Annotated in this window: 43 protein-coding genes and 1 pseudogene; 1 reads left to right on the forward strand and 43 read right to left on the reverse strand. The window is 33.8% G+C overall.

From position 1 onward, the window contains the following. The 37 genes from QI155_RS10295 to QI155_RS10475 all read right to left on the reverse strand — a co-directional run. A partial coding sequence (locus tag QI155_RS10295; protein WP_281321550.1) for a TraC family protein occupies positions 1 to 1,580 on the reverse strand: 1,580 nt, incomplete at its 3' end. A 13-nt stretch (positions 1,581 to 1,593) separates the two neighbouring features. Further along, positions 1,594 to 2,508 (reverse strand): conjugal transfer protein TraF, encoded by a 915-nt coding sequence (locus tag QI155_RS10300; protein WP_281321551.1) that lies wholly within the window; start codon positions 2,506 to 2,508, stop codon positions 1,594 to 1,596. 4 nt (positions 2,509 to 2,512) lie between these two features. Continuing rightward, the gene (gene lepB / locus QI155_RS10305) at positions 2,513 to 3,076 is read right to left on the reverse strand and encodes a signal peptidase I (protein ID WP_281321552.1); all 564 of its coding nucleotides are present in this window, start codon (positions 3,074 to 3,076) and stop codon (positions 2,513 to 2,515) included. Then, on the reverse strand, positions 3,003 to 3,344 hold the full coding sequence (locus QI155_RS10310; protein WP_281321553.1) for a hypothetical protein: 342 nt from the start codon (positions 3,342 to 3,344) through the stop codon (positions 3,003 to 3,005). The genes lepB and QI155_RS10310 overlap by 74 nt, the downstream gene beginning before the upstream one ends. Position 3,345: 1 nt before the next feature. Beyond that, the gene (locus QI155_RS10315; protein WP_281321554.1) at positions 3,346 to 4,044 is read right to left on the reverse strand and encodes a DsbC family protein; all 699 of its coding nucleotides are present in this window, start codon (positions 4,042 to 4,044) and stop codon (positions 3,346 to 3,348) included. Positions 4,045 to 4,152: 108 nt separating this feature from the next. Continuing rightward, complete coding sequence (locus QI155_RS10320) at positions 4,153 to 5,073, reverse strand: HD domain-containing phosphohydrolase (RefSeq protein WP_281321555.1); 921 nt, start codon at positions 5,071 to 5,073, stop codon at positions 4,153 to 4,155. A 20-nt stretch (positions 5,074 to 5,093) separates the two neighbouring features. Then, entirely contained in the window at positions 5,094 to 6,848 is a 1,755-nt protein-coding gene (locus QI155_RS10325) for an HD domain-containing protein (RefSeq protein ID WP_281321556.1), read from the reverse strand. Further along, the gene (locus tag QI155_RS10330) at positions 6,838 to 8,199 is read right to left on the reverse strand and encodes a TraM recognition domain-containing protein (RefSeq protein WP_281321557.1); all 1,362 of its coding nucleotides are present in this window, start codon (positions 8,197 to 8,199) and stop codon (positions 6,838 to 6,840) included. Before QI155_RS10330 ends, QI155_RS10325 begins: the two co-directional genes overlap by 11 nt. A 14-nt stretch (positions 8,200 to 8,213) precedes the next feature. Then, complete coding sequence (locus QI155_RS10335) at positions 8,214 to 9,026, reverse strand: hypothetical protein (protein ID WP_281321558.1); 813 nt, start codon at positions 9,024 to 9,026, stop codon at positions 8,214 to 8,216. A 149-nt stretch (positions 9,027 to 9,175) separates the two neighbouring features. Continuing rightward, positions 9,176 to 10,051: an HDOD domain-containing protein gene (locus tag QI155_RS10340; RefSeq protein ID WP_281321559.1), complete on the reverse strand. Its 876-nt coding sequence runs from the start codon at positions 10,049 to 10,051 to the stop codon at positions 9,176 to 9,178. Between the two features lie 148 nt (positions 10,052 to 10,199). Next, the gene (locus QI155_RS10345) at positions 10,200 to 11,054 is read right to left on the reverse strand and encodes an RNA-guided endonuclease TnpB family protein (RefSeq protein ID WP_281321560.1); all 855 of its coding nucleotides are present in this window, start codon (positions 11,052 to 11,054) and stop codon (positions 10,200 to 10,202) included. Beyond that, a complete protein-coding gene (locus QI155_RS10350) occupies positions 11,051 to 12,268 on the reverse strand; it encodes an RNA-guided endonuclease TnpB family protein (protein ID WP_281321561.1) in 1,218 nt (405 codons plus the stop codon). Before QI155_RS10350 ends, QI155_RS10345 begins: the two co-directional genes overlap by 4 nt. Continuing rightward, entirely contained in the window at positions 12,261 to 12,671 is a 411-nt protein-coding gene (tnpA, locus tag QI155_RS10355) for an IS200/IS605 family transposase (RefSeq protein ID WP_281321562.1), read from the reverse strand. Before tnpA ends, QI155_RS10350 begins: the two co-directional genes overlap by 8 nt. Before the next feature lie 51 nt (positions 12,672 to 12,722). Continuing rightward, complete coding sequence (locus QI155_RS10360; protein ID WP_281321563.1) at positions 12,723 to 12,932, reverse strand: hypothetical protein; 210 nt, start codon at positions 12,930 to 12,932, stop codon at positions 12,723 to 12,725. An 18-nt stretch (positions 12,933 to 12,950) separates the two neighbouring features. Further along, positions 12,951 to 14,927: a DNA topoisomerase 3 gene (locus QI155_RS10365; RefSeq protein WP_281321564.1), complete on the reverse strand. Its 1,977-nt coding sequence runs from the start codon at positions 14,925 to 14,927 to the stop codon at positions 12,951 to 12,953. A 15-nt stretch (positions 14,928 to 14,942) separates the two neighbouring features. Continuing rightward, on the reverse strand, positions 14,943 to 15,392 hold the full coding sequence (locus QI155_RS10370; RefSeq protein WP_281321565.1) for a hypothetical protein: 450 nt from the start codon (positions 15,390 to 15,392) through the stop codon (positions 14,943 to 14,945). After that, the gene (locus QI155_RS10375; protein WP_281321566.1) at positions 15,389 to 16,615 is read right to left on the reverse strand and encodes a PhoH family protein; all 1,227 of its coding nucleotides are present in this window, start codon (positions 16,613 to 16,615) and stop codon (positions 15,389 to 15,391) included. Before QI155_RS10375 ends, QI155_RS10370 begins: the two co-directional genes overlap by 4 nt. Before the next feature lie 112 nt (positions 16,616 to 16,727). After that, on the reverse strand, positions 16,728 to 16,856 hold the full coding sequence (locus QI155_RS10380; protein ID WP_281321567.1) for a hypothetical protein: 129 nt from the start codon (positions 16,854 to 16,856) through the stop codon (positions 16,728 to 16,730). A gap of 16 nt (positions 16,857 to 16,872) precedes the next feature. Next, positions 16,873 to 18,234 (reverse strand): phosphomannomutase/phosphoglucomutase, encoded by a 1,362-nt coding sequence (locus tag QI155_RS10385; protein WP_281321568.1) that lies wholly within the window; start codon positions 18,232 to 18,234, stop codon positions 16,873 to 16,875. Positions 18,235 to 18,241: 7 nt separating this feature from the next. Beyond that, a complete protein-coding gene (locus QI155_RS10390; protein WP_281321569.1) occupies positions 18,242 to 18,424 on the reverse strand; it encodes a hypothetical protein in 183 nt (60 codons plus the stop codon). A gap of 11 nt (positions 18,425 to 18,435) precedes the next feature. Next, positions 18,436 to 19,842 (reverse strand): mannose-1-phosphate guanylyltransferase/mannose-6-phosphate isomerase, encoded by a 1,407-nt coding sequence (locus tag QI155_RS10395; protein ID WP_281321570.1) that lies wholly within the window; start codon positions 19,840 to 19,842, stop codon positions 18,436 to 18,438. A gap of 63 nt (positions 19,843 to 19,905) precedes the next feature. Continuing rightward, positions 19,906 to 20,466, reverse strand: a complete 561-nt coding sequence (locus tag QI155_RS10400) for a hypothetical protein (RefSeq protein WP_281321571.1) — start codon at positions 20,464 to 20,466, stop codon at positions 19,906 to 19,908. 42 nt (positions 20,467 to 20,508) lie between these two features. Then, positions 20,509 to 21,081 carry a hypothetical protein gene (locus QI155_RS10405; RefSeq protein WP_281321572.1) on the reverse strand — a complete coding sequence of 191 codons (573 nt, stop codon included), beginning with the start codon at positions 21,079 to 21,081 and terminating at the stop codon, positions 20,509 to 20,511. A 3-nt stretch (positions 21,082 to 21,084) separates the two neighbouring features. Further along, positions 21,085 to 21,336 (reverse strand): hypothetical protein, encoded by a 252-nt coding sequence (locus QI155_RS10410; protein ID WP_281321573.1) that lies wholly within the window; start codon positions 21,334 to 21,336, stop codon positions 21,085 to 21,087. A gap of 2 nt (positions 21,337 to 21,338) precedes the next feature. Continuing rightward, positions 21,339 to 23,435, reverse strand: a complete 2,097-nt coding sequence (locus tag QI155_RS10415) for a WcbI family polysaccharide biosynthesis putative acetyltransferase (RefSeq protein ID WP_281321574.1) — start codon at positions 23,433 to 23,435, stop codon at positions 21,339 to 21,341. A 6-nt stretch (positions 23,436 to 23,441) separates the two neighbouring features. Continuing rightward, positions 23,442 to 23,585, reverse strand: coding sequence for a DUF4214 domain-containing protein (locus QI155_RS10420; protein WP_281321575.1), 144 nt, complete (start codon positions 23,583 to 23,585; stop codon positions 23,442 to 23,444). Beyond that, positions 23,586 to 24,161, reverse strand: coding sequence for an adenylyl-sulfate kinase (cysC, locus tag QI155_RS10425; protein WP_281321576.1), 576 nt, complete (start codon positions 24,159 to 24,161; stop codon positions 23,586 to 23,588). Between the two features lie 13 nt (positions 24,162 to 24,174). After that, positions 24,175 to 25,782, reverse strand: a complete 1,608-nt coding sequence (locus tag QI155_RS10430; protein WP_281321577.1) for a glycosyltransferase family 1 protein — start codon at positions 25,780 to 25,782, stop codon at positions 24,175 to 24,177. Continuing rightward, positions 25,760 to 26,440: an ABC transporter ATP-binding protein gene (locus QI155_RS10435; protein ID WP_281321578.1), complete on the reverse strand. Its 681-nt coding sequence runs from the start codon at positions 26,438 to 26,440 to the stop codon at positions 25,760 to 25,762. Before QI155_RS10435 ends, QI155_RS10430 begins: the two co-directional genes overlap by 23 nt. Further along, positions 26,430 to 27,233, reverse strand: a complete 804-nt coding sequence (locus QI155_RS10440) for an ABC transporter permease (protein WP_281321579.1) — start codon at positions 27,231 to 27,233, stop codon at positions 26,430 to 26,432. The genes QI155_RS10435 and QI155_RS10440 overlap by 11 nt, the downstream gene beginning before the upstream one ends. A gap of 11 nt (positions 27,234 to 27,244) precedes the next feature. Further along, on the reverse strand, positions 27,245 to 28,339 hold the full coding sequence (locus QI155_RS10445; protein ID WP_281321580.1) for a hypothetical protein: 1,095 nt from the start codon (positions 28,337 to 28,339) through the stop codon (positions 27,245 to 27,247). Beyond that, positions 28,320 to 29,594, reverse strand: a complete 1,275-nt coding sequence (locus QI155_RS10450; RefSeq protein WP_281321581.1) for a capsular biosynthesis protein — start codon at positions 29,592 to 29,594, stop codon at positions 28,320 to 28,322. The genes QI155_RS10445 and QI155_RS10450 overlap by 20 nt, the downstream gene beginning before the upstream one ends. Beyond that, entirely contained in the window at positions 29,572 to 30,660 is a 1,089-nt protein-coding gene (locus QI155_RS10455; RefSeq protein WP_281321582.1) for a hypothetical protein, read from the reverse strand. The genes QI155_RS10450 and QI155_RS10455 overlap by 23 nt, the downstream gene beginning before the upstream one ends. Then, positions 30,638 to 31,888, reverse strand: a complete 1,251-nt coding sequence (locus tag QI155_RS10460; RefSeq protein ID WP_281321583.1) for a glycosyltransferase family 1 protein — start codon at positions 31,886 to 31,888, stop codon at positions 30,638 to 30,640. Before QI155_RS10460 ends, QI155_RS10455 begins: the two co-directional genes overlap by 23 nt. Before the next feature lie 9 nt (positions 31,889 to 31,897). Continuing rightward, on the reverse strand, positions 31,898 to 33,034 hold the full coding sequence (locus QI155_RS10465; RefSeq protein WP_281321584.1) for a polysaccharide biosynthesis/export family protein: 1,137 nt from the start codon (positions 33,032 to 33,034) through the stop codon (positions 31,898 to 31,900). Positions 33,035 to 33,155: 121 nt separating this feature from the next. Continuing rightward, positions 33,156 to 34,394, reverse strand: a complete 1,239-nt coding sequence (locus QI155_RS10470; protein WP_281321585.1) for a hypothetical protein — start codon at positions 34,392 to 34,394, stop codon at positions 33,156 to 33,158. After that, positions 34,375 to 35,238: a tyrosine-type recombinase/integrase gene (locus QI155_RS10475; RefSeq protein WP_281321586.1), complete on the reverse strand. Its 864-nt coding sequence runs from the start codon at positions 35,236 to 35,238 to the stop codon at positions 34,375 to 34,377. Before QI155_RS10475 ends, QI155_RS10470 begins: the two co-directional genes overlap by 20 nt. Before the next feature lie 138 nt (positions 35,239 to 35,376). On the opposite strand from QI155_RS10475, the gene QI155_RS10480 reads away from it, so the two are divergent. Then, positions 35,377 to 35,946 (forward strand): hypothetical protein, encoded by a 570-nt coding sequence (locus QI155_RS10480; RefSeq protein WP_281321587.1) that lies wholly within the window; start codon positions 35,377 to 35,379, stop codon positions 35,944 to 35,946. A 61-nt stretch (positions 35,947 to 36,007) separates the two neighbouring features. On the opposite strand, the gene QI155_RS10485 is transcribed toward QI155_RS10480, so the two are convergent. The 6 genes and pseudogenes from QI155_RS10485 to QI155_RS10510 all read right to left on the reverse strand — a co-directional run. After that, positions 36,008 to 36,334, reverse strand: coding sequence for a hypothetical protein (locus tag QI155_RS10485; protein ID WP_281321588.1), 327 nt, complete (start codon positions 36,332 to 36,334; stop codon positions 36,008 to 36,010). A gap of 2 nt (positions 36,335 to 36,336) precedes the next feature. Then, positions 36,337 to 39,498, reverse strand: a complete 3,162-nt coding sequence (locus QI155_RS10490) for a conjugal transfer protein TraG N-terminal domain-containing protein (protein ID WP_281321589.1) — start codon at positions 39,496 to 39,498, stop codon at positions 36,337 to 36,339. A 1-nt stretch (position 39,499) separates the two neighbouring features. Continuing rightward, the gene (locus QI155_RS10495; RefSeq protein ID WP_281321590.1) at positions 39,500 to 40,903 is read right to left on the reverse strand and encodes a conjugal transfer protein TraH; all 1,404 of its coding nucleotides are present in this window, start codon (positions 40,901 to 40,903) and stop codon (positions 39,500 to 39,502) included. 95 nt (positions 40,904 to 40,998) lie between these two features. Beyond that, entirely contained in the window at positions 40,999 to 41,463 is a 465-nt protein-coding gene (locus QI155_RS10500; RefSeq protein ID WP_281321591.1) for a TraV family lipoprotein, read from the reverse strand. Further along, positions 41,451 to 42,152: a PH domain-containing protein gene (locus QI155_RS10505; protein WP_281321592.1), complete on the reverse strand. Its 702-nt coding sequence runs from the start codon at positions 42,150 to 42,152 to the stop codon at positions 41,451 to 41,453. Before QI155_RS10505 ends, QI155_RS10500 begins: the two co-directional genes overlap by 13 nt. A gap of 14 nt (positions 42,153 to 42,166) precedes the next feature. After that, a pseudogene (locus tag QI155_RS10510) lies at positions 42,167 to 42,351 on the reverse strand (conjugal transfer protein TraB); the annotation flags it as partial.

Raw genomic sequence — 42,351 nt, forward strand, 5'->3', positions numbered from 1 at the left:
TTAGAAAAAGGATTTATACATATATCACTGTCAGGAGAAAACTCAAGAAATTTACCATTAAACATTTTAGCAAGTTTTCTGTAACTACCACCTATGTCAACCATCCTTGTTTTAACTCCTGCCCCAAAATAGTTAGCAACTATATAGTTACATGTAAACGACTTACCCTTACCCGTAGGAGCAGCAATATAGAAGTTATAAGAAGAACTGCCCTGACTGAATATGTTAAGCCCTACTATCTGCCCCTTTCTACCACTAAATATAAGTAAAGGCTCACCTGTTCCCATGTAATCAACCTGTGCAGGTATCATAGGAGGAAGTGTCTCTGAGGGAACTATAAAGTCTCTATCAAGAAGATTTATAGTTCTCTGGTCTGCATAACACCCAAAAGGCAAACTGTATGTGAAAAGAGGAAGCAGTATTGTAGAGTCTTCCTGCATTACCGCACCCGTTGTCTCCCAGAGTTTTATGACTCTGTAAACGGCTGTTCTTGTCTGTTCTTCATCTTCTGAATAAACCCAGATTATTGGGATTATTCTGAAAAATCTTTCCCCCTTGTCTACTTTATCAACCGCCCAGAAATACTCCTCCTGTTTTCTTTTCAAAGAGGCTATGAATGAACCCATTGCCTGCTGACGGAAAACAAGATTTGCTTTACCGTGTATTTTTGTTTTTAAATCCTCAACAAATATATTAAGGGTATACCAGAAAGGAGTATTTATCTGGGATACATCACCGCTTATGCCATCGTAACTGCCTGTTACCCTGTTTGCCCAGAAAAAATCTATTTCCTGGGGCAGAGATTTTACTGTTACGCATCTGAAATATTTTGTTACCTCGTAGTCTTCCGGCCCTTTGCCATTCTGCTCTGTAAATTTACTTGTTGCTTTTATAAATCTATTTTCAACCTCTATGTCAGTATCCGCAGAAATTGCCTGTGCATTGATTAGTTTATTTTTGCACCACGAGTTAACTGTTTCAGGCTTTCTTCCATTTATTATTTTTCTTAACAAACTTAAATAGGTCTCCGGTCCACATAAAACAGGACTTAAATGAACAGACTGCAAAATCTCTCTTGTCGATGACATTAACTCTTTAAGAAGGCTATCTGTTACTTTTTTAGCAGGAATTTTCATTGTAAAAAACAATCTGTAGTTTCTTATAGGGGGATTGCCTGTTCTTTGCTTTTCGTAAAATTCTCTCAACGAACGATATGCTTTTCTTACATAATCAGGAGCCTGTCTTTTATAATATTCATAATAATCCATATATGCAGATATATCAGGGTCTGCATAAAGAATAAACTGTAAAACCGTGCCTTCAGGGTAGTTTATCTGAAACAACCCCTTTAAAGTTTGAAGAGTCTGCCCACCAAAAGCTAAAACAGGTGTGCACTCATACATTACGCCTATCGTTTCATCCTGATTATAAAAAATTCCCATTTCTTCATCATAAGCAACAGGACTTAAATATTTGCTTAATTTGTTTCGCCTTAAATCATTAATCACCTCTTCGTAAGATATAACCTCTTCTTCGTGTTTTTCTTTCTTTAAACCTATTAACTCAAGTAATTTAGCCATCTATATCACCTCTTTATTTGTTTGTATTTTTCTCTTTTTTCCACAAAGGAGAAGGCTCAAGTGGATCAAGGCTTGTGCCTTTTTGAAATTCATATATTCCATATCTTGCAGGATCATCTCCACCTGTCATAAGCCTTATCGCTCTTGCAGTTCTTGTGTATATTTCGTCAAGAGAAACAACTCCTGAACTAATCGGCATATACTGTCCTGTTTTTTGGTCAACAACTATTATTGTCGGAGTTATCTCTATTCCAAACTTTGCCTGCACAGAAGGATTTTTGCTTATGTCAACTATTTTTACTGCTATTCCTTCTGATTCTGCATACTTAAGTATCTTCAGTTGAGAATCACAATACCCACAACCCGGTTGAACAAATACCACATAGCCAAACTCTGAGGCATTCTTTTTCGCATAACTTTGAAGTTCTCCTGCTATAAGATCCCTCTTTTTTGACATGCCCGGACCGGATATGGGAACATCCCTTTCAGTTGAAAGCTCAGGATACTTTTGCCATACATAGCCTGCATAATGAGAGAAAAGTAATGCCTTCTTTCTTGCTACATCCTGAAGATTGTAAAACTCATATACATTTTCCTCTGTAGGCCTTTGAACTGCTTTCTTAAGATAGTAATCATATAGCTTGCTAAATTCATCAGGATGCATGTATAAAAGCTCATCGTATGAATACTCCTTCAAAGGCTTTGGAGTAGATGCCTGCTTTGGTTGCTCTGTTTTTTTCTCCTCTTTCTTTGCCTCTTCTTCTTTCTTAGGTTTCTGATAATCCTTATACCACCACCAACCCTCTTTGGTTGGTGACTTGTAATAAGTATCCTTCTTTTGTTCCTGCAAAGGCTCCTGAGAGCTCTGTGCCCATACAGGAAATATAAAAAAAACTAAAACTAAAAAAGTTGTTATTGTTTTACCCATTTTTTCACCATAAAGGTAATAGTTTTGCTACAATTTTATCGGCATCAACAAAACCAAAATATCTGCTATCGTAACTATCTTTGTGCGTGCCTACAACAAAATACTGACCTTCAGGAACTTGATATTTACAATAACTACTACCACAAGGATTAAAAGGAGTTACAGATATTCCTGTTCTACTCTTATTTTTTGCCCTGCCAAGATAATCCTCACCGCAGTAATATTCATTGTCCTTTATCTCAAGCACTTCTCCACTTGCACATCCTACTATCTTGCTTATTAGCTTGCCCTTTGCAAATATATCCTTTTCATCTGTCTGAATTAAAACATAATTTCCTCTTTTAAGTTCCTTTGCATTAACCTTCCAAAATACCTTTCTATCAATGGAGTCTCCAAGGCTTACAACAAGATTTGAAACAATAAAATACCCTAAAAAACTAATAGCACCAAGTCCTACAATGGTCAAAACCAATCTTTTAGGGCTTTTAAGAAGCCTACTTGCTTTGAGGTTCAGGTATCTCTGCCTTCTTTGTAGGGTATCCCTTAAATTCTGGAGTAAGGTTTTCAACCCTATCACCTCCTAATATGACATCTGAGGTAATTATTATTTTTCTCTTCGGAGTTTTAGCCACAACTTCTTCAATCTTGTCTATCCTCTTTTTTAGCTCTGCTTCATCTATTTGCTTTGTAAGATATAAATCTCTTAATACTGCTATGTATCCCTTTAAATCAAAAGTTACTATTTTGGTTGCAAAAAATTTGTCATACGCTAAAAGAGAACAGGCAGATACTACTAAAGAAATTAAAGCTATCTTTATAACTTCCCCTATTTTCAACTTATTTGCCCCCATTTAAAATATTCTCTATAAGAGGAATATTTGCTCCCTGCACAAGCTTGCCATTTATATAAAAAGTAGGAGTTCCGCCTATTCCCATGCTCTGTGCAACAGATAAATGTTTTTTGAATGTTTCTTCTGATTTCTTAATACACTCATTAGATACTGATACTTCTCTGCCACTCATAATTTCTGAATAAGCCTGCTTTTTGTCTTTACTGCAAAGCAAATAGGCTATCTTTTTCTTTGAAGAATCTCCATGAAATGGAAGCAAGAAAAGATACTCAGTTATATCATTTCTCTTAGAAAGAAATTCATAGCTTTTCCTACAGAAAGGACAATCAGGATCAGTAAAGGTTATTACTTTGTTTTTGCCATTACCAATTTTTACTGCATCCGATAAGTCTAAATTTTTAAACTTTTCTGCTACTATTTCTTGTCTACGCTCTGCTGTTATTGACTTGCCTGTTGATGTCCATATTTCACCAAATATCATATAACCCTTTGGTGACCAATACACTATATTTCCATCTTTGCTTACAACTTCATATAAACCCGGCACGGGAGATTCTGTTACTGTGGAAATTGAAAAATTAGGGAAAAGCGTCTTGATTTGCTTTTCAACTTCCTCAGTCGGTTGTGCAAAAACAGAAGATACAAAAATTAATACAAACAACACTGAAAACAAATACTTTTTCATTTTTTTCTCCTTTTTTAAGAATTTAGTCTCCTGATGAAGACTTCTCTCTATATATAGGGTACATCAATGTATCAAAACTGGATAAGGACTTTGAAAGTTTATGAGAAATTACAAAATGGATAAAAATGCTTTAATGTTTTCTTCTCCAAATTTGTCTTTATTTGCCTTGATATAGCTAATTGCTATGTCTTTGTCAACTGCACTTCTGTACGGACGGTTGCTTATTAATGCATCATATACGTCTACTATTGCTACTATCTGAGCCTCTAAAGGAATTTCATTTTGCTTTAAACCATAAGGATAACCTGTCCCATCACATCTTTCGTGATGAAAAGCACAGATATTCCTTGCTACCTTCTTAATGCCTTGATCTAAAAACTTTAATTGCTCTACTATAAAGCCACCCCATATTGTATGAAACTCCATAACTTTTCTTTCAGAACTTGTTAGCTTCCCCTTTTTGTTCAAAATAGAGCTTGGAATAAACATTTTCCCTATATCATGTATTAATCCCGCTAATGCTACTTGTTCAGCAAACTGTTTATCACGACTTAAAAGAATTGCCATCTTCTGAGATAACATGGAAACCATCTTAGTATGATGTAATCCCTCTAAGGCAGAAACTACTGCTAATATCCCATCTTTTAATATGGTTTTATCACTGTTTAGCTTTAATACAGAATAGCAATACCCTAAAAATATATTTAAATCCGCTACGTTCCAAAAACAAGGAACCTTTTTGAAATATAATGTCTTAGTAATATACTGCAATTTGTCATACTGTATGCCTTCACAGGGATCACAGGGATAATAAATTACTGCATCTATTCCATTGTCAATTAATATATCTATATATTCAAATATTTTTCTTGTTATATTTTTTGTCTGTATTATGTATAAACTCTCTCCATTTATGTTTAACGAATTCCCTAAATGCTCTACTTTAACGTCTATGTCGCTAAACATAAAAACAGGAATCTCATTAAAATTCTCTACATCCCTTTTGTCTTCCATTACCCACTTAAACATATTTTTTCACCCCCTTTTTCTTACTCTTTTTGTGGTGGATAAACTCTTGCTATTTTTGTTAATTTGCCCGACTTTATCACCTCTAAACTACCAAGATCCTTCCCAAAAGCTTCATGAGCCTTAAAGGGTACGTATAACGCCCTTGAAACCCTATTGCCCTCTTTGTCCTCTAAAATAAAAGGTGCAGAAAAATATCCATCCCTAATTAAAGAGGTCTCTATGCCATCTAATTCATCTCTAACTCTGCATAATACAGAATATATATAATCCCTCTTTATGGATTTATCAGAACTTGCCAAGTCTAAATCTAAAACTCCTAATTCCTCTGCTAATCCCTTAAGCTCAGCAAATATTAAATCAGGTAAAACATAAACTACTCCGTTAGGCATGCTAAATGCCTTCCACGCACCATTTTCGTCAACCTTGTTTATATATACCCTAATCCTATTTAGAAACTCCATAAGGTCTAACCAATCAAGTGGTATCTTTTTAGGTTTGTTGTCCCCTCTCTGAGATTCTTTTGATTCAGTGCTTATAAATATGTTGGAACTTTCCTCTGCTGCATTTTTCATCCTTTCGTATTTGTACTCTCCCTTGCTTGAATTGTCTCCACCAAATATCTCAGGCACCTCTGTAAAAGTATCCTCACCCGTGTCTACCCCCGCCATGTAGCTTGCAAAACCAAAAACACTCTCTTGAGAGCCTTGAGAGCGGCTAACTTCCTTTATGTTGTTCTTCGTTTGATAATTCTGTCCGTTTGATACCGTTTGATAGGTCGTTTGGCCTTTCGTTTGATGGTTCGTTTGGTCTTTTGTTTGTGGGAATTGTTGTTTGGTGGAAGTTTGATTTATAGTTTGATGATCGTTTGATAAATTGTTTGATACCGTTTGATAGACTTCTGTTGTTTGAGGCTCTGCACACAGAGCCTCAGGAGACGCTATGTCAGACACATGCGGATCACCTGTTTTGCCTAATATGTCATCGCTCAGTATTGTATTGTTTACCTTGCTTAGTTCCTTGCGTCTTGCCCTTTGGTCTGCTTCCTTTAAATACTCCCCAAGCTTGTCCTTCGGCTTTAAGTGATGATCCCTTACTGCCTTAAGCACATCATCAGCATATATAAGATTCTTGAAATCAGGCACTAACTCAAGGGCATTGACACTTATAAAAGGATGGTCTCCAAGTGCATAATACTGTTGCCTGTACTTGGGTATCTTGCCAATGTCATGCCCTAATGCCGCTATAATTCCCTTCGGCACCATCGGTCCATAGGGAATTAACTGTATTATCTCCTCTGCCACATTTATCGTGTGTTCTATAAGGCTTACATTGTAAAGCTTTTTAAAAGTCTCTTGTGGAATTTTGCTTTCTGTATCCTGTTGCCCCGATACTAATGAAGATACATTCCCCTCTGTATCAAGCAGGATCAATAGATTCAGTATTACTTTCTTAGTGTTTCCTGTAAAAAATAATTTGCCCTCTATATGCTCTTTAAAGAATTTTTCAATTATCTCACTGTAAAATTTAATATCCTCTTTGGCAATATCACTTTCTGATTTTATAGAACGCCAAAGTAAAGAAAGTTCCTCTATGTTGAGGATAGCCTCTTTTCTCTTGCTCCATATTACCGATATGGTGTCAAGAACAATTGTTTGTTTTTGTCCTTTGCTTTTCTTTTTAGCCTTCTTAAATGGCCAAAATAAATCTTTCGCAACCCAAAACAACATAGCACTTCCCGCTAAACCGGCAACAACAAATACTTCACTATGCAACATCTGCATGTGCCTCCGGAAATTTTATGTCTATGTATCTGTCTGTTACATCCATCGTTCTACCTTTAAACCTACCATCGTAAGTCATAAGATAGAATTGCCGTGGTGATAGGCTTAATACATCGTAAGGTTTTATAATTGGTTCTTCTGACTCTTTAGTGGTTATGCCTGCATTTGTGGTTAACACAGGAGATATTTTCTTTTTCGTGCCGAAATGCTCCGCTACATACTCAGCAGTCTCAGGGTCAGGAACTCTCATAAACAGTTTAGTGTTTGTGTTATCAAGTATGGAACGACCAAAATCCTTACCCACTCTTGAGTAAATCTGATTAACCGACTGACTAAATCCATGTATCCATACTCCCGCACCACCTGCCTTTGCAAAGAGATCCTCTATGTCGTAATAAAGTGTGTTCTGTGCTTCGTCTATATACAGTGCAAGTGGCGGACTTACTACTTTGCCCGATGAAAACACTCTACCTACATAACTTTGAATCATACTAATAACAACCTTGCCAAGAGTAAATGCCGCTTTTCTTGTAAGAAGGCTTCCAAGATGAACTACCATTATTACCCTTTTGCCTGCCTCAAGTCTTTTCATAAATCTGTTTTCATCTGCTTTACCTATAATTTTCCCAATGTTTCCCGATGAAAGCTCCATTAATGCAACTCTCAAAGAGGAAGACACTTTGGAATAATAATCCTGCGGAGAGTTAACAATCTTAAGCATATCTTGTTCAAGTTGTCTTGCTTCAGGTAAATCTATTGACTGAACTTCGTGTAATAATTTCTCTATTTCTTCTTTACTCATTCTATCTTTGACTTCATTGAGGTTAAAGGAATGCGGTTTACCCTCTACTTTAGCTTTAAGAAGCAATGCCTGAACAATTACCATGCTAATTTCATAAGCTACATTGTAGAAAAAGGGCTCTTTTACATCTACACCACTTACTATGTGCCCAACAAGTTCTTCAGGCATGTAGTAAAAAGCAAGTGGATCTATAAGTGCAGAATAATCAGGGAATATAGCTGTTACAAGTATTAACTCATCATGGCGGGATTCCTCAAAGGCAACCTGTACCACTTTTGAAAACAATTCTATATCACCTTTGGGATCAACAATAACAACTGAATATCCTTTCCTTATATCCTGCTCAACCATGCCCTCAATAAGTCTTGTTTTACCTACTCTTGTTGTTCCAAAACACCAAAAATGTCCTTTTCGAACATCGTCAGGGACAGAGATAACAATTTTTTTAGTAGGATCATCCATTTTGTGACCAAGCCCTAATATAGTTTTCTTTTCTCTAACTGCGTCTTGTATCAAATCGGTCTCCTTTTTAAATATTCCCATTTTTAAACTCCTACCTAATACTTAACGATTATTCCCTCTTTTAACAGGTCTCCTACTTCCTTTATGCACTCCTTTGGTAGCTTTTCTTCTGCGTGTATTTCAGTCCAACCACCTGCAATTCGCCTTACTGCTTTTATAGGTGTAAAAATGCCTCTCTGTGCTAAGGACATGCGAAGTAATTCTTCGGGAAAGGAAAGAGAATTTCTGCTCAAGGTTATGATTATTTTTGGAGTGTTACCATCAACTACTCCCCTCACGCTTGTAACAAAAAAAGGCAGGATTTGCCCTTCCCTGTATTGACCCCTCTCTTTCGGCGTTTGATGTTCCAGAGGGCACTGCCCTATTAAATCCCTACCTGCCTTTATTGTTGCGTGAGGGTTTTTTATTTTAACATAAAGGGTATTTTGTATGATCCTGAAAACAGGACCAAAGGTAACGGTTCTAACTATTTTTTTGGCATCCTCATAAATTCTAAAGGCTTGGTAGGTATAAAAACGGAAGGATAGCTTTTCTTTAACATATTTGAAGGCTTCTTTTTTTATTTGAGAGGGCTGAATTTCTTTTGCTACAAAATCCGTGTATATATAAATTTTACATTTTGGCTTAAGATAAACCTGAACATCATGCCCTATATACTCACTTAGGGCTAAACTAATTGCTGACTCTGCAATGTCTATGGATTCTTCTATGGAAAGTTCATATTTCTCTGCTAACTCTTCTATTGCGTCAACAAGAGAACCAAAGATTTCTATATCTCTCTGAGAATATTTGACAGGCTTTTTTGTAAATACTTCTCCTATGTCTTTTGCCTTCGCAAAATCTAACATAATATGCCCTCTAAATATAGGGTACATCAGAGTATCATTACTGAATAAGGACTTTGAAAGGGCTTATATGACAATTTTGTTATCTGTGTGCCTACAAAAGGACAGTAAAATTTTTATAAAGGGAATCTTATCAGTAGAAAAATGAAAAATTAATCTTTAAAAAATTCCTTCTGCAGTAAAATTTGATTTGAAAACTCTTGTATAAATTTGTTTGCTAAATCTTGGCTTAGTCCTACGCTTTTAAAATCTATTTTTTCTTTTAATCGCTTTTCAAATCCAAGCCCTAAGCTATTACAAATCTGATCTGAAATCTTAACAAGATTGCAAGTCTCAGGATATTTCAATTTGTCACAAACACTTTCCTCTGAGTGATGGCAACTTATAGCTTCAACCATTTTCTCCGGGAAATTCCATGATTTACTTACTAAATGTCCAACATTTGTATGGTCAAAGCCAAACTTTTCTTTTTCCAAATCTATTGCAAAACCCTTAAAATCACCATTTTTTTGACGGCAAATTTCTTTATAAAGTTCTTGGTATTCTTCAGGTAACGAATTGTTAATAAATGTCTTACCCATGTCATGCACAAGTCCACAAACGTAGACTTCCCAGGGTTTATCTATTTTTGTTACAACAGAAAGCATACTACTACATAAACCAACGCTTAAGCTATGCTCCCAAAGTTTATGTTCAAAGACTCCCATATTCTTATGTAAGTCTTTCAGTGCAGCTGCAACGATAAGAGACTTGAAAGTTTCAAACCCTATGAGAAGTAATGCTTGTTTTATAGTTTTTATTTTTCTTGACTGCCCATAGTAAGGTGAATTGGCAATCTTTAGTAACCTTGAAGTAAGTCCCTGATCAGACAAAATAATTTCTTCCAAAACTGAAATAGACGCTAAATCTTCCTGCACTAAATCTATTACCTTTATGATTACAAAAGGTGCAGCAGGAATTTCAATAGTTTTATTAATGACTTCTTCTATTTTTGTTTCTATTTGTTGCATTTTTACCTTCTTTCTCATGGTGAACTATCCCCTCCATTACGGAAAAAATTTTCGGTAAAGGCGGTGAACTACCCCCACTTATAGAAGTGGTGGCTTCGTGGTCAAGGTAACTTCTGTTACCAGGTTACCCACGCTCAAAGGGCTGTTCCTTCCCCGCATATACCATCTACATGGCTAACTTTAGCAAGTTCTTTGCTGCATTTATATCTCTATCATGGATAGCACCACAAATTGGACATTTCCATTGCCTTAATGCTAAATTCTTTACTTCAGCATTCTTATATCCACATTCACTGCATATTTGACTTGATGCATAATTTTGTGGTGCTATTATTATTTCTCTTCCATACCAATTAGCTTTGTATTCTAACATTCTTCTAAATTCTGACCATGATACTTCACTTATTGCTTTTGCTAAATAATGATTTCCTTGCATATTTTTTATCTTCAAATCCTCTAAAATTATAACTTGGTTTTCGTATATAATTTTAGAGGATAATTTGTGAAGAAAATCTTTTCTTTGATTTGTAATTCTCTCATGCAATTTTGCCAGTTTTAATCTTGTTTTTTCATAGTTTTTACTACCTTTTTGTTTCCTTGATAAATCTCTTTGAACCTTCTTTATTCTTTTTTCTGTTTTTCTTAACCACTTTGGATTTTCTATTTTTATCCCATCTGAAAATATGGCAAATTCTTTTAATCCTAAATCTATTCCAACTTTTTTATCTACTTTTGGTAACTCCTTTATCTCTGTTTCTACTAATATTGAAGCATAATATTTTTCTGTTGGTGTTTTAGATATTGTTACCGATTTAATAATTCCTTCAAATTGCCTATGTTGTTTTATTTTTATCTTTGTTTTTAGCTTTGGTATTTTCAAATAACCATTTTCTATATTTACTGTCCCATTTTGATTATTTGTTGTATAGGATTGATATCCTTTTTTCTTCTTGAATTTAGGAAAACCTATACTTTTATCCCTAAAAAAATTGTTATATGCTTTTTGTGAACCACCTCTCATTGAAATGAGAGGCTTCCTGCTTCAACGACAGGTGTCTCGTAGACTGGTGGTATAACCACCAGTCCGCCGACAGAGCTGTCTCCACAGGCGTTAGTTTGGACAGTTCCTGCCCTACCACCTATAAGATAGGTGAAACCATATTGTAATAAATTTTTCGCTGCGTTTATATCTCTATCATGGTATGTTTTACACATAGGACATATCCAGTATCTGTCTAAGAGCTGTAAGTCTTTCTTTAAATAACCACAGTTACTACATAACTTTGATGACGGATAAAATCTATCTGCTACTATCAGTTCTCTGCCGTACCAAACTGCTTTATATTCAAGCATAGTTTTGAGATATCCCCAGCCACTGTCAGAGATTGATTTTGACAATTTGTTGTTTTTCACCATTCCTTTAATGTTTAAATCCTCTACCACTATCGCTTGGTTTTCGCTTATAATGGCAGAAGATAGTTTATGTAAAAAGTCTAATCTCTGGTTTTTTACTTTTTCATGTAGCCTTGCTACCTTTTTTGCTTGTTTAAAGAAGTTTTTTGAAAACTTTTGCTTTCTACTTAACTTCTTCTGCTGTTTTTTTAGTCTTTTTTCTGTCTTTGTCAAATATTTCGGATGCGGTATCTTCTGGATATTGCCATTACTATCTACAAGCGTAGCAAAATCTTTTAATCCCATATCTGTTGCAGTTATTTTATCTTTTGTTTCTTTTTTCTCTATTTCCTTTTTCACCAGAATCATAGCATAACAACTACCAGATGGCATTATTCTGATAGTTATTGCTTTTATTTGTCCTTCTATCTTTCTGTGTGTTCTCAATTTTATTGGGTTTTTTAACTTTGGAATATAAAGGTTTGACCATTTATCGTTGATTTTATTTATCTTAAATCCTTGTGGCAGATAGATAGAACCACCATTTTTCTTTTTCTTAAAAGCAGGAAAACCTGCTTTCTTTTTAAAGAAATTTTCGTAAGCAACTCCAATGTTGAATACCGCTTCCTGTAATGCCTGAGATGGTGCTTCTTTTAAGAATGGATACTCTTGTTTTAATTCAGGAAGAAGTTTCTTATATCTATATGTATTCCAGTCTTTGTTTTCTCTTGAAATCGCAAGCAGTTTGTTATACACAAATCTTACACTGCCTGTAAACTGTTTTAGTTTTTGAAATTGCTCTCTATCTGGATAAAGCCTGAATTTGTATGTGTAGTTAGTCATCTTTTTTTTGCCTTTCTATATATTTCCTTATTACTTCTTCCGATATTGAACCAATAGTTTCAATATAATAACTCGGATTCCATAGATGCCCATTCCTTAATTGCTTTTTTAATTGCGGAAACTCTATAAACAGCTTTCTTGCAGTTATCCCTTTTATCATCTTGACTATATACGATGGTGCTATTTTAGGATGCCCTGATACAAAAATGTGTACATGGTCTTTTTGCCCTACCTCTATCTGAGATACTTTAAATCCTTTTTCCATTCCTATTTCTATTATTATCTCTTTTAGCCTCTTTTCTACATCTTCCATCAATACTGGCTTTCTATATTTTGTGGAAAACACTATATGGTAATTACAATTATATATACAAGTTCTTGCATGGTTTATTTTTTCAACCATACATATAGTATATGTTTTTTCATTAAAAAAGGCAAGTTTTATCTATTTATTTTAACTACATATGGTCGCTTTCATCTCTCTTTTAAAAAAGAGAGGATTCCCACTCTCAGTTCCTAAAATATTAACTTTGTATTCTTTGTCTTTTTCGTCTATTAAAACAAAATATTTGTCGTTTTTTTGCAAAATTCCTTGCAATTGTATTTCTTCTTTTGGTAAATAACTTCTAATTTTTTCAAATAAATAACTCACTGAAATAGGCATGGCTATCCTTCTGTCTGTTTAATACTTCTTCGCATTCTTGAATTTCTTATAACCACCTGTTTTCTGTTTAGAGAATTGCTTCTTTGAGGTTTGTTTACGCACATAGCTCTTTGGATAGTCAAAGGATTTCTTTTCCCATACTGTATTTGCTCTTTTAGTTCTGTCAATGAAGTTAACAACATAATTCTTTATTGAATTAAGGAACACTCCTACATCTTTGCTTTCACCTCTTGCTATCTTTTCAAGCTCTTGCTCCCATACTGCAGTGTATTCAGGTGAAGCAATCTTTTCGTCTTTAAGCATTTCTATAAGAAATATTCCCTTTTCTGTAGGAACAAATTGTTTTCCCTGTTTATATATATATTTTCTGTCCTGTAACACCTTAAGTATCTGTGCTCTTGTTGCAGGTGTTCCTATCCCTGCATTTTCTCTGAGTATTTTCTTCAGTTCAGGATTGGTTACCACTCTATGTGCATTAGCCATTATGTTTAGTAGACTTGCATCGGTATATCTTGGTGGTGGTTGAGTTTGTTTTTCTACTGATTCTGCTTTTTTAGTGTTTACTGTATCTTTCTCAAGAATAGTAGCAGGAAGTATAATGTCCTGAGTAAGCCCACCATATATTTCACGCCATCCTGGATCTATTAGTTGCTTCCCTTTTGTCTCAAAAAGATATCCTGCTACTTCTGTTATTACTGTTGTGTTTTTATACTTACAATCAGGATAAAAAGCAGAAATAAACCTTTTACAAATAAGTTCGTATATTTTTCTTTCATCTTCTGTAAGTGCACTCTTTGGTGTCTGTTGAGGTATTAATGCATGGTGATCGGTAAGTTTGCTTAAATCAAATATGCGTTTATTGGAAGTATTTACATTGCATTTGTCTTTATCAAACTTTATAATTTCTGCTGTTGAAAGTAATCCTACTATTTTTTTAATTTCACCTGCATAGCCGGGATCAAGATATTGAGATTCTGTTCTTGGATAGGATATTAAATGTTTTTCATAGAGAGACTGAGCAATACTGAGAGTTTTATCAGCTGAATAGCCAAACTTTTTGTTTGCTTCCTGCTGAAGTGTAGTAAGAGAAAACAGTAATGGTGGTTTTTCAGAGGAAATTTTACTCTGAATACTCTTTATAATCCCTTTTTTGCCTGAGACTTCTTTTGCTATTTTCTCTGCGTCTTCTTTCCTAAGAATTGCATATTTAGAATTAATGCTTTCTTCCTGCTTTTCCTCTCCTTCCTGTTCTACCTCTTCCTGCTCTGTTTCTTCCTTTCTTGGTCTAAAATATATACCTTTGAATGTGTCTTTCCCCTTTTCAAACTCTGCAACCACATTGTAGAAGGTTTGAGGTTTGAAATTCTTTATCTCCTTTTCTCTTTGAGCTATAAGAGATAAAACCGCAGTTTGAACTCTTCCAATGCTAAACAGTTCTCCATTATTTTTTACTGTAACTGCTCTTGTTCCATTCATCCCCACAAGCCAATCTGCCCATTGTCTTGCTAAAGCAGATTGATATAATCTGTCAAACTCTTTAGCAGGCTTTAAGTTTTTTATCTCTCTTTGTATTACTTCAGGAGTTAATGCTTCAGAAGTCCAAAAACGATACAAAGGCTTTTTGTTGCCCGAAAGCAAAAGTATCAACCTTGCAATCAGTTCTCCTTCTCTTCCACAGTCTGTTGCTATTACAATGCTTGATACTTCCTGTTTATGAATAAGCTCTTTAATAACTTTAAACTGTTTTGCACTTTCTTTAATGATTTTGTATTCAAACTTTTCAGGGAATATAGGCAATGTATCAAGACTCCATTTTTTAAGCTCAGGATTATATTCTTCGGGAGTTTTTAATTCACACAAATGTCCATGTGCCCATGTAATTATATAGTTGTTGTTTTCAAGATATCCATCCTTGCGTGCAAAATTGTTTCCAAGTCCTTTTGCAAAATCCATCCCTACTGATGGTTTCTCACATAAAATTAATTGTTTTGCCATTAAGTCTCCTTTCTTTTAGTTAATTCTTACTAACTCAATCTTGCATTGAATTTTATGATATTTACAGTAAGACTCAACTTTGTGTTTTATCTCTATGTCTTTAATCAATCCCGATATCCTAAAAGTGTCTTTCTCTACAAAAACCTTAAACCATCTTGTATTTCCAAAGGCTTTTAGGTTTTCAGCATGTTCTTCCTTTGTAAGTTTTATAGGTGATTCAGGTTTCTTTTCGGTCGCATGGTGGTTTTCAGTTTCCTCTTTGTTTAATTCAATCTTTTCCATGCTTGGTTTAGACCTAATAATCTGTTTTGGTTGACTATCTTTTTGCCTTTCAGGAAAAGGCTTAATGTTTATAGGCTCAAGTTCAATTACCACAAAAGGATAAGTGCTTTTTTGTTTTTGTATTTCTTCTCCATTTACTGTAGAGGAAAATATTAGTAAACAAATTAATACAAAAAATATCACAATAACCTTACTCCCTGATCTGCAAGTCTTGACCTTACAGTTTCTTTGAGATTTAGATAACAAAAGTTAGTTTCATTGATAAATCTATCTACTAAATAGGCAAGTCCTGATGAATTTGCATCTAAATAGGGAGTGTCAATCTGCTCAAGGTCTCCTGTAAATACAATCTTGGAACCCTCACCTGCTCTTGTAACAATTGTTTTTATATCAAGAGGTCTAAGGTTCTGTGCTTCGTCAATGATTATAAAACTGTTAGGAAGGCTTCTGCCTCTTATAAAAGTAAGGGCTTGTATCTGAACAAGCTCATCAATGTTAACACTGCTTTTCTTTTTGTCTTTTTTTGACTGTGTTGCAAAACCAAGGCTTATTAAATCTAAGTTATCATATATAGGTTGCATCCACGGACCAAGTTTCTCTTTAACATCACCGGGTAAATAACCAATATCAGTGCCCGGAATTGGTATTACAGGTCTTAAAACAACTACTCTTTCGTAAATGTCCTTTAGAGTCTGAAATATGCCTGAAGCTAAAGCAAGCAGTGTTTTTCCTGTGCCTGCATAGCCATTTAAAACAATAAGGTCTATATCTGTATCAAGTAAAGCATCAGTTGCACAAAGTTGATCTTTAGTTTTTGGAACAATAGTTAAGAGATTTTTTGGTCTAACCTTTAAGGCTTCTCCATTTTTAATTTTGTATAATTCATTGTCATTTTCAAAGTAATAAACTGATTGAATGCTTATTTTGTCCTGTTGAGTATCGCCATATTTCTGAAAGGATTGAGTTTTATCTGTTTTATAATCCTCTGCCTGAAATCCTTCAAGCATTACTCTGATTCTAAAGGATATGTCTTTGGTTACAAAAATAACAGGTGAAGGAAACTCTTTAAACATTTCTGTGGAAATATTGCGGAAATATTTCAAAATTACATCGTCTGATTTTTCTTTCTCAGGAAACCACTTACCTGTTATTATTATTCTTCCACCTTTCTTTAAATTTACTTCATAGCCATAAGATTTCTTTGTTACCGTATCAGAGGTTAACAATCTATCAATATGCCTTATTGTCTTCCTTGCTGCGTAAGCCTTTCCATTTGGTGATTTCTTAAGAGAATCAAGTTCCTCTATAACAGGATAAGGTATAACTACTGTGTTATCTTGAAAGTTAAAGATACTATCAGGGTCATGAATAAGAACATTTGTGTCAAGAACATAGGTTTTTTGCATTATTTTCTCCTTTTTGTTTGTTTTTCAATTCTTGTGATTGCTCTTATTTGCAAATTAACAACAATTAATAATAAAATTAATGAACCAAGTGTAAGTAATGCAAGAGTATCTGTTAGCATCTGCCTAACTCATCATAATCAATAATGTCTTGTAAAGTATTATCTTTAACCGCAGGAACTAAAAAACTTAATGTTGCTAAAATTACTGATACGCCTAATCCTAAAAAAACAAGTTTTTTCACCCTTTTCTCTCCTTTTCTAAAAATTTAAGGATAACTTTTCCTGAAATATTTGCTTTATTTCTCTAAGGTGTTTTTCTGTTTCTGCCTCTATTCTTGCAACCAGCATAGGTTGAGTGTTGGAAGGTCTTATCAGTGCCCAACCTTTGCCAAAACTTACCCTTACTCCGTCTATAAAACAACAGGCATACTCCTTAAAGCACTCTTTAGCACGTTCAATGACTGTTTCTTTCTGTTCTTCAGGGCAATCAATTCTTATTTCAGGTGTAGCACACATGAAATTTACACCATTAAGAAGTTTTCTAATGCTATAAGGTTCACCTGAGTTTTTAAGTATCTCAAGAAGTCTCAGAGAGGCATATATGGCATCGTCGTATCCAAAGTATCTATCCTTAAAGAACATGTGCCCGCTCATCTCTCCTGCAAGCAGAGCTCCTTCTTCTTTCATCTTTCTCTTTATGAGTGAATGCCCTGTTTTCCACATAATAGGCATTCCACCCATCTTTTCTATTTCTTTATACATGACATCTGAACACTTAACCTCACCAATTATTTTTGCCTTTGGATTTTCTCTTAATAAATCTCTTGCAAAGACAATCATCAATTTGTCTCCCCATATCATTTCACCATTTTCATCAACCACTCCAAGTCTATCACCATCACCATCGTAACCAATACCAATGTGTGCTTTTTCTTTCTTTACTGTTTCTATCATGACTTCCATGTTCTCAGGAACAACAGGATCAGGATGATGATTAGGGAATGTTCCATCAGGCATACTGTAAAGCTCTATAACCTCTGCTCCAAGCCTTTTCATTATCTCAGGTGCTACCACACCTGCCGCACCATTTCCTGAGTCAACTACTACTTTAAGACCTTTAAGTGATGGAAAAGCATTTGTCATGTAGTCTATGTAATCACTGTTTATGTCGTATTTAATTGCCTTTTCCTTTTTAATCATACTGATAAAATTTTTACTCTCTATGATTTTTCTTATTTCCTGTATATCTTCGCCAAAAATTGTCTCTTTACCTATGCTTAATTTAAAGCCATTGTATTCAGGTGGGTTATGACTTGCAGTAATCATAATTCCACCATCAACAGGTAGGGTAAATAAGGAAAAATACTGTACAGGTGTAGGAACCAAACCTAAATCATAAACACCTACACCACTATCTGTTATGGCTTTAATTAGTGTATCTTTAATCTGAGGGCTTGATAGCCTTGCATCGTAGCCAACAGAAAGCTTTATAGGAAACCTTTTAATCTTTATCCTGCAAAGTGATACAAAAGCACGGCCTATAAGGTAGACATCGTCTAAAGTAAAGTCTTTGCCAAATACTCCTCTTATGTCGTATTTCTTAAATATTTGTGGATTCAACCTCTCTTTACCTCCTGTTTTTGTTTTTAATTACAAATAAAGTGTTGCACTCAGGGCATGAAAAAACACTCTGATAAGCAAGTTCCTCTTTAGGTATCTGTTGAACAAAACTACAAAGAGGACATTCTACGTCAATTTCTGATAGTTCTTCATTAACATTTACTTTTTCTGCATCTAAAATCATAAACATAAAATTCCTCCTTATACTCTGCAGTATTTATCTTCAAACCTAACTATGTCGTCTTCTTCTACATATTCACCAACCTGAACCTCTATAAGTTCAAGAGGTACTTTACCAGGATTTTCAAGCCTGTGGACTGTGCTTTTTGGTATATAGACTGATTCGTTTTCATGAACAAACTGTACTGTTTCACCGTTGGTTACTTTTGCAGTTCCCTTTACTACTATCCAATGCTCTGACCTGTGATGGTGCATTTGTAAAGAGAGAGTTTCTCCCGGATTTACTGTTATACGCTTGATCTTGTATCTTTCGCCTACTTCAAGCAAGGTAAAACTACCCCAAGGTCTATATTCTGTTAAGTGATTAACAATAACGCTATCACCATTTTCTTTGAGTGTGCTTACTATGTCTTTGACCTTTTGACATTCACCTTTCTTAGCAATAAGCACTGCATCAGGTGTGTCAACTACTATCATGTCTTCAAGTCCTATAGTTGCAATAAGTCTTCCATTACCAAGTATTAGATTGCGTTTACTGTCAACTGCTAATACATTCCCTGCTTTTGCATTTTCTCCACCATTTTTTTCTAATGCGTCGTATATACTTTCCCAAGAACCTACATCAGACCATCCAAAAGTAGCAGGAAGCACTGCTGCTTTTTTTGTTTCTTCCATTACTGCATAGTCTATTGATATGTCTTCTACTTCGTAAGTAAAGTAATCTTTTATCTCCTGTTCTGTGTCTAAATAGAAAATTTTTGCTACATTTGGACAATGCATTATCATCTCTTGTTTTATTGTGCTTGCAGTAAACATAAACATACCTGAGTTCCAAAAATGCTTTTCTGATGAAACATACTGTTCTGCGGTTTCTCTATCAGGTTTTTCCCTAAATGCATTAACTTTGTAACAATCACCAACAGGGCTACTGTTATCAACTTCTATATAGCCATATCCTGTTTCTGCTTTTAAGGGTTTTATGCCAAAGGTAACAATGTATCCCTGCTTTGCACATTCCTCTGCTTTTTTCAATGAACGATTAAACTCATCCTGAGGTTTAATTATGTGATCAGAAGGAGAAACGAAAAATACTTCTTCCTCTTTAATGCCTTTGTCTAAGGCTTTCTTGACTGATAAGGCAATTGCAGGTGCAGTGTTTTTGCCTTTAGGTTCATATATAACTTCAATATCAGGGCGTTTTTGCCCTTTAAATAACTCATCTAACTGTGACTGAACAAAAAATCTATATTTATTATTTGTAACTATAAAAATTTTAATGTCTTTATCGTAATTAACTGCTCTTTGAATTGTTTGTTGAAACAGAGAATATGGATTACCTGCAATTTTCATGAATTGTTTTGGATAGTTTTTTCTTGAAAGTGGGAATAGTCTTGTTCCTGAACCACCTGCAAGAATGATAAAATTCATAATTTTTCCTCCTTTGTTATTTATTGCCCCTCTATATATAGGGTACATGAATGTATCAAACTTTTATTTAACGCTTTTTACTTTCTCAAGCATATAAAAGGATGAGTTTACTCTACAGTTGTCGTATTCAGGTATTACAAATTTCCATTTATTGTCTTTGGGCAATTGATTAGGATTAATTACTGTAGGCAGGACTGCTGTGCCTTCGTCAAACTCATCAAGCATGGCAAGATAAAAATCTTTTATTCCCATCTTTTTCAGGGCAAGGAACTGTTTTTCTAAAAATAAACCGCAATGTCTTGGTGCATGGTTAAACTCTGCTTGGTTTCCTCTTGCATTCTGTAAGTTATACCATGAGAAACCCGGAAACACTACGGGTAAATATTTTTTACCTTTATCTTTCAAAAAGGCTATATCCTGTTTAACAACTCCTTCGTAATAACTTTTCATAGATACTTCGTTTTTGAGTCTGCCAACCATCCAGGGAGATAAAATATCGTACTGTAAATAAGTATTAAGCCAAAGTGAGTCTGATTTTGAATCTCCCTCTAAGGTTCTCCACTTTGATGGAATACCACCAAGCAAGGAAAAACCTGAGTGCTTTAAATTTCTTAATAAAGCCAAAGTATCCGATGGATTTCCCGGTCTTCCTTTAAAACCAAAACCTCATATACCGACAAGAGGCTTGCCATTTACTTTGTAGTAATTCTCTAAATTAAAAAGCCCATATTTTTCTTTCAAAAAGGTTATGTCTTTGTCTATTAAGTCATAAACTTTGCTTTCCTCTGCACCGCTTATGTCATACATAATGAAAAACTTTATATTTTTATTTTTAGTTACACTGATTATGTTTTCTAAAACATTATTTCTTCTTTTAAAACCTCTCTCTTTGCTTATTTCGTTTACAAACCTTTGCAGTGCTAAAGTGTCTATTCCATATTTCTCTGCAAGGTTTACGTGAACTTTAACTATTTCTCTGTTTTGAGAGGAAAATAACTTTACAGTTTTTCCATCCTTTGTTTTTATGCTCGTGTTACAAAGAGAGGATTCAGGATAAATAGATATATCAGGAAGCAGATCAACAGTAAAATGTCCTTTATGAAACCAATGTTGCCAATCTTTGTTTCCCTCATAATCTTCAGGGCAACCAAACCAACCTTGATAACCTGCAATAATCTCTGCAGTACTTGTTGAAACTGCTAAAAACAGAAATATTAATACAATAAAAAACTTTTTCACCTATTACCCTCTTAAAAATTTCTGAATAACCTTTTCTATTGTTGGATCTGCATCGTCATAGGTAGATAAAAATAATTCAATTAAACGCACTTGATTTAAGGAACAACAATTAGGACATCTTGCCTGCATGTGTATGGTATAGCGGTCAAGACAAAACAGAGCATTCTTAAGAGGTATCATGCATTTACCATACATTTTTTTGATAACACATTTTTCGTCAATTTCTTCAAATTTTCTTGTAGATATTACTTCCATAGTTACCACCAAACCTTTGCTAAAATTTTGTTTTCTTGTTCACTTCTAATATTTTTTACCTGCTGATACAATAAATTATCCAATTCAGTTAATTCTTCAATTGCAGACAAAACAGTTTCATTTACGTCAAAGGAAGGTTTTTCTTTTTTAAATCCAGGTTTACCTATGTTGTTTTCTGTAATATTTACTTTTGCATCCTGCAAATCAACATCATCACAACTAAAACCAAGTCTATTAAACATTTCACACACATCTTGATTAAACTGCTCTTGTAATCCAATATAGAAATATTCCTCAATCTGTTCGTGTATTAATGGAATTACTCTCTTATTAAGAAAAGACATTCTTTTGTTCTCATCTTTAAAAGATTCCTCCAATGCATCTTTTAAGGTATCTCTGAGTTTGTATCCCATAAATCTACCAAACATATCATTCCAAAGGAGTTTTCTAACTTCCTCTGCTCTAAAAAACTCCTCTATACTGTATTTGTTGGCAAGTTCTACTGCTGTGTTTCCTTTGTGAAACTCAGGGTCATGAGACCACCAGAATTTATAAAGAGATATAAGTCGTTTAATTGGATCTCTTAAAAATGTAACAAGTTTAACTTCTTTTCTCTGAACAAGAAGTCTTACTGTTTCATAATCAGTATGCCCAAATATTACATCGTAGGTATAAGAAAAATTAGCAGGTAACAGATAAAGGTTATTAAACAGTGGCGAAACTTTATTTTCCCCTACTTTTTGTTTAAATAACCAATGAAGTGATTGCCCTGCAGTTTTTGGAATGTGGATAAAAACTGTTGCAGGGTTTTCGTAAGCGTAAGCAATATGACCACCATAAAGCATGTGGTGAGGTCTATCATGAGATTTCATTAAAAATTCTTGAGAATTTATTATGGATTTTATAATATCGCTAATAGAACTGCCTGTCTGTAAATTATTTTGCAATGCTTGATAACCGCTTGAATCAGGCATTCTGTTAAGAAGTCCAAGGTAAAGTTGTTTAATTAATTCGTCATTTTTAACTAATTTGCTTTTGCTTTTAAACTCCTCTGAATTAGCAAAAATTTTTATTAAATCTGAGAGAATAAGTTCATCTTTATTTATTTTATTTAAATAAAAAGCATACCCACTTTGATCGGGATTTCTATCAAAAAACCCAAGATAAAATTGAGATATTATGTCTTTTGAAGAAAACATTTTTGATTCACTGATTTGATTGTCCATTTGATTGATTAAAATTTTAACCTCTTCTAAAGAAAGAATTTCTTCTTTTTTCTCGTTGTACATTTGATAGCTTTCTCTTATAAAATCTTCAAGAGACATCATAACCCCATTATATCCATCTGCTTTTTTAAAAAATATCGGTGTTTTATAAGACAATCTATGATAATCTGAAATCTCAGGATAAACGCTCCACCAGATATGATCTGAAAGAGGGTTAATAAGTAGTTGATGAGGAAACTCCTCTGTTTTAATTCCCAATTCTTTACATATCTTTTTGCCAAAATGGTAAAAAATATAAGAAGTAGGATGATTAAATATAAAAAGAGAATGCTCTTTCTTTACTAACCCTAAAAATTCCTGAGCAAAGCCTATATCACATCTTTTATTTCTCTCAAGTAATTCTTTGGCAGATTGTTCGTATATATCAAAATAGCCAAGCCTTTTATATTCGTCATAATTAAATTTTTCCAAACATTCCTGTTCCGTTAGCCCTTTTACAAAACTATGAAGAATAATTTTTGAATGATAAATTTCAAGCGGACTTTTAAGTCTATTAAATATATCACCAACACAGACAGCATCTGGATGAAGCCCTGCAAAATATATATTGTCAATTATATAGGTTTTATCAGGATACAGAGATTTAATATTTTCAGTTTTCCAGAAATCAAATCTATCGTGATTAATATAAAAAGTTAAAATTATATCGTAGTTTTCTATATTAGCCTTTGCATGTTGAGAATATTTATTAAACTGCTCCGTATTGTTAATTATATTAAGAGGAACAAAGTTAATATTGTTTTTGCCAATTATTAATTTAAAATATTCAACCAAGCCCATATACTGACAGTTAGCAATAATTAATATTTTCATACATTATCACCTCCAATTAATTATATCTGATATAGATTTACCATTCCTTATTTGTTCAGAGTAATGTTCCCACCCATACTGATCAGGCTCTCTTCCAAAAATTCCCAAATAAAGTTGTCTAACTATTGCTTCTGCTGTTATTTTTTCCATTTAGTTTTCTCTAAAAAATATAAAATTTATAATCTTTTCCACTGTTTCCCCTACTGTATTTAAGGAAGTATCAATCACAAGGTCTGCTTTGCGAGGTGGTTCATACACATCGCTTATTCCTGTAAAGTTCTTAATCTCACCCTTTAGTGCCTTTTTATACATTCCTTTTACATCTCTCTGAATGCACATATCAATAGGTGGATTTAAGTGGACAAGCACAAATTCGTCATCCTCAAAAAAGGACTTTACTGCTTGTCTTGTTTTTTCATAAGGACTTACTAAGGCACAAATTACAATACCACCATGCTTCACTATTTCACTTGCTATGTATCCTGCAAGAAGGTTGTTCTTTATCCTTGCTTCTTTAAAAAAATCACCATTTGAAAGAAATTGTCTTATTATGTCTCCATCAATTACTGTTACAGTTTTGCCTAAGTTTTCAAAAAACTGCTTTAAAGCATTTGATATTGTTGTTTTTCCTGAACAGGGTAGACCTGTAAGCCATATACAAAGCCCTTTAGGTTTAATATTCTCTATATCTTCTATATATTTTTCTAAATATGTTTCTATTTGCATACTCAATCACCTCTTAAAAGTTTTTTACAGGTTCAAATACCTGTTTCTGAACAGAAATATCCTCATTAAGAAATGCTTCTTTATGGGTAAGTACTTTTTCAGTTAACTCCTGCCACATTGGTAAAATTGCTTCATAGGTGTAGCACTCTGAAACCTTAAACCCTTTTTGTATGAGCTCTTCTCTTCTGTTTGTATTTTCCATAATGCTTTTAATTGCCTGTGCAGTAGACACTGTTGAGTGAGGATTAAAATACTCACAAGCGTCTTTATATACTTCTCTGTGCACAGGAATGTCTGATGCTGCAACTACACCACCGCAACGCATTGCCTCTACTCCTGAAAAGTCAAAACCTTCTACAAAACTTGGACAAACTGTTGCCTCTGCAAATCTGTAAAGCACCCTTAAGTCTGATGCAGGCACTTTATTTAAGAAAAATACCTCACCCATGTCTATCCAAGAACGAAACTTTTTCATAATAAGATCGTAATCCCATCCAAGATCGCCAACCACAATAAGTTTTAAGTCTCTATAACCCTTTGCCCTTAACATTTCCCACGCAGAAAGAAGTCTTGCATGGTTCTTTCTTGGCTCAACAGTAGACACAATAAGTAAGTATTTAAAGGGTTTACCAAAAAGTTTTTTATGATAGAAAAGTTCTTTTTCTTTGTTGTTAAAGAATTTAGGGTAACATTCTTCTTTTTGTAAATTAATTCTTGAATGAATTATGTCGGGAACCAAATTAGAATCTGCTTCTTTATCGTAAAAGTAAAAGGGTGAAATAATGTTATGTATTACAAAAGCTCTTTTCTCTACTTCAGGGAATATAGAAAGTAATTGTTGTCTTGTAAAATCTGAAACACAACAAAAGTAAGCACCATCCTTTACATTCTCAAATAGTGCATTATAATGATGAGCCTGATGTCTTGCTTTGTCTGAAATAAAATGAGGATGAGTTACAGGTATAGCATCGTGGTATCTTACAATGTGTATTGTATTTTTGTGTATTCTTGCAGGATAAGGTGTTTGTGATATAAATATGTCATATTTTTTTGTATCAATGTAAGGAAATATAGGTGATTTAAAATAATTTAAAGAGAGAATCCCTGCAGTATGCATTACATGCCATGGAACTGTGTTTACAGCAAAGTCACATTTCGTTACAAGATCGTATTTATCAGAAGTAAGAGATTTGCTAAAAAGTTTCGTCCATATAAAACTATCAAACCTTTTACCTTCAAGTTTTGTTAATTTAACTTTTGATAGTTTAAACATGGAAGATAAAAACATTACTCTTGCAGTGAGTTTCTTTTTAAAATACTCCTGTATTTTCTCAAACTTTGTTACTTCAGGTCTTTCATAGGCAGAAAGCACCATTCTTGACATTTTATTCATTGCTCTTGCAAGGGGATAGCTCATTTTCAAAACCTTATCGTTGTCTTTCAATGCAGGAAGCAAAAAAGGTCCGCCTCCTGTCTGAATCATTCCTTCTGCCTCTATATTGTCAAGACTTCTTAGGATACTAAAAAGCAGTCTTGTCTCCTGTGGTATGCCTGCAAATCCATCCATTGCAGGTCTAAGTTCAAGTAAAACCTTTGGTTTACTCATTTTTGCACGCTTCATAATAATCCCTTGCCTCCTTAAATGTTTTAAAATTTGTTAATACTCCATCGTGTAATACATAAAACTTGTTGCAATACTGCTCTAATCTTTTGTAATCATGAGATACAATTACAAAGGAACGATCCTGTCTTTTCTTAAAGAGTTCTTCGTGACATTTACTGTGAAAGCGACTATCTCCTACTGCCATCACTTCATCTATAAGATAGCAGTCAAACTCAACTACTAAAGATATGGCAAAGCCAAGTCTTGCACGCATACCAGCTGAATAGGTCTTCACAGGTTCATAGAAAAATTTGCCTAATTCTGCAAAATCCTGAACAAACTCCACCTTGTCTTCCCATGTTTTATCGTAAACTCTACATATAAACCTTAAGTTGTCAAAACCTGTAAGAGATTCCTGAAATCCACCTGTAAAGGCAATTGGGAAACTTACCTTCATGCTTCTTTCAATTACTCCATTATCAGGCCTGCTTACTCCACCAATAATACGAATAAGAGTAGATTTGCCTGCACCGTTTATTCCCATTATTCCTACTTTTTCTCCATAGGAAATCTCTAAATTAACACCTTTAAGTACTTGATGAATTTCTCTATTGCTTAATCTGTAAGATTTCCTTATGTTTTCTAACCTTAGGTATCTGTTTCCGTTAGTACTCAAGTTCAATTCTCCTTCCTACATAAATAAGAAATAGCATGCCTGTGAACATTAACAATAGGTTAAAACTTATTACATAGGGAATGTCGTAATAGGGAGTAAAGGCATTGCCTAAAAAACCATACCTAATAAGTTCCACACAACTTACCATAGGTATATATACTGCGTATTGCCTAAAACTCTCAGGTAACCACTGCACAAGGAAAAATGCACCTGAAATAGGTAGCATAAAATAGGAAATGGGATGCCAAAATCTCTCAATCACGTCGCTTATCTCTGTAAGTGATCCAATAAGCAATCCAAGACCTAAAGCAAACCAACAGAGAAGTAACCAACCAATAACTATGTAGAATATGTCATATACAGGAGTAAAAACATTGGTAAACAAAAATATACAAGATATAAAAACAAAAGCACCTGTTACGCCAAGCAGTTCAAGAAATGCCCTTGCAAAGAATATGTCTATGAGTTTTACGTTCTGATGATACATTAAGGCTAAATTAGGTTCAATTGCCTTTACAAGCCTATTACCCATATTACGCCAACATAAAACTGTTATGTATCCTGTAAAGGCAAACTCTGCTATGGGAAACTTTATATCCCTTGTTGCATGAAAAGTGTTCCACATTAGCACTACACCCATTGTAAATAGCATAGGTTCAAGAAATAACCATAAGAAGCCAAGGTTTCTTCTGCCAAACCTTGTAATAATCTCACGCATCATAAGGGCATGCACTACCCTTGACTGAACCCTTAAACTGTTTAGAAATTCCTTAACTTCACCGTTAATTTTCACTTTTACCTACCTTAAATGGATTTATGCTCTCTTACTCCTGCTATAAGCAGAGAGACAATGCCCCAAAGGATAAAACCCACTGCAAATACAGTGAATATGTTTTTTAGCTCTTTAGGTTCCATTGCCTTATCAGGCATGGTTGGTGATTGCACTGTTTCAATAAATAGGTGTTTCATAAATGCCTGAGACTGTGCCTGTATGTATGCCTGAATATTGGCATTTAACTCTGCCTGTAGTGTCTGTAGTTCTGCCTTTGCAAGTTCAAGTGATACAGAATGTTTACCTGTCTGAGAAGCTAAAATCCCAAAATTTTTGTTTGTTTCACTTTCAATTCTCTTAATGTCATCCTTTAAGGTTTTAAGCACAGGGTTTTCAGGTGCTAAGGACTGAATACGGGCATACTCAAGTTTTTTCTCTGTAAGTTGTTTCTGTAACTCTGTAATTATCTGCACTTGACTTGCCACCTGTGCTTCAGAAGAAACCACTCCTGTCTGTTTGAAGAAGGAGACAAGTTTTTTAGAGGCTTCGTCAATTTTTCTTCTTGTCTCATTTATCTGCCCTTCATAGTAAGACATAGCAGTTAATGAGGCTCTTTTGTTTATGAGGTTTATAAAGTTTTCTGCCTGTGTTAGTATTTCTTTGTTTAATTCGTAAGCAGTCTTCCCATCAAAAGCCCTTGTCTGTATGGTTACAAGGTTTGATGCGGTGTCAACCCAAGCATTTACTACTTTACTTGTGTAGTAAAGATAGAAGTTTTCATCAGAATTGTCTATTCCAAGAGGATTAAACTTGCTTAAAAGGTCTCCTTTATTGCCATAGTAATTTTTAATATCAAACTGTTTGTTTAAAAGGTTCATGGTATCTCTACTCTGAGAAAACTGTGTTACAAGAGAAGAGCCTGAAGAAGAGGCGTCTGATACTCCAAAGGATTTCAAAAAAGCACCTATGCCTGATGTGGTATTGTCTCCTACAGTTTTTATAATTACCCTTGATTCACTTATATAAACAGGTGAGGCTATTATTAAATTGTAAAGAGCAGTTAAAAAAGTTGGCATTAAAACAAATATCACAAATAGCCATTTACTTTTAACTTTGGTTAACTTCATGCAAAGCTCCTTTTTCCAATGAAATTTTTGTCTCCCTATATATAGGGTACACTGATGTATCAGAGAAGAATTTTATGCCACAGTTGTTTTCCTTTGTTATCTTTTTGTAAAAACTACCATTTGCCTGTGTGTTTAAAATTACATAGGTTGTAAACTTTTCTATTAAGTCATTATCAGGGATAAAAATGTCTTGCCAAAATTCATTCAATGTATCCTTATATACAATTCCATCTATATCGTAAATAGCATTTCCTATTATTTTTAAAGGCTTTCTGTGCTTTAAAGCGGTCATTCCACAGGTACTGTTAACCATTACGCAACCAATACTGTTGGCGATTAAAAGGTCAATACACCCTGACTTAAAGTATTTAACTCTATCTGAAATCCCTAACATGAGAGATCTCTTGTAAATGTAATCAGTATAATCATTTAATCCTAAGTCAAAAGGATGGTGTTTAAACACTAAATAGGTGTCTTTAGGTGCATAGGTACTAAAGGAAACTAAAACATCCTCTATGAATTCGTAGACATCCTGATAAGGTGAGTGCATTCTTATTTGTGAGTCCACAGACATCTGAAGTGGAACAAAGTAATAGTTGTTTTTATGTTTACTTATAAAATCATTAATTTTTGGATTTTGAGTTTTATCGTAATAAAATTTTAGGAATCTTCCTTTAAGTAAACCTAAAGCGTATTTGTTAATTTTAGGAACTGAAAAATCCGATGACCTAAATATAGGCTTAAGCAAATTAAAGGAAAGATAATAGACAACAGAATATAAAAATCTATAAGCACTTACTTTGCCTACTTTTGTAATGTTAATCTTTTTTGGTAAATCAAGCCCTTTATAGAAATTAGCATCCTTTGGCAAAGAGGAATAACCGTTTACTCCACCTTTTTCAAAGGTTATAAAATCAGGTCTAATGTATCCCTGTTCAAAAACGTAGAGGTCAACTTTTAAGTTCTGAATTGCCTTTTTAGCAATTCGGTGAACAGGTTTACAGTCGTTAAACACTACTACTGCGTCAATGTCATTTTGAACTATATAGTCTTTTATGAAATTGCCAATCTCTCCGGGTTTGCCTGTGTAGTTAACCGCACCAAAGGGATAAAATATCCAATCACCACCGTTAAAGTTAATTTTGTGAATACTTTTTGCTACTTTCTTTAAGTCTTTAGATAGCCTCTTAAAAAATACAAACTGAGACTGAAGTAATAAAACATTTTTACCTTTAAACTCTTTTAATGGATCCATTCTCTAAATGCTCCTTTACGGATAAAATGGTTTTTTTAAAAAAGTCTGCTACTTTTTCTTTTGCAGGGATTTTTATCCTTACAAGGTCTTGGTTTTGTTTTATTCTTGCTATCTCTGCAATAGCTTCCATGGCATTTATCCTCTGCCCTGTTATAAGACTTACATACATGGGATAGACAAAATAAGCACCATAGACAAGTTGTTCCAAAGTAAGATGATTTTTTCTTCTTTCAACAGGATATATATCCTCTGTAAGCCCCCATCCTGCATAAAAAGGTTGTCCATAACAGACTACTTTCTTGTGTTGCAGTAATGCCTCAAATCCAAAGAGAGAAGTCATAGTATGTATTTCATCAGCGTGTTTGATAAGACTAAAGGTGGAAAAATTTTCCACTACCTCATCAGCATACTCATAATACTGTTTTTTACTTGTGTGGTTAACTCTACAATTCCTGTAAATATCAGGATGAACCTTAAAGACTATGTAGGAATCAGGATTTCTCCTTCTTACTTCTTTAAGTAAAGTAAGATTATCCTTAACCACAGGGCTTCCATACTGAATAGATTTGTCGTTTTCTACTTGTCCGGGAACTACTATTATTTTTCTGTTAACTTTTACTTGCCATTCGTTTTCATTGAGATTATACTTATTTATCTGATAAAGTCTTATCAAGTTAATTATTTTTCTTGCGGTTTGTTCAATTGTTTCTGTACTTTCTAACTCATTTAATATATGCTCAAGCCTGTTTTCAGAGGTAGAGTCAAAATAAATCCCTAAATCATCAAAAACAAGGGATATAGGCATTGTATGTTCTGCACCAAGACCAACTGAACGAACAAAGCCATCCTCCACGCTTATTACATTAAGCCCTTGTATTTGTGGCAAACTGTATTGTTGCCTTACAGACCATACAAGCAGGTTAACTTCACCATGTTTGTCAATTGCTTTTTGTATATGTTTTTCAGTTCTCAGATTGCTCTTTAAGCTTACAAACCTGCTTACTATGTATTGTTTCCAAGAACTGAATTGATAGGAATAAGCATTAATGTTGCTCTGATAAAACAAAGCCCTTGTTTACCTCCTTTGCAAAAATTTCCTCTGTTGAATCAATTAAGGAATGATCTAATAAAGCTTCTCTTAATTTATAGAAGTGATAATTCCAACTGTATTTACCAATGTATTTTAGGTTTCTTTTCTTTCTCTGTATCTGTTCTGCAATAAAACTATCTTTACTTTTCATTAGTATTTGTAATACTGTATCTACCCAATCAGAAGCATCGTTCCAATTGCAATAAATAGGTATGTCTTTGAATAATTCAACAAAGGTTGAAATATTACTACATATCACAGGTATATCAAGCATAATTGCTTCAAGTACAGGTAAGCCAAAGCCTTCATCAATGGATGGCATTAAAAGTGCCTGAGAGTTTTTTAATAGTGCCTTCAATTCTAAGTCATTACATAAACCTATCTCTCTTATAAAATTTGAAATACTGCTTCTTTCAATAAAATCTATAACCTGTTCGTTTTCCCACCCTCTACGACCTATTAAAACCAATTGAGGCGTTCTTTCTTTTAACAAAGAATGCAAGGCTTTCCACGCATAAAACAGTATGAGATGGTTTTTTCTTGGTTCAATAGTGGAAAGTACTACAAAATATTTATCTTTAAGGTTAAATTTTTCTTTTACATAAGAGAAGTCTATATCAGGTGTTTCTATAAACTTTGAAGATAATCCTAAGTAATTAACTTCAATTTTCTTTATATCTACCGGCAACTTTAAATTGTCTTCCGCATATTCTATTAATTTTTGCTTTGTCTGATAAGAATTAACAAGAATTAAATCATGTAAGGCTAATATATTTTCTATTCTTGTTTTGTGTTTTTGGTTTTCCTTATCCCTTACCAATTCAGGATGTTCTAAAGGAATGAGATCGTGAACCATGAAAACAGATTTTAAGTTGTATTTCTTTAAAACTTTAGAGTAATTTTCTTTTTCAAGACCTCCTGAATGGGAGAGATTAAAAAACAACTCACCCTCAACAGAATCTGTAAGATTAAATGGAATTAGAGGCAAGACTTTCTTTAATCCTTCTTTATCTGATGAAACTATTTTATCAATAAGTAAAGTTGAAAGCCTTTCATTTATTACCCATAACCTGTTAAACAGAAACAGAGAGGTTTTTGTTTTATCTCTGAAGTAGGATAAATACTCTATGCAAACTCTATCTATTCCTGTTGGTTGATACCCCTTAAGTGTTCTTCCTATAAGTCTTGTAATGTCTATTATCATATCCCCACCTTATTTATTTGTTGTTAGCCTATCAATCATAAATATTGGTGAAATTGTATTAGTTATAAGATTAAGAAAATGCTGATACTGAACAGATGGTGCAGTGGCTACATAAACAATATCGCCATCCTTAACCATGAAGTTTTTTGTTGTAAAGAAACTTTCAGGCTTACTTAAATCCACATTGTAAACAACAGGAATACCCTTTTGTGTTTCTACTGCCTTAGTTAGTTTTAATTTTTCTACTGTATCTTTGCCTTCAAATCTGAATACAAACACTCCCTTTGCATTGGCAAGATTTGGATTAAGTCCACCTGCTCTTGCAAGTAACTGATTAAGGTTAATTCCTTTTGCTTCAAACTCTATCTCTTCGTTTTTACCTGTAGCACCAAGCACAGTTACAGACTGATTTTTATAGACAACAGTTATAATGTCTTTTGGAGCCACGTTTAGATTTAATTCAGGATTTTTAATTATTTCATCTAAAGGTAAAGAGATTTTTTTACCTGTTCTGTCTATCTGTACTACTGTTTTTTCCACAGGAGAAACCACTCCACCTGCCTGGGCAAGCACGTCAAGTATGGTGGTGGTGTTATAGCCAAGTTGTATTTTTCTACTTTCCTTTACAGTGCCAAAAACTGTTACAAAGGAAGAGTCTGCATTAAGTTGTCTTACAATTACAGTAGGATTATTAGCCTTTCCTTTAAAGGCATTCTTTATCTCCTCTGAAAGTTGATTTACTGTTTTACCCTTTGCAACAACCTTGCCTACATAGGGAATTACTATTGTACCATCCTCTGTTATTATCTGAGCTGGTAAAACATAAGCAGTTGATTTTTCTGCAACAGGTAATAATACAGGAGGATACTGCTCCTGTATTATTACCTCAACAACATCGCCTATCCCAAAACATGGAAAATATTTATCTGTTTTAAATTCTGATACAGAAAATTTTAAATTAGATTCAAGCAAAGAAACATTTTTAAAATTTAGTTCAACCACAGTTATTAAAGGTTCTATGTTTCCAGATTTAACTTCCACTGCAGAGGAATAAACCTGATTAGTCATAGGTCCTGACTGAGGTAAAAAACCTGAACAACCTGATAAAAAACAAACCATTGAAAGTGCAACAATTATTTTTTTCACTATTACTTCTCCCTTTAAAATATTTACCTCTATATATAGGGTACATGGATGTATCAAATTATACAATTTTTATCTTTCTAATGGAAGAAGTTTCTCGAGAAAACTCCAATTTATCCACAAATTAAATAGCTTCGTTGATTTTAAAAAGGCTTTTAAAATGTTCTAAAATAAGGTTTTTTGATTGTTCTAATGTTAATGAAAAATTTTTAAGATAAGTTTTTCTAATTAAATCTATTACTTCTTTATTAAAACTTTTTAAAGTAGAGCTGCTCTCTAAGGCATAGTAAACAAATATTGCCTTATTTTCCTCTAAAAACTCTATATCAACTAAAGGGGAAAGATTCCCAAATAACCACATGTATTCTGTTTTAAGAAGTTTCCTGATACAGTGTAAATAGGCATATTTATAAAATTCTTCAAGGGTTACAACTACTGCAAAATCATGTTTTTTGTCTATAAAGGTTGTATTTCTTTTTACAGAGTTTAAATCTCTAAAGGAATAATAATAAAGCCCTATTGGCGATTCTTTTAGTAAAGAGTTTTTCCTTGGTTGATATTTATTTATATAACCATCTGTAGTAGAATAATCATTAAGCACAAATTTCTTATCTGTGTTAAGTATTTTAAATTCAAAATTTTCTATATAATCATAAGTCATTCCATTTTTATCCCTTTCATAAAGGGCAATCATAACTGTAAAAGGAGAAGTTCTTGAAGTGTATTTAAACATAGTGCTTGGGAACAAAACACCTTTAACAAGCCTATAATTAGAAGTAAAATCTTTAATTCTTACAAAATTCCATCTTTTCCCAATGTAAGAAAAAGGATGAACGACACAAACTAAATCTGCTTTTAATTTATTAAAAGCTTTTAAAAAACATATTCCTATGTCATTATCATAGAGATCAGGATCACAAATAAACTCTCCTTTGCCATTTTTTTTATAAACAGAGGTAATATCGTTATAAGGAGGATTACCTGTTATTATTAAAAAATTATTTCTCGGTATTCTAAATTTACTTCTTCTTACTTTAAGCAAAGAATTAGTGTGTATAACTTTATCTTCATCTAATTGGTTTCTTAAATAATTAATAACAGAATAATCATAATCAATTGCTCTGTAATCATAGTCTTTAAAAGGTAGAATAAAAGCTCCTGCTCCTGCAGAAAGGTCCGCTACTGTAATGTCTTTATTTTTTAAATAAGGGCTAATATATTCCACTGTTTTACTTACAATTTCCGGAGGAGTATAAAAGGCACCTATTGAGATTTTTTCTTCCTTTGATAAATGCTTTGCCTGATAAGGAGATACAATTCTGTTGTAAAGTAAATAAAACTGTTTAATTTTCTTCGGTTTCACCCTTTCTCCTTAAAAGTTTTTCTAATGCCTCTTTAGCAAGTTGAGGCTTTACCTTTGCATACCTCATGGTAGTGTTAAGAGATTTATGACCGCATATTTCTGCAATTATTCTTATGTCTACCCCTTGTGAAAGCAACTCTGTTGCACAGGAGTGTCTTAGCCAATGAGGAGTTATTTCCTCTAACCCTACTCTTTGAGCAATTCTCTTAAGTTGATTGTAAAGAGTGTTATAGGTAAAGGGAAATAACTTATCAGTATTTTTATACTTTAATTCGTGATATTTAAAATACTGAATAAGAATATCTTTTAATTGTTCTACCACAGGTATGTTTCTGTATGTGCCACCTTTACCTTTTACCTTTATATACAGGCTACTATCTATTTCTACAATGTCTCTTCTGCTTAAGGAAAGAAGTTCTCCCGCTCTCATTCCTGTGTAATAAAGCATTTTTATTACTATTTCTTCCTCAAGATCCTTACAGGCATTAAATATATTTTCAATTTGAACTCTATTTAAATAGGAAGGAATTTTCTGTGATACCTTTGGTCTTAATATTTTTAAATCATCTATTTCTATGGTTTTTATTTTATATACTTGTCTTAAAAACTCAACAAAGTTATGTATAGCAGAAAGGGCTACTGCAACAGAGGAACTCAGAGACTGTTTACTGTAAAGATAAGATTTATAGTGCATTATATCTTCAAATGTAAGGGCATCTACAGGTTTATCTCCTGTAAATCTGATAAGGCCCTCTATGGCACGACTATAGGTTTTTATAGTTGCCTGAGATTTTAAACCTGAGAGATACTGCTTATATTTTTCTAATGCCTCTGTTAGTACCATAAATTTATCTCCTATTAATAGGGTACATGAATGTATCAAAAATTAATTTTTTTATTATAATAAAACGCAAAGGTGAAAATTTGATACATTGCGGTACCCTATGTATAGAAAAACAAAACTTGGTGAGGAGGTTTAGGGATGAGGAAAGCATATTTAATTCCAGAGGAAACCATAAGAAAAACTCTGCCTGTAAATTTTGAGACTTTGATAAAAAAACTCAAAAGAAAAAGTTTTATGAACAATATTCCTGTTGTTTTTCAGATTCCTAAAGATATATCCAAGGATGAATGGATAGTTTATGTTAACACTAAGAAAGCACTTGATATTTTTGGCAAAGAGGAAATTAAAAGAAATATGCAACTGCTTACTCAAGAGGATGTAAAATTCATTAGGATAAAACCAAATACGAAGCTATTACCTTTTTCTGTTAAGCAAAAACTATTCTTAGGCGGAGCCCTGCTTTCTTTAATTATCTTGTTTATTGCGGGATACTATCTTGCTCTTATACCTTTCGGAGTTATATCGCTAATTATCTTTTTAAATAACGCATTAATATACAACAACTTCAGTTGGAGCAAAACAATGGATATTAATGTGAAACTAAATAAAGACGATGACACTCTATTAGAACACATAAGAAATGACAGCTTTAGAGGTGGAATTTTAGGAGTAGATGGATTAAGTCCTGCTTGGGACGATGATTTATAAAAAACTAACAAATTTTATAAAACTTTTTGCCGTGCCTTTCTTATAAAATAAGAAAAGATTATTACGTGATTAAACTTTTAGCTTTAATTAAAGCATATAATTCTAAGGCAGTTTCTTTTTGTAATTCTATAGTATAAAGAGTTTTTGCTAAAAAATTTTGCTCATTAATTAAAGCTAATATAATAATTCCTGCATTGTTGTTTATTATATCCTCTAAGGGTAGTTTTTCTATGGGAATATAAATGCCTTCTCCTATAAAGGCATAAATCTCATCGTTAAATTCTTGCAGAACAGGTTTTTTCCATACTATTTTTTCAGGTAATTCTTTAAAGAAAAACATAACTCCATTTTTAATATTAAGTCCGCCAAAAGGTAAAAATTTTTCCATAATCACCACCTAAATTTTTCATTTTTTAAATTAAGAGGATTTTTATTTTGTAATGGATTATATCCGGTTAACACTTCTACAGGTCCTGCAAGCCTTTCTGCTTCATTTACAATCATTAATCCTAATGCACCTGTATTTTCATGAGTATTATTAAATCGTTCTACTAAATTATGAACTGACTGCTTTTTACCTTTAACAAAACCAAAATCAGGTCTTTCGATATTTAAATTTACGCCAGAGTTAACTGACTCAGGATTGCCTGTCGGATTAACAAGCTTTTGTCCTGATAATCCGGCACCTTCTTTATAAACTGCATCTCCAATTGTTTGAATTTGGGTTTCTACTTCTTGAGGATTAACTCCTGTAATAGGTTTATTTATGTATTTCCATAATTCGCCATAATCTTTTGCAGTAGACATTTTTCGCAAATCAGAATCTGCCTGAGCTACGGTATCAACATTAACAGCCCCATATCTTGCAAGAACGTATTGATGGAAAATTGCGTTTTGAGAATTTAAATCAAGATTTTCTCCAAAAGACTTAGATTTCTCAAATTGTTGTGCAATTGACTCTGATACATTGTAAGAAAATTCTTTTGATTTTGATCTAACATATTCAAAACCACTTCTGTTAGATACTACATAATCCCATCCTTCCTGTTTTGCTTGTTCAAAAGCAGTTTTTATCTCATTTATTTGTTCTGAAGTAAGTTGTGATTTGCTTTCTATTCCTGTAGACTTGTCATATCTTGTCATTACTCCTGTTTTAAAGTCAATATTACCACGAACATTTGGCCCAGAAAAACTTATTCCCATACCTCCTGAAGCATCAATTTGCCAATTAGAAATCTCATTCTTTTTAAATCCAAGCGTTTTTGATAAACTTTCACTTGAAGCAAGTCTCTCTCCAAATGATTGAGAAAACACATTTCTAAACTGTTCGCCTGTTTGTTCTCTATATTCTCCCGAAGTTGAATCAAACCACTTGTTCATTATAGAATCTGCAAATTTTTTAGTTGTCTGATCAGTTCTTAACGCCTGTGCTGATTGCTTATAAGCCACTCCTTCACTAATTGAACTTCTAACCGGTGCGTCCATGCCTAATAATGCATAATTGTTTCCTCCATCAGTAAATACAATTGCACCGCTACCTAACTGAACATATCCTTTCCCGTTTCCATAAGAAACTACTTTTCCTCCTCCACTTTCAAATGATGAAAGTTTCCCATAAGATACTATTCGAAGTGCAGCATTGCTAAGAACTTGTCGTCTATCTTCTATACCTGGGAAAGAACCAACATGCATTTCTCCAGAAGTATCACCACGAATTATTGCTCCTTCTATTCCGTTACCTTTATTATATAAAGAAATATTTTTTGCGTACTGTTCAGCTAAACTTGCTGTCTGCCCTTTAACAACATTGTCAAACCCCAGTCTATTAGTAGCATTTAATGTTGCTATTCCACTCGCTGCACCACTCAATAAATTTCCCTCTGTTGCTTGTGCTATCCTATTCGCTCCAAGTCTACTTCCAAACATAGCCTGTCCTCTTAATTCACCCGCTCCTTTCTCTGCAAGCCCGCTCATTAATGCTCTGGAACCACCCATCGCAGCAGCTGCATTAGACCATGTCTGAGTCGGCAAAATCTCACTTTGTAATACTCCACCTGCATTCTTAAGGAGACTACTACCATAAGCAGCACCACTGCTTTGTGGCATTCCTGAGATAGAACCTGCAAGCATGGCGAGTGCAGTACCACCAAATTTAACAAGCATGCCTGATATTACAGAGGCAAGCATAAGCCCTGACCAACGAAGTGCTCCAAATGTTGCAGCTACTCTCGCAGTATAATCTGGCCACATATACATTGCTTTAAAGCCTATGTCTAAACTGTTTGCTCGCATCATTTGAGATGCTTGTTGAGCCAAATCCATTCCGAAACCATGTACAACTGCATCTATTATTCCCCATAATGCAAGCCATACAAACATGCCTAAAACAAGCGATAATGCCCTTCCCGCAATAGGTGTAGCAGCAAAAAGAAGTAAAAGAGGCGTAATACTTATTGCTACTGAAGTAAGAGATTCTTTTAAAACAGGTATCCACGAATTTGCATGAACTCCTAATCCTATAAACTGAGATTGAGTTTGACTTGTCGCTAACTTAGAAATAGAGACAGAAGGAGATTTTGAATTCGAAGCATCTAAAAAAATTTCAGCCATTATTCTTTGTGCATTATACAAAGCTAACCCTGTTCCTGATGATATATTGGGCAAAGTATATTGAAGCGTAGATTCCATTAAATTACTACAAGCATTTAAACTTGCTCCACTTGAGTTAAATCCTCTTGACGAACATATTGTTTTTAAAGATTCTTGATTTATTTTAGCAGTATTTATTATAGATGCTACTTGTTGTGCAGCATTATAACAAGTAGTTGTTGTTCCTACACTATTATCTGTATAAACAACTGTGTATAAAACAGGATTTGCACTTTCCATTATGATGGTATCATATTTTTGTTCCCCTGAGGCTATTTTGTTCAAATCTAAATTTGTTCCTTCTCTATTAAGTTCAAAATACACACAGTCTAAAACAAATCTACTTATTGTTGAAAACTCATTTGGAGACAACAAAGAAGTTACGCTAACTGTATCTAACAATGCCCAACCAGTTCCTCCTGCATTTAATCTGTAATCAGATGCAGGATCTGAACTTGTAGATACTATGTCTATAAAACCTTTTTCAATTTTGTTGAGCATTCCTGCTGAAGTTGCAAGTATCAAAGGAATTCCATCTACTTCCTCAGGACCTCTATTAAGTAACTCATCATAAATGATAAGTTTATCCTTTGGTGCAATAAACGCAGCATAAATTGCCATTCCTGCAATTACAGGTGTTGCCCACGAAAGCCCACCTGCTCTTGCTCCTATTGCTATTCTAATGTAAGTTGAAGCAAATATTGTTATTGCACCAAGAACAATAGCAGAAATAAATAAGCCTTTATAACCATTGTCACTAAATATCAGTGCAGTTCTTTTCCAGGCATTAACTGCAGCATCATATCCACCATGGGTAATATACTCCCATGCTGCATCTGAAACAGAAGGTAAAGCAAAATAAATTACTGCAGAAAGTATAAATATATTTAGCTTAATTCTCATGTTACCTTCCTAAAACTTTTTGTGCTAATGAGGAAGAAAATCTTTCAGATAACTGTTTATATACATAATCTTCAAAATTTTTATAAGTAAACGCTATCTCAACTGTGGTTTTATTTTCCTCAAGGGCAGCCGCATAAGTAGACCTTGCATATTCATAAAATGTTTGTGCTCTTGCAATTAACTGCAACATTTTCTCTCTTATGTGTTCAATGTTACAAAGTTTATCAGGATCACTACCATTCGTTTTGTAAGATACTGCTTCCATTTTCCCCAATATTTTGTAAAGGTTTATATACACATCCAAAAAAGCCTGATAAAGCATTCCTTTAGCAACAGGATCAGCCATTGCAGGTAAAATAGAAGTATCTCCTGTCATACTTGAATACTTTATAAAGTTATAAACAGGTAAAGGTGATACTTTAAACATATTTTCCATCTCTGTAGTTAGATGTTGCTTTGTTTTTAATTTTAAATTTGCATCTATAAGATATTGACTTACTTTGTCTCTAAAAGACTGAACAGAATCAGACTGACATCCCTGAGTAAAAGGAGTATCCCTTTTGAAAAGTTTTCCTTCTTTAAAAGCACCAAAGGCATTTTCTTCACAGGAAGGCGTTAAACTTCCATATATGGTAGATGGGCCTGCTTTTATAACTAAATCTCCTATCATTCCTCTTATCAAAGGAGCAAGGCTATCATATCCACCTATTTGAGCAATATACCCAATTACTCCTTTGTTATCACCTGAGTTGTCTATTATTCCCTGTAGTTCAGTTCCGCAACCTGCATACTGTTCAGATGGAGAAGGAGTTTGATTTGTTTTTGTTGTTGCACTTGCACCTTTTGCAGTAATAGAGTTGTATAAATCAGTTAATCCTGTTGTTTTAATTGCTGCTTCTGCAGCATCTGTAAATTGCTTTCCTACATCATTTTTAGCTAAATTTATTGTTGTAAAAGGTTTCATCATAGCACATTCGTTTAACTGAATAGAGTTTAAAGCATTGATTATATCTTCTGCTTTACCTACTATACCTTCAAGTTGTGCACTTAATGTGTTTAAGGCAATTTGAAACGCTACAATAGGTGCTGCCTGAATAAGCCTTTGAAACTTCTGCACAAGATAATCAAAATTGGTAAAACCAAAACCACCAAGAAAAGCGTCTATACCACCACAACCTGCTTTAAGTCTTGGTGCTTCTATGCTAAACAGATAATCTGTTGATGACGGTATTCTTGCACTAAATGAACCTGCAGTAAAGTATCCTCTTTTCTGCCCTTCAAAGTAGTTGGGTCCTGATGATACCTGCTGATCAAACCAATTATCCAACCAACCACTGTAAGCAAAAGGTGGAAAAATTAGAGAAACAACAAGAATAATTGCGGTTATGTTTTTTATTAATGCCATGGCATCACCTCAGAAAAAATATATAGAGAGAATTCCTCTCTCTATATATAGGGTACATTCAAGTATCATTATTGGATAAGGACTTTGAAAGGGCTCTATTTAACCTCATCTTCTAAAGGCAAACTCTTTAAGTTCTGTAATATCCATTGAGGTTCATCCACAATTGTGTAAACATATCTTGCAGAGTAAAATTCTTTACCTGTTGTATCCTGATAAGGAAGTATCATTACTCTTACAATTTTGGGAGGTGCAATTAAAGGAGTTTTTGGATCTTTAAGAAGTTGAGATAATTTTGTAAATAAAGCATCCTTGTAAGCATCTTCAACAGGAGAATATTCCATCTGTGTCTGGTCTTTTTTAGACTTTTGCTCCTCAAGAGTGATTGGTTTTCCTGTTACTGATTCCTGATAGGCATGCTGAATAGAAACGCATTTGCCATTTTCCATTAATGGGCATGTAAAGTTCTCACTGTAAGGATTCATAGCTGATGCACAACCAAAAGTTATTGCTGAAACTGCTAAAAGTAAAAATTTTGCTCCTTTCTTAATTAAGGTCTCCATATTTTTCCTCTCCTTTCAAATATTTCTTGATTTGTATTATTAGTGTTATTTCCCTTAGCATCTGCTCCCTCATAACTCTCTTTTTGTTCGTCTGTTGTATTCTGATCAAAAGTTGTATCAACTGTTTGTTGTAAAACCTTTTCTGTTGTCATTTCAACCAAAACAGTTCCACAAAATCTGCATTTAAGAGCGTCTTTCTTTATTAATTCCTTGCATATAGGGCAAGGTGCTGTATCAGATGGAATAATATTTTGAGTTACAAACTGATTTTGTGCCTCTATTATTGCTGCTTGAAGCATTTCAGGTTTTGAAATTAAATTTGCCTTGGTAAGTCCAAGCTCAGCGGCAGACTGAATAAACACTCCACCATAACCAAGCATTCTGCCAAGAATGTCTTTAGAACAAGTGATGTTGTTAATTTTATCAATTGGAGTTTCTTTTGAATAAAAAATCACAATCCCTTTTTCATCAATAAATCTTCTGTTGGTTACTACCCAAATATTAAATTTCCTTTCAAGATGGATATAAAGCATAACGACAATTCCAAGAACAATTCCCAAAAAGGTTTGTTTAATAAAGCTTGCTGCTAAAACAATTGCTATAGCTAAAAATAATCCTATTAAATAAACTATCCAATGTTTTTTAGCTATGTATATTAAGCTTTCACCTTCCTGAAGTTTTGTTCTCACAAGCTTATCCTCTTTTAATTTTTAAAGTTATACTCTTTAATCTCTAACTCAATGCCTTCGCTTACTACTAAAGTCACATTTCTTGTTGCCTGAATTTCTATAATTGGAATTGTCTGTTGAGCAAGGTCAAGATAAAACTTCTGTATGTTCTGAGCTGCCTGCTGTATTCCTGCACCAACTGCTGCCTGTGCCATTTTGC

It is taken from the genome of Thermodesulfovibrio sp. 1176 (genome assembly GCF_029946585.1).
In the GTDB taxonomy this organism is placed as follows: Bacteria; Nitrospirota; Thermodesulfovibrionia; order Thermodesulfovibrionales; family Thermodesulfovibrionaceae; genus Thermodesulfovibrio.

Excerpts from the sequence above, each read along its gene's own strand:
- QI155_RS10495 (WP_281321590.1), bottom strand. The coding sequence starts at position 40,903 with ATGGCATTAATAAAAAACATAACCGCAATTATTCTTGTTGTTTCTCTA.
- QI155_RS10375 (WP_281321566.1), bottom strand. The coding sequence starts at position 16,615 with ATGCAAAAAACCTATGTTCTTGACACAAATGTTCTTATTCATGACCCT.
- QI155_RS10360 (WP_281321563.1), bottom strand. The coding sequence starts at position 12,932 with ATGCCTATTTCAGTGAGTTATTTATTTGAAAAAATTAGAAGTTATTTA.
- QI155_RS10480 (WP_281321587.1), top strand. The coding sequence starts at position 35,377 with ATGAGGAAAGCATATTTAATTCCAGAGGAAACCATAAGAAAAACTCTG.
- tnpA (WP_281321562.1), bottom strand. The coding sequence starts at position 12,671 with ATGGTTGAAAAAATAAACCATGCAAGAACTTGTATATATAATTGTAAT.
- QI155_RS10430 (WP_281321577.1), bottom strand. The coding sequence starts at position 25,782 with ATGAAGCGTGCAAAAATGAGTAAACCAAAGGTTTTACTTGAACTTAGA.
- QI155_RS10365 (WP_281321564.1), bottom strand. The coding sequence starts at position 14,927 with ATGGCAAAACAATTAATTTTATGTGAGAAACCATCAGTAGGGATGGAT.
- QI155_RS10320 (WP_281321555.1), bottom strand. The coding sequence starts at position 5,073 with ATGTTTAAGTGGGTAATGGAAGACAAAAGGGATGTAGAGAATTTTAAT.
- QI155_RS10420 (WP_281321575.1), bottom strand. The coding sequence starts at position 23,585 with ATGGAAAAAATAACAGCAGAAGCAATAGTTAGACAACTTTATTTGGGA.
- QI155_RS10485 (WP_281321588.1), bottom strand. The coding sequence starts at position 36,334 with ATGGAAAAATTTTTACCTTTTGGCGGACTTAATATTAAAAATGGAGTT.
- QI155_RS10300 (WP_281321551.1), bottom strand. The coding sequence starts at position 2,508 with ATGGGTAAAACAATAACAACTTTTTTAGTTTTAGTTTTTTTTATATTT.
- QI155_RS10500 (WP_281321591.1), bottom strand. The coding sequence starts at position 41,463 with ATGGAGACCTTAATTAAGAAAGGAGCAAAATTTTTACTTTTAGCAGTT.
- QI155_RS10490 (WP_281321589.1), bottom strand. The coding sequence starts at position 39,498 with ATGAGAATTAAGCTAAATATATTTATACTTTCTGCAGTAATTTATTTT.
- QI155_RS10450 (WP_281321581.1), bottom strand. The coding sequence starts at position 29,594 with ATGGATCCATTAAAAGAGTTTAAAGGTAAAAATGTTTTATTACTTCAG.
- QI155_RS10335 (WP_281321558.1), bottom strand. The coding sequence starts at position 9,026 with ATGTTAGATTTTGCGAAGGCAAAAGACATAGGAGAAGTATTTACAAAA.
- cysC (WP_281321576.1), bottom strand. The coding sequence starts at position 24,161 with ATGCAAATAGAAACATATTTAGAAAAATATATAGAAGATATAGAGAAT.
- QI155_RS10390 (WP_281321569.1), bottom strand. The coding sequence starts at position 18,424 with ATGTTTATGATTTTAGATGCAGAAAAAGTAAATGTTAATGAAGAACTA.
- QI155_RS10415 (WP_281321574.1), bottom strand. The coding sequence starts at position 23,435 with ATGAAAATATTAATTATTGCTAACTGTCAGTATATGGGCTTGGTTGAA.
- QI155_RS10460 (WP_281321583.1), bottom strand. The coding sequence starts at position 31,888 with ATGATAATAGACATTACAAGACTTATAGGAAGAACACTTAAGGGGTAT.
- QI155_RS10340 (WP_281321559.1), bottom strand. The coding sequence starts at position 10,051 with ATGAGAAAGAAGGTAAAAATGCAACAAATAGAAACAAAAATAGAAGAA.
- QI155_RS10350 (WP_281321561.1), bottom strand. The coding sequence starts at position 12,268 with ATGACTAACTACACATACAAATTCAGGCTTTATCCAGATAGAGAGCAA.
- QI155_RS10395 (WP_281321570.1), bottom strand. The coding sequence starts at position 19,842 with ATGAATTTTATCATTCTTGCAGGTGGTTCAGGAACAAGACTATTCCCA.
- QI155_RS10325 (WP_281321556.1), bottom strand. The coding sequence starts at position 6,848 with ATGTTGCATAGTGAAGTATTTGTTGTTGCCGGTTTAGCGGGAAGTGCT.
- QI155_RS10410 (WP_281321573.1), bottom strand. The coding sequence starts at position 21,336 with ATGGAAGTAATATCTACAAGAAAATTTGAAGAAATTGACGAAAAATGT.
- QI155_RS10475 (WP_281321586.1), bottom strand. The coding sequence starts at position 35,238 with ATGGTACTAACAGAGGCATTAGAAAAATATAAGCAGTATCTCTCAGGT.
- QI155_RS10315 (WP_281321554.1), bottom strand. The coding sequence starts at position 4,044 with ATGAAAAAGTATTTGTTTTCAGTGTTGTTTGTATTAATTTTTGTATCT.
- QI155_RS10330 (WP_281321557.1), bottom strand. The coding sequence starts at position 8,199 with ATGGGAATATTTAAAAAGGAGACCGATTTGATACAAGACGCAGTTAGA.
- QI155_RS10345 (WP_281321560.1), bottom strand. The coding sequence starts at position 11,054 with ATGAGAGGTGGTTCACAAAAAGCATATAACAATTTTTTTAGGGATAAA.
- QI155_RS10445 (WP_281321580.1), bottom strand. The coding sequence starts at position 28,339 with ATGAAGTTAACCAAAGTTAAAAGTAAATGGCTATTTGTGATATTTGTT.